This is a genomic window from Nocardia sp. CA-120079 (assembly GCF_050955745.1).
Taxonomy (GTDB): Bacteria; Actinomycetota; Actinomycetes; order Mycobacteriales; family Mycobacteriaceae; genus Nocardia.
On the sequence record NZ_CP192088.1, the window covers coordinates 8,640,038 to 8,697,708 of the forward strand.

At 66.7% G+C, this 57,671-nt stretch carries 34 protein-coding genes and 1 pseudogene (1 of these 35 cut by a window edge); 12 read left to right on the top strand and 23 right to left on the bottom strand.

The window, feature by feature from the left end; all coding sequences use genetic code 11:
- The first annotated feature begins 1,296 nt into the window (after positions 1 to 1,296).
- Positions 1,297 to 2,682, top strand: coding sequence for an AAA family ATPase (locus tag ACQPYR_RS39345; RefSeq protein WP_433635367.1), 1,386 nt, complete (start codon positions 1,297 to 1,299; stop codon positions 2,680 to 2,682).
- A gap of 92 nt (positions 2,683 to 2,774) precedes the next feature.
- Here the strand turns inward: ACQPYR_RS39345 and ACQPYR_RS39350 are convergent, their stop codons facing one another.
- On the bottom strand, positions 2,775 to 3,749 hold the full coding sequence (locus ACQPYR_RS39350) for a GlxA family transcriptional regulator (RefSeq protein ID WP_433624602.1): 975 nt from the start codon (positions 3,747 to 3,749) through the stop codon (positions 2,775 to 2,777).
- Between the two features lie 100 nt (positions 3,750 to 3,849).
- Here ACQPYR_RS39350 and ACQPYR_RS39355 point away from each other — a divergent pair, with 100 nt between their 5' ends.
- Together ACQPYR_RS39355 and ACQPYR_RS39360 are read left to right on the top strand one after the other, a co-directional pair.
- A complete protein-coding gene (locus ACQPYR_RS39355; protein WP_433624604.1) occupies positions 3,850 to 4,281 on the top strand; it encodes a VOC family protein in 432 nt (143 codons plus the stop codon).
- A gap of 218 nt (positions 4,282 to 4,499) precedes the next feature.
- A complete protein-coding gene (locus ACQPYR_RS39360; protein WP_433624606.1) occupies positions 4,500 to 4,772 on the top strand; it encodes a hypothetical protein in 273 nt (90 codons plus the stop codon).
- A 73-nt stretch (positions 4,773 to 4,845) separates the two neighbouring features.
- On the opposite strand, the gene ACQPYR_RS39365 is transcribed toward ACQPYR_RS39360, so the two are convergent.
- Complete coding sequence (locus ACQPYR_RS39365) at positions 4,846 to 5,307, bottom strand: DUF4254 domain-containing protein (protein WP_245721274.1); 462 nt, start codon at positions 5,305 to 5,307, stop codon at positions 4,846 to 4,848.
- A gap of 213 nt (positions 5,308 to 5,520) precedes the next feature.
- Between ACQPYR_RS39365 and ACQPYR_RS39370 the strand changes: the two genes are divergently transcribed.
- Together ACQPYR_RS39370 and ACQPYR_RS39375 are read left to right on the top strand one after the other, a co-directional pair.
- On the top strand, positions 5,521 to 6,330 hold the full coding sequence (locus tag ACQPYR_RS39370) for a GntR family transcriptional regulator (RefSeq protein WP_433624608.1): 810 nt from the start codon (positions 5,521 to 5,523) through the stop codon (positions 6,328 to 6,330).
- A 30-nt stretch (positions 6,331 to 6,360) separates the two neighbouring features.
- Positions 6,361 to 6,969 (top strand): GNAT family N-acetyltransferase, encoded by a 609-nt coding sequence (locus ACQPYR_RS39375; protein WP_433624610.1) that lies wholly within the window; start codon positions 6,361 to 6,363, stop codon positions 6,967 to 6,969.
- Here ACQPYR_RS39375 and eccCa read toward each other — a convergent pair.
- From eccCa to eccD, 3 genes are read right to left on the bottom strand one after another with little or no spacing between them, the layout of a single operon-like run.
- The gene (gene eccCa, locus ACQPYR_RS39380; RefSeq protein ID WP_433624612.1) at positions 6,951 to 11,003 is read right to left on the bottom strand and encodes a type VII secretion protein EccCa; all 4,053 of its coding nucleotides are present in this window, start codon (positions 11,001 to 11,003) and stop codon (positions 6,951 to 6,953) included. The genes ACQPYR_RS39375 and eccCa overlap by 19 nt on opposite strands.
- An 8-nt stretch (positions 11,004 to 11,011) precedes the next feature.
- The gene (gene mycP, locus ACQPYR_RS39385) at positions 11,012 to 12,445 is read right to left on the bottom strand and encodes a type VII secretion-associated serine protease mycosin (protein WP_433624614.1); all 1,434 of its coding nucleotides are present in this window, start codon (positions 12,443 to 12,445) and stop codon (positions 11,012 to 11,014) included.
- Positions 12,442 to 13,917, bottom strand: coding sequence for a type VII secretion integral membrane protein EccD (gene eccD, locus ACQPYR_RS39390; protein WP_433624616.1), 1,476 nt, complete (start codon positions 13,915 to 13,917; stop codon positions 12,442 to 12,444). Before eccD ends, mycP begins: the two co-directional genes overlap by 4 nt.
- 271 nt (positions 13,918 to 14,188) lie before the next feature.
- Here eccD and eccA point away from each other — a divergent pair, with 271 nt between their 5' ends.
- Entirely contained in the window at positions 14,189 to 16,009 is a 1,821-nt protein-coding gene (eccA, locus tag ACQPYR_RS39395; protein WP_433635368.1) for a type VII secretion AAA-ATPase EccA, read from the top strand.
- A 4-nt stretch (positions 16,010 to 16,013) separates the two neighbouring features.
- On the opposite strand, the gene eccB is transcribed toward eccA, so the two are convergent.
- Positions 16,014 to 17,519 carry a type VII secretion protein EccB gene (gene eccB, locus ACQPYR_RS39400; RefSeq protein WP_433624618.1) on the bottom strand — a complete coding sequence of 502 codons (1,506 nt, stop codon included), beginning with the start codon at positions 17,517 to 17,519 and terminating at the stop codon, positions 16,014 to 16,016.
- A gap of 258 nt (positions 17,520 to 17,777) precedes the next feature.
- Between eccB and eccE the strand changes: the two genes are divergently transcribed.
- Positions 17,778 to 19,508: a type VII secretion protein EccE gene (gene eccE / locus ACQPYR_RS39405; protein WP_433624620.1), complete on the top strand. Its 1,731-nt coding sequence runs from the start codon at positions 17,778 to 17,780 to the stop codon at positions 19,506 to 19,508.
- A 64-nt stretch (positions 19,509 to 19,572) separates the two neighbouring features.
- Here the strand turns inward: eccE and ACQPYR_RS39410 are convergent, their stop codons facing one another.
- From ACQPYR_RS39410 to ACQPYR_RS39470, 13 genes are all read right to left on the bottom strand, one after another.
- Complete coding sequence (locus ACQPYR_RS39410; RefSeq protein ID WP_433624622.1) at positions 19,573 to 19,863, bottom strand: hypothetical protein; 291 nt, start codon at positions 19,861 to 19,863, stop codon at positions 19,573 to 19,575.
- Positions 19,864 to 19,911: 48 nt separating this feature from the next.
- On the bottom strand, positions 19,912 to 20,214 hold the full coding sequence (locus tag ACQPYR_RS39415; RefSeq protein WP_387295221.1) for a WXG100 family type VII secretion target: 303 nt from the start codon (positions 20,212 to 20,214) through the stop codon (positions 19,912 to 19,914).
- Between the two features lie 98 nt (positions 20,215 to 20,312).
- Positions 20,313 to 21,155, bottom strand: a complete 843-nt coding sequence (locus ACQPYR_RS39420) for an ESX secretion-associated protein EspG (protein ID WP_433624624.1) — start codon at positions 21,153 to 21,155, stop codon at positions 20,313 to 20,315.
- Entirely contained in the window at positions 21,152 to 22,132 is a 981-nt protein-coding gene (locus ACQPYR_RS39425) for a PPE domain-containing protein (protein ID WP_433624626.1), read from the bottom strand. Before ACQPYR_RS39425 ends, ACQPYR_RS39420 begins: the two co-directional genes overlap by 4 nt.
- Before the next feature lie 29 nt (positions 22,133 to 22,161).
- Positions 22,162 to 22,494, bottom strand: coding sequence for a PE family protein (locus ACQPYR_RS39430; RefSeq protein ID WP_433624628.1), 333 nt, complete (start codon positions 22,492 to 22,494; stop codon positions 22,162 to 22,164).
- A 25-nt stretch (positions 22,495 to 22,519) separates the two neighbouring features.
- Positions 22,520 to 23,803 (bottom strand): hypothetical protein, encoded by a 1,284-nt coding sequence (locus ACQPYR_RS39435; protein WP_433624630.1) that lies wholly within the window; start codon positions 23,801 to 23,803, stop codon positions 22,520 to 22,522.
- A 2-nt stretch (positions 23,804 to 23,805) separates the two neighbouring features.
- A complete protein-coding gene (locus ACQPYR_RS39440) occupies positions 23,806 to 24,117 on the bottom strand; it encodes a type VII secretion target (RefSeq protein WP_387295211.1) in 312 nt (103 codons plus the stop codon).
- Positions 24,118 to 24,255: 138 nt separating this feature from the next.
- Positions 24,256 to 24,555 carry a YbaB/EbfC family nucleoid-associated protein gene (locus ACQPYR_RS39445; RefSeq protein WP_433624633.1) on the bottom strand — a complete coding sequence of 100 codons (300 nt, stop codon included), beginning with the start codon at positions 24,553 to 24,555 and terminating at the stop codon, positions 24,256 to 24,258.
- A gap of 27 nt (positions 24,556 to 24,582) precedes the next feature.
- Complete coding sequence (locus tag ACQPYR_RS39450) at positions 24,583 to 24,924, bottom strand: hypothetical protein (protein ID WP_433624635.1); 342 nt, start codon at positions 24,922 to 24,924, stop codon at positions 24,583 to 24,585.
- Between the two features lie 12 nt (positions 24,925 to 24,936).
- Positions 24,937 to 25,722, bottom strand: a complete 786-nt coding sequence (locus ACQPYR_RS39455; RefSeq protein WP_433624637.1) for an ESX secretion-associated protein EspG — start codon at positions 25,720 to 25,722, stop codon at positions 24,937 to 24,939.
- On the bottom strand, positions 25,719 to 27,530 hold the full coding sequence (locus ACQPYR_RS39460) for a hypothetical protein (protein WP_433624639.1): 1,812 nt from the start codon (positions 27,528 to 27,530) through the stop codon (positions 25,719 to 25,721). The genes ACQPYR_RS39455 and ACQPYR_RS39460 overlap by 4 nt, the downstream gene beginning before the upstream one ends.
- A gap of 203 nt (positions 27,531 to 27,733) precedes the next feature.
- Positions 27,734 to 27,898 (bottom strand): hypothetical protein, encoded by a 165-nt coding sequence (locus ACQPYR_RS39465; RefSeq protein ID WP_433624641.1) that lies wholly within the window; start codon positions 27,896 to 27,898, stop codon positions 27,734 to 27,736.
- Between the two features lie 28 nt (positions 27,899 to 27,926).
- The gene (locus ACQPYR_RS39470; RefSeq protein ID WP_433624642.1) at positions 27,927 to 29,141 is read right to left on the bottom strand and encodes a hypothetical protein; all 1,215 of its coding nucleotides are present in this window, start codon (positions 29,139 to 29,141) and stop codon (positions 27,927 to 27,929) included.
- Between the two features lie 235 nt (positions 29,142 to 29,376).
- Here ACQPYR_RS39470 and ACQPYR_RS39475 point away from each other — a divergent pair.
- Positions 29,377 to 29,589 (top strand): annotated as a pseudogene (locus ACQPYR_RS39475) (alpha-ketoglutarate transporter); the annotation flags it as partial.
- A gap of 119 nt (positions 29,590 to 29,708) precedes the next feature.
- On the top strand, positions 29,709 to 30,374 hold the full coding sequence (locus ACQPYR_RS39480) for a response regulator transcription factor (RefSeq protein ID WP_433624644.1): 666 nt from the start codon (positions 29,709 to 29,711) through the stop codon (positions 30,372 to 30,374).
- On the opposite strand, the gene ACQPYR_RS39485 is transcribed toward ACQPYR_RS39480, so the two are convergent.
- From ACQPYR_RS39485 to ACQPYR_RS39495, 3 genes are all read right to left on the bottom strand, one after another.
- Complete coding sequence (locus ACQPYR_RS39485; protein ID WP_433624646.1) at positions 30,371 to 31,972, bottom strand: hypothetical protein; 1,602 nt, start codon at positions 31,970 to 31,972, stop codon at positions 30,371 to 30,373. The genes ACQPYR_RS39480 and ACQPYR_RS39485 overlap by 4 nt on opposite strands.
- 347 nt (positions 31,973 to 32,319) lie before the next feature.
- A complete protein-coding gene (locus tag ACQPYR_RS39490) occupies positions 32,320 to 32,973 on the bottom strand; it encodes a hypothetical protein (protein ID WP_433624648.1) in 654 nt (217 codons plus the stop codon).
- Positions 32,974 to 33,293: 320 nt separating this feature from the next.
- A complete protein-coding gene (locus ACQPYR_RS39495; RefSeq protein WP_433624650.1) occupies positions 33,294 to 34,472 on the bottom strand; it encodes a helix-turn-helix domain-containing protein in 1,179 nt (392 codons plus the stop codon).
- Between the two features lie 398 nt (positions 34,473 to 34,870).
- Here ACQPYR_RS39495 and ACQPYR_RS39500 point away from each other — a divergent pair, with 398 nt between their 5' ends.
- The 3 genes from ACQPYR_RS39500 to ACQPYR_RS39510 all read left to right on the top strand — a co-directional run bounded on the left by ACQPYR_RS39500 (position 34,871) and on the right by ACQPYR_RS39510 (position 37,148).
- Entirely contained in the window at positions 34,871 to 35,194 is a 324-nt protein-coding gene (locus ACQPYR_RS39500; RefSeq protein WP_433624652.1) for a hypothetical protein, read from the top strand.
- A 363-nt stretch (positions 35,195 to 35,557) separates the two neighbouring features.
- Positions 35,558 to 36,034 (top strand): hypothetical protein, encoded by a 477-nt coding sequence (locus tag ACQPYR_RS39505; protein ID WP_433624654.1) that lies wholly within the window; start codon positions 35,558 to 35,560, stop codon positions 36,032 to 36,034.
- A gap of 31 nt (positions 36,035 to 36,065) precedes the next feature.
- Positions 36,066 to 37,148, top strand: coding sequence for a hypothetical protein (locus tag ACQPYR_RS39510; protein ID WP_433624656.1), 1,083 nt, complete (start codon positions 36,066 to 36,068; stop codon positions 37,146 to 37,148).
- Positions 37,149 to 37,197: 49 nt separating this feature from the next.
- Here the strand turns inward: ACQPYR_RS39510 and ACQPYR_RS39515 are convergent, their stop codons facing one another.
- Positions 37,198 to 57,671, bottom strand: the 3' portion of a protein-coding gene (locus ACQPYR_RS39515) for a hypothetical protein (RefSeq protein ID WP_433624658.1). It continues 6,256 nt past the right edge of the window; 20,474 of the gene's 26,730 nt are visible here — the last part of the coding sequence; its start codon lies off the right edge, out of view; it ends in the stop codon at positions 37,198 to 37,200.

A 57,671-nucleotide genomic window follows, 5' to 3' on the forward strand; every position in this document is an offset into this window, starting at 1 on the left:
ACCGGAGATTCGGAATCCGGTCGGCCGCAACGCGATAGCGGGTCGGCCGCGCCAGGATGGGCTACCGGCCCCGATCCGGCGGGTTCGGAGTTCGTGGAACCGGGGGCGGCACCGCAGGCACCGAGCGAGGAGCTCGGACGCCCGGGCTCGACACCGCAGGGAACCGCGGCCGAATCGCGGCGGCCGACCGCAGAACAGTCCGGATCCGGTGCGGCGCAACGAGGACGTGAGTTGGCCACGCCTGGTTGGGCCGCGCATCCCGTCCCCGGCACGACAGGCACGCCGACGCCCGTCGCTGGACGGCACCGGTTGCCATCGGAAATCGACGCGGCTGCCGAGTCGGACAATGAAGCCGCAGGGGCGACCGACACTACGGGCGATCAGCAGGTTCCGCCGAGCGAGCAGTCGGCACCGGATGGGCCGGGCGACCGAGGAAGTGTTGCCGTAGCGGAGCAATCCGCAGTAGCCGAAGGGCAGAGCGGCGACCGCAGTTCCCCCGGAGACGCACAGCCCGCGTCAGGACCAGCGCCGGGCACCGACCAGCCGAATAGTCAGTGGCACAACGGAACTGGGTACACCCAGCCGCCCACCGGGCAGTCATCTGTCGGCGATCAGGCCAGCCCACCATGGCAGAACGGACCTGGGCCCACAGGACAAGCACCCATCGGCGACCCGGCCGCGCCATGGCAGAACGGACCCGGGTACGCGAACCCATCCACCGGCCAAGCACCCGGCGGTGATCGCGCACCGTGGCAAGGTGGCCCGACTCCCACAGGGCAAGCACCTAGCGACCATGCGCCATCGCAAGCCGGACACACACCAGCAGGTCAAGGGTCTGGTCATCAGTGGCAGGGCGGCCCGGTACCCACAGGGCAGGTGCCCGGCAGCGACCAGGCACCCGCGCAGAGCGGACCCATCGGGCGCGCACCCGGCAGCGATCAAATTCCATGGCAGAGCGGATCTACGGGGCAAGGCCCCGGAGGCGAACACGCACCGTGGCAAGGCGGAGTCGCGCCCACAGGCCATGCACCTGGCAGCGACCAAGCACCACGGCCGAGCGGCCCAGGAGCTACGGGCCAAGCACCCGGTGGCGATCAGGCCGCACCGTGGCAGGGCGGAACCGGATACGCACAACCGCCCACCGGGCAGGCGCCGGTCGGCGATCACTGGCAGAGCGGACCGACGGGACAAGGCAATTCCGCGCCCATGGACCGAGCGTCCGGCGGCGACCGAGCACCATGGCAAGGCGGGCCCGCGTACACGGGGCAGGCACCCGGCAGCGACCAGGCATCGTCGCTGGGCGGCCCCGCCGTGCGAGCATCCGGCAGCGGCGACGCGCAATGGCAAGGCGGACCGGCACCCACGGGGCAGGCACCTGACAGCAACCAAGCACAGCAAAGCGAACTCGGACCGACAGGCGACCAGGCGCCGTGGCAAGGCACGCCCGGCCCCATGGGCCAAGCGCCCGGCGGCGATCGCGCACCATGGCAAGGTGCGTCCGGGTATGGGCAGCCGCCGATCGGGCGGGCACCCGAGGGTGAGCAGTGGCAGAATCCTGCGGCGCGGGGTTTCGGGCAGCAGTCGCCGGGTGAGCAGCCTGCTGACCAGTGGCAGCAGGGGCATGGGCCGATGGGACAGCAAGCGCCCGTTGGGGATCCGCAGGCCGGGTACGGCCGACCACCGGCCGGTCCGCAGGGGATGCCGCCCGGGTACCAGCAGGGTGGTCAGTATCAGCCGCAGCATCCGCATGGGCCGCAGCCTTCGCTCGATGACGTGCCGTTGCGGCGTGCGAAGAAGTCGCCGAGTGGTGGGTGGCGCAAGGCCGTGCACCATGTTTCCGGCGGTGCGATCAATCCCGGCTTGTCCGCGGAGGAGTTGCGGCTGCAGGAGTTGGTGGCGCGGATCCGGCAGCCGGTGCGCGGTGACTATCGGATCGCGGTGCTGTCGCTCAAGGGTGGTGTCGGAAAGACCACCACGACAATGGGTCTCGGGTCGATCTTCGCCTCCATCCGTGGTGACCGGGTGATCGCGGTCGATGCCAATCCGGACTTCGGCACGCTGTCGCAGCGGGTGCCGCTGCAGACCCGTTCGACCGTGCGCGATCTCTTGCTGGATCCCGCGATCCAGCGCTATTCGGATGTGCGCAGGCATACCTCGCAGGGCACCAGCCGATTGGAAGTGCTTGCCAGCGAACGGGATCCGGCGGCCTCGGAGGCGTTCAACGACGAGGAGTACCGCGCGGTCGCGCGCATCCTGCAGCGGTTCTACAACATCATCCTGACCGACTGCGGTACCGGACTGATGCATTCGGCAATGGGCGGCGTGCTCGACCTCGCGCATTCGCTGGTGCTGATCTCCTCGGCCGCGATCGATGGCGCGCGCAGTGCGGCGGCGACGCTCGACTGGCTGTCCCTGCACGGCCACGATCATCTGGTCCGCAATGCGGTCGTGGTGATCAACCTGCCGCGTGAGGGTTCCCCCAATGTCGGCATCCAGCAGCTGCGCGAATACTTCCTGTCGCGCTGCCGCGCGGTGCACATCATCCCGTACGACTCGCACCTGTCCGAGGGCGCCGAGATCGATCTGCACCGCCTGCACAAGACCACCAAACGCGCCTACGTCGAACTCGCCGCTACCGTCGCAGACGAATTCGGCATCGATCACCGCCGCTACAGTGTTTGATTTGCAGCGCCTGCGGCGCGGCGTGCTCGCGGCCCCCTGGTGTGCGGTGGCCTCGCATTCGCTCGTGGTCACCTAGGCCGCAATCATGCGTCCTACCAGGACAACCTGGACGCACGTACCTCCGCGATCGACCGGCCGCGACGTCGGCGGAATAGTCCGCGCAGTGTGCCCGCGTTCAGATAGCCGACCTTGACCGCTATCGCGTCGATGGTCAGGGTCGTGGTGCGCAGCAGTTGGGTGGCGCGTTCCAACCGGACCTCGTGCACGAAATCCCGTGGCGACATTCCGATTTCGGCTTGGGTGGCGCGCTGTAGCGTGCGTTCGGTGACGCCGAGCAGATGCGCCGCGTCGGCGATGCGGAACTGGTCGGCGACGTGGTCGCGCACCCAACGCTCGAATGCGGCGACCAGGGAGTCGTTGCGGGCGATCACCTCGGGAATCGTGGAGTCGCTCTGCGTGCGGCGATCGCCGACCACCAGATATCGGGCGGTCAGCTCGGCCAGGGTCGGACTCTGCGCGGCGATCAGCGCCAGCGCGAGGTCGATATGCGATAGCGAGGCCGCCGCGGTGGTGAGCCGATCCGCCCGGCACAGGATTCGACTCTCGTCCAGGTCGATGCGCGGATATCGGCGCCGAAAGGCCGGGCCGAGCCACCAGCTCGTCGTCGCCACCACACCGTCCAGCACACCCGCCTCGGCCAGGTAGAAGGTGCCGGTACAGGCCGCGGCGAGGTGCGCGCCGGATTCGTAGGCCCGCGTCATCAGTTGCAGCACCGGCCGATTCGCGGGCGCGGAGACCACGCCGATCAGCCCATCCGCATCCAGGACGCGGGTTGCGGGGACGACGATCAGACCGACATCGTCGGGCAGTTCGGTTATCGGTGTCGTCTGCGCGCGGAACCCGTGTGCCGTAAGCACTTGTTCGCCATCGGCGACGATGTGCACCCGCCATGGATCGGGAGCCGTATCCAGTTCCTCGCGCAGTCCGTTTGCGGTCGCGAAGGTCTCCAGTACGGCGGTGAGTCCGAGATCGGCGACGCCGTCCTGCACGAAGACCGCAACTTCCATGTCGCAAACAGTACTGAATATGTCGTTTCCGACACTCGGAACTGCGGAATAAGCGGCCTACTGTTCGTACTACTTACCCGGCCTGCCCTGCGGAGTTCATATGACGATCGTCGACACCACCGGTATCCACCACATCCGCCTGACCGTGACCGATATCGACCGCTCCAAGGCGTTCTATCGCGACGTGCTCGGTTTCGAGATCGCGGTGGAGTCGCCTGGTCGGCCCGAAGATCCGCAGGTGCGCACCGATCCGGCTCAGTTCTACGGCGGCGTCGTATTCCAAACGAACGGAATGCTGTTCGGACTACGCCCGGTGGCCGAACCGAGCGACAAATTCGATTCCGAACGCGTCGGATTGGACCATCTCAGCTTCACCGTGCCCTCGGTCGACGATCTGACCCGCACCGCCGCCCGTTTGGCCGAGGCCGGAATCGAACACGGCGAGGTCACGCCGCTGGACGGGCTCGGCATCGCGATCCTGTCCTTCAGCGATCCCGACGGCATCCACCTCGAGCTCACCGCACCGCTGTGAACGCGCCGGCGCACTGTAGTAATCCGACATTCCGTCGGCCTCCGAAGCTGGTGCGCACGAATGTCGGCTCCGCATTGCCGAGCGCCAGCGAGCTACTGTGCGCGCTGAGCGGAAAACAGGTCCGCGGACATGTCTGCCGATGGTCGCGGGATCTGGTCCGGCTGCACCGCATGAGACGCGAGTATCCCCGATGTTCGGCCGTAATCGACTGTCTCCGAATGGAATTGGTTGCCAACATCAATACCTGGGCAACCGAGCACCTGACGCTACGCGCCGCCGACCGGCACGACGCCGAACTCGGCGACATCATCGATCGCATCGCGGCCACGGCCGACCGCGCCTTCCACCTGCTGATGACCGACGATCCGACCGGCGAACATATGCAGGTGGCATGGACGCGACTGGCCGAATTGTCGATCGCCTACGGCGATTTGGTTCGTGAGGCCGAGGACGGACGCTGGTGCCTGTCACCCAACACCAGACACCGGTGAGCTGACCACCGCGAATCGGCAAGGGGCCGTGGCTACCCGGCGGGAAGCCACGGCCCCTCGTCACCCCGGGTCGTCACCACTCCGGGAGTCGCCGCCGTCCCGCGAGTACATCGCGCACCAAATCGTCGTAGGCATCGGCCAATTCGGCCAGATGATGCCACGCGACGTGTAGCTGTTCGTCGTGCGCGTCCAGGGTCATCAACGCGTGGTGGGCGCGCACCGAGGACTCCGCGATCCGATCGATGACCGAGCCGACGGTTTCGGTGTGTAGCGTCGCACCGAGCCGGTGCTGCGGCACGCTGCGCGCCACCCAATCGTCGATCGCCATGACCAATTCGATTCTGCGACGCTCGATTTCGAGGATCGTCGCCGGATCGGTCGATACCGATCCGCCACGACCGACGAGCCGTTTCTCATGCAGAATCGCCAGGTCACGGGCGAACCAGAGCAGCGGACCACCGACAACTCGGTGACCGCGACACGCCCGAACAAGTAGATCCGACGTGGGAAGTAGTCCGGGAGTCAAGGACTGCACCGTCGAATCGACACACCTCGGTGTGCCTGGAAGAGCCATCACAACCGTTGATGAATCCGAACCTGCCACGTTGCCTCGCCGTCATCGCCGCACAACACCTGGATCAGGACGTTCATTACAATAAACCTCTGAAGGCACCTGTCAAGCGTTACCCGGCCGTAGGGTGTGACGAAGAGTACACTTCGTTACCTGCACGACTGACCGAGGAGCAAGATGGCGGACGGTCCGACGTATCTCCGGATCGCAGACCTCCTCCGTGAGGAGATCCGCGCAGGCAAGTGGAATCCGGGCGATCGGTTGCCCAGTCACACCGAGCTGGCCGATCACATGCAGGTTTCGATCACTACCGCGCGCAACGCTATTCAGGTGTTGGTCACCGAGAATTTGGTCTACACCGCTACTTCCCGTGGCACCATCGTCCGAAACCAAGAAGTCCTGGAATCGGTTGTCACCGACCATATTCGTCCGGATCGTCCGCAATCGGCCCACGATATCTTCGAAGAGATCGCGCGCGCCGCACATCGCGAACCGACCAAGGAGTTCAGCGCGAAGATGGAACCAGCCAATCCCGAGGTGGCGCACTGGCTGGGCGTGCCGGAGGATTCCTGGGTGCTGGCCAGGACCGTCGTCCAGTTCCTGGACAACGAGCCGTGGTCGTGGGAGGTCAGTTTCTATCCACGGGACTTGGCGGAGGCGACCGGTATCGATTCGCCGCACGATATTCCGGAGGGCACGACACGCCGACTGGCCGACCGCGGCCACGGCGAGACCGCGCACCGCGACACGCTCGCCGCCCGCCCGGCCAGTGCGGAAGAGGCGATCGTGCTCGGCGTGGCGACCGGCACCATTCTGCTGGACCACCTACGCATCGGCGCCAACCACGAGCGCATCACCAGAGCCACTCGGCATCGGTCGATCGCCACCCGCAACCGGCTGGCCTATGAACTCGGCGACGACCAGGGCAGCAACGTCATCCGACACACGCTCGGCATCTCCTACCGGCCGGGGATCGCGTTGCCATGAAAAACGTTCCGCCATGAATACGGTGCAGTCATGAAAATCATCCGCCGGGCGACTCTGAGTGATCTCGGCACCATCTGTCGACTTCGGATCCAGCGCACCGCGTGGCTCACCGCGCGCGGCTCCGATCAGTGGACCGTCACGGGCCGCGGCCTGCCCATCGAGATCTTCGCGCAGGCGGTCGGCGAAGCGCTGGACGCAGGCGAAACCTGGATTGCCGAGGTGACAGGGGAACCGGCCGGAACGATCACCGTCAACGACCGCTCGGATCCGGGGCTGTGGTCGCCATGGGAGCTGGCCGACGCGGTGATCGTCCATTACATGATCGTCGACGTCCGCTTCGCCGGCCAGCGCGTCGGACACCGGCTATTGGCCCACGCCGCATCGCTTGCGCGCCAACGGCAACGCCATTGGGTCCGACTGGACGCCTGGACCACCAATACCGATCTGCACGACTACTACCGCAGGGCAGGCTTCCACCTGGCCAGGATCGCGGGCCCGGCCGCCTCGGGACCGTCGCGCGCACTGTTCCAACGCCGCTCCGACAGCTGGGCCTTCGAGCCGATGACGCCGGTACTGACCCATGTGCCACTGCCCGCGGCGCCGCAGCCGGCGCCGGAGGCTCACAGCGGCGGCAGATAGGCGATCTGCACCATCTCCTGGCCGCGGTTGCGCGACACCAGGATGCCGCGCCCGGGCGGCAGCTTCATCGGACGGACATCACCGATCAGCTTGCCCTCGTCCTTGGGGCCGCTCATGATCAGCGCGTCCACGGAGAGGTTCTTCATACCGCCGAGCACGTTGTCGTAGAGCGCGCGCGAGACGCCGCCGGTGCGTCGGGTGACGACCACGTGCAGACCGATATCGCGGGCCTGCGGCAGGTACTCCAGCAGTGGCAGCAGTGGATTGATGCCCGCGGTGATCATGTCGTAATCGTCGATCAGCAGATAGATTTCGGGTCCGGTCCACCAGCTGCGCTCGCGCAGCTGCTGCGGGGTGATGTCGGACCCCGGAATGCGCTTGGACATGTAGCGGGCGAGTTCGTTGACCATTGGTCCGCAGGTCTGCGATGAGGTGGAGTAGCCACCGAGATGGGCCTCGTCGACGACGCCGAGCAGGCTGCGGCGGTAGTCGATCAGGATGATCTTGGCTTGTTCCGGTGTCGCGTTCTCGGTAATGCCCATGGCGATATTGCGCAGCAGCGTCGTCTTGCCGCATTCGACATCGGCGAAGGCCATGAAGTGCGGCTCCTGGCCGAAATCCAGAACGAGTGGGTCCAATTCGTTCTCACCGAGCCCGACCAGCACCTTGGTCGGGCCGAGTTCGACCTCGTGTTTGCGCGCGATCGCGACGACCTCGTCGCGACCGATCTGCAATGGCAGCATGCGCACCTCGGGGGCGCGTCGGCCCGGATAGAGCTGCTGCATCTGGTCTCTGGCTTGGGCGGCGCCTTCGGACAGGGTCTGCGGATCGGAATCGGAATCCAGCCGAGGCAACGCGATCAGCATATGCAGTTCATCGGGGGTGAGACCGCGACCGGGGCGACCGACCGGCACCAGAGCGGCGGTACGCCTACCCATTTCGGAGTCCGTCGGGTCGCCGAGCCGCAGCTCGATGCGGGTGCCGATCTGATCCTTCACATTGGGCCGGATCTCGCCCCAGCGCGCGGCGCCGATGATCAGGTGGATGCCGTACGAAAGCCCCTGTGCCGCAATGGCGGTGATCTGCGGTTCGACGGCGTCGAACTCCTCGCGCATGGCAGCCCAGCCGTCGACGACCAAGAAGACATCGCCGAATTGGTCGGCGGCGAGCGGATCGTTGGGATCGGCCTCGGTCCCGTTTATGAGCCGGGCCTCCATCTGGGAGTACTTGCGGCGCCGGAACTCCACCATGGATTCGATGCCGAGTTCGGCGAAGCGTTCCTCGCGCTGGCGCATCAGCGTGGTCAATTCGGCGACGGTGCGGCGTACCCGATCGCCGTCCAGGCGGCCCGCGACCGAACCGACATGCGGCAGTCCGGACAGACCGGCGAGGCTGCCGCCACCGAAATCGAGGCAGTAGAACTGGACCTGTTCGGGACTGTGCGTCGCCGCGGCGGCCATGACGATCGTGCGGATGGTGGTCGACTTACCCGACTGCGGACCACCGACGACCGCGACATTGCCTTGGGCGCCTGCCAACTGGATGGTCAGCACGTCACGGCGCTGTTCGTAGGGTTTGTCGATGATGCCGATCGGCATCCACAGCTGGCCGTGCCGGTTGACCGGGGAGCGCCAATCCGGGTCGGGCAGCAGCATGTCCACCGTCGGCGATTCGTCCAGCGGCGGCAACCACACCTCGTGCGCCGGACGGCCGTGTCCGGTAAGACGTTTCACGACGACCTCGAGCAGCGTCTCCGGAACGCCGCCACCCAGCGGCTCCTGTTCCGGCTCGGCACCCGGAGGCGGCGGCAGATCGGGCAGTTCCATCCGCACCGGTTCGGGCCGCTCCTCGGCCTCGACCGGACCGGCGGTGAACACCGTCAGCGACTGACCACCGACCACTCGGCCGTCCACCTGCCGGCTGCCGCCCGGTGACACGTACGGCCCGGACACATAGGTCGCGTTGAACCGCAACGGATCGTCGGCATCGCTCTTGAGATAGCCGGAGCCGGGAATACCGGGCAGGTGGTAGGCGTCGGTGATGCCGAGTACGGCGCGGGATTCGTTGGCGGAGAAGGTGCGCAGACCGATTCGGTAGGACAGGTGCGAATCAAGTCCGCGCAGCTTATTCTCCTCGAGTCGCTGCGAGGCCAGCAGCAGATGGACGTGCAGCGAGCGCCCGAGACGGCCGATCATCACGAACAGATCCGCGAAATCCGGCTTCTGCGAAAGCAATTCGGAGAATTCGTCGACGATGACGAACAGCGCGGGCAGCGGATCGAGCGCGACACCCGCCGCGCGCGCCTTCTCGTAGTCGGTGACGTTGGCGAAATTGCCTGCGGCGCGCAGCAATTCCTGGCGGCGGTTCATCTCACCCGCCAACGCGTCCTTCATGCGGTCCACCATCGAGAGTTCTTCCTCGAGGTTGGTGATGACCGCGGCGACGTGTGGCAGCGAGTCGAGGCCGAGGAAGGTCGCGCCACCCTTGAAGTCGACGAGCACCAGGTTCAGCGCATCCGGCGAGTGCGTGGTCACCATGGAAAGCACCAGCGTGCGCAGGAATTCGGATTTACCCGAACCCGTTGCGCCGATGCACAATCCGTGCGGACCCATACCGCTCTCGGCGGATTCCTTGATATCTATTTCGACCGGGGTGCCGTCCGGGGTGACGCCGATCGGTACCCGCAGCCGCTCGCGCGCGGTGCGCGGACGCCAAACCCGCGACGGTTCGATCTGCGCCGCGTCCGGAATCTTCAGCAACGCCATCAGTCCCGGGTCGGTCCTGGTGTCGTCGCCGAGGCTGACGATCTGTGCGGCAGTCGCGATACGGAACCGGGCCAGGCTGCGGGCGAAGGACGCGGATTCCGCCGCGCTCACCTCGTCGGCGGTGGCAAATTTCTCGATTCCCGCAGCACTTTTCGCGCTCACCGCACCATCGCCGACGACCAATTGCAGACCGCGCCGCGCGGCCAGGCCGTTCTCGGGTGCGGTCAGATCGAGCACGGTGACCGAATCCAGACCGGATTCGCTGATCAGGCGCTCGGTGCCGTTGACATAGCCGTCATCGATGATGACCACCAGATGCAAACGGCCCTGTGTCGGTTGCGGATTGCGCATGAATCGGCCGCGTTCGAGCAGTTCGGAGGCGAGGGCGGTTTCGAGTTCGGCCAGCGAGCCGTACATCATCCTGGCCGAGCCAATGCCGTCGCGGACGGTCGGATGTTGCAGGTGCGGCAGCCATTTCGCCCATTGCCAGGCCGGACCGTCCGGATCGGCGCAGACGATGGCGACCGCGACGTGGTCGGGACCGTGAAATGCGGTGAGCTCCATCAGCATCGCGCGCGCCAGCATCCTGGCTTCCTCGGCATTGCCACCGATATTGATTGCGGGGAAAGCGCGCAACGACACCGCGGTCGGCAGCTGGTGCACCACCGAATGAGTTCGTACGAAACGGCGTAACGCAACGGTGGAGACGGGCTCCAGATCTTCCAGCGGGCCGGTTTCCGGACGCGCCAACTTGGTCGCCAACCGGTGGCTGCCCACCCCGACCCGCACATGTCCGAAGTCCGGATCGTTCGGTCTGCGCTCCCACATCCGGCGGGTGCCGACCACAGACGGCAGATCGATCGGTTCCGGATGACTCCAGATCAGCGATTCCAGCTGCTTGTTGCCGGTGCGGCGGACGTCCTTGCGCATCTGGTCCAGATAGCGGAAGTAGTCCTTGCGCTCCTCGTTGAGTTCGCCCGCACCCTTGGGGCCGTTGCCCCGCATGCCGAGCATGATGCCGCCCATCGACATGAGCATCATCATCGGGAACATCATCATGAACGGGTTGGCGAGCAGGTTGCGACCCATCATCACCATCATCGCGATCATGCCGACGACGGCGACCACCATGATCACCGGCATCAACTTCATGATCAGTGGCCCCGGCAGGGCCCGCTGGATCTCCGGCGGTGAATTCAACGCCACCTCACCGCCCGGCGCGCGCGGCGGGGCGATGCGGGGGCGGCGCACGAAACCTTCGGTAGCCATGGGTCCCTCTACTGCTCTGTTACTTCGGACTCGAGATCGACGGAACCGCGAGCGCGCCGAAACGGAATCGACAGTGCCGCACCGAGTCCCAGTACGATCAGAGAGGCGATCGAGCCGATGATCGCGACCCGTCGCGGCAGCGGATCGGGTCCCGCGGGATGTACCGGCACCGCCATAACACGTGGGATATCGGAGCCGACGCTCACCGGTTTGTCCGGGAGTTGCGCGGTCAGCGCGGCCAGCGGATCGATCAGGCCGTGGCCGACCCGATCGTCGCGGCCCGGGCCGGGCGCTGGTGCGGTGCGGGTAATTCGATCGATGACCTGTCCGGCAGTGAGTTCCGGGAATCGGGACCGGACCAGTGCGGCCAGTCCGGCGACATAGGGTGCGGCGAAACTCGTGCCCTGGATGGTTCCGGTGCCCTCCTGGGTGACCGCACCGTTGACCAGTCCGGTGCCGCCCGGCTTATTGTCGAGCGAGACGATATTGCGCCCGATGGCGGCGGCGCCGACCCACGGCCCGTGCAACGACAGCGGCGATGGCGAGCCGTTCGGATCGATGGAAGCCACGGTCAGGACGTAGGGCTGGAACCACGCGGGACTCGCGATGGTCTGCACACTGTCCCAGCCGTCACCGTCGTTCTGCTTCTCGCAGGCCCCGCCGTTCTCCACATTGCCCGCTGCGGCGACTACCACGACGTTGTGGTCGTAGGCGTACTTCACCGCGGCACCGAGCGGGATGTCGGCGGTATCGGTTCCGGCTGCGCTGCAGGAGACTTCGGAAATATTGATAACGGTGGCACCCATGTCGACGGCGCGCACCACCGAGGCGGCCAGGGCGAGCACACTGCCGTAACCGGAGCGCACCATGGCATCCGGCGGCTGATCGCCGCCCGCGCGATCCTTGCGTTCATAGTGCGTGCTCAACTGGCGGATGGTGAGGATCTCGGCGTCGGGCGCGACACCGACGAAGGCATCGTCCGGGCTGGGGCGCGCGGCGATAATGCCCGCGACGAGGGTGCCGTGGCCATCGCAGTCGACGGTGCCGTCGGAGTCCGAGACATAGTCGCCGCCGGCTTGCAGAGCGGGCAATCGCGGATGCCGATTCACGCCGGTATCGATGACCGCAACCTTTTGTCCCGCACCGCGACTGAATTGCCAAGCCGCTGGCAGATCGAGCACACGCTGCGGCAGCGGCGGCTCCGCGGGCGGGCCACCGATGAGCGACAGTTCGGCGCAGACCACCTTCTGCTCGGTCGGCTCCAAGGGCGCGGGCCGACCGCTGAGCGCCTGCGCGGGTCCGAGCGCACCCGGGTCGATCCTCGGTGGTGGCACAGCACCGGTCGGAGCGGACCAACTGAGCACAAACGTTCCGAGAACCGCTGCGGCGCAGACGATTCCGGTTCCGCGCCGCCAGCCGGGCTTACTCGCCCGACCAGTCATATGTTCCTGGCCATCGAATACACTCCCATGATCCACAGCACCAGCGGGATCACCGCGACGATCAGCAGATATTCGGTGATCTCCATGGCTCGGCGGGTCACCGGAGTCACCTCGAGGTGCGGACCGATCACGCCGACCACCAGCACCCCCGCCGCGACGGCCAGCAGCAGCACACCCGCGAGCAGCAGCAGATCCGAATCGCCGAGGGCCAGTCCGGTGATCAGACCGATGACGATGACGCAGCCGCCCGCGATCAGCACACCGGCCTGCACCAGGTCGGCGAAGGAACGGCCGCGCAGACCGATGACCACCGCGGCGATGACGGCGAGCGTAATCCCTTGCCAGCGTGCGGATCCCAGCGGATCGGCGGCACCGAGCGCACCGACGACAGCGGCAATGGCGCAGGCGATGAGCATGCCGGTCTGGTACTGGTTGGCGGCCCTGGCCCGCTCACCGAGTCCGGCGGCCGAGGGCAATGCGGTCGCGCCGATCGCGCCGATACCCTCGATGGTTGGGCGCGGTTCGTGATCGGCCGGGTCGATCGCGCCACCCGCGGTCGGCACCGGCGGGATCGGCAGCCGGGCCAGCGCCGCCGCCAGCCGCGGCACCGCGGAGATCAGTGTGATGGCAACCACCAGGATGGCGGCGGAGATCTGGGGCAGGTCGAAATCCCAGATCATCCGTGCCAATGCGGCGATTCCGCCGAACAGTGCGACGGTCACCGCGGACGCGGCGAGCGCGGCACCGGTCGCGGTGGCGCGATAGATCACAGCCGCGGCCACCAGTGTGACCGAACAGCCGAGCAGCAGATGCGGACTGCCGAGATCGCCCGGCACGAATAGTGCTGCGCCGCCGAAGAACAACAGCAGCGCACACAGTGACAACCAGGTAGCCGTCAATTGATCCGCGTACTTGCGTGCCGCGATGCCCGCGGCGACGGCAGCGATGATGGCGACACCGGTCGCGAGGAACGGCGCGGCCGGACCACCGCCGTGCGCACGCCCAGCGGCGAGCAGCAGCAGCGCGAGCAGCACCGCCGACACCGCGGCGACCAGACCCGTCCAACGGGCCGCAGTGGGCGACCAGCCGCGGAAATCGACACTGGTGAGCCGGGATACCGCATCGATGACATCGTCGAAGAGCGCGGGCGACTCCTTCGCGGTGACCGAGCGCAGCACCAGCAGTTCGCCGTCGAGCACCTCGGCCTCGGTGAGGCTGCGGCTCGGCGCGATGGCGGCACGGCCCAGCCGGGCCAGGGTCCAGTGTTGGGTATGCAGTGGGGTGCCGCCGTCGTCGCTGTCCACCACATCGGGATTGCGCGATTCGATCAGGGCGACGAGATCACCGATAAAAGTGGCGATCGGCACGGTCACCGGAAGCCCGACATCGAGCTGGGTATTTCCACCGATGACGGAGACTCGGCACAGTTCGGGTTCGGCGGCGCGGGTGCCGCTGCTCAACGGTTCGGTCAATTGCGCACCGATCCCAGCTCTTTACGGAACGATCCAAACACTTGCGCCCGGTTTCCTACCTGTCGAACCAACTCTACGACTCGGATCCACTCTCGCACGAACGTTGCCCCCGTCGCATGTGGTCGTCGCACACTTTGCAACCCATCGGTAGCAAAACATAATGTATCGGACGAGCCGAGCCGACGCGATGGCTAAGCTGGTCGGTAGATGTACCCGGACAATCACGCAACAAAATAGATATCTCCAACCAACACTTCGGGGTTTGACAGCAATGACCGGCAACCGCCAAGCACAACGGGCCTTCGACGCCGGAATCCTGTCGCTGGGCCTGACCATCGATGGACAGGAATCGGCTCGTGATCTCGAGTACGCGAAACTTGCGTTTCAGCGTGCCACCGAGTGGGATCCGACGATGTGCGACGCCTGGCTGGGTCGGGCCGCGGCGGGTGAGGTCACCACCGAGGTGCTCTACAACCTGTACAAGAACAGTGGGACAACACTTTTCCGCGAGCAACGCCGGTTGGGGCTGACGCCGCGGGCATTGGCCGGACGCTTCCTGGCTGGGCTGTACATCGACTACCCGCTGGCCAGCTACACCGAAATCTGGCTGGCCCAAGCGGCGCAGTTGATTTCCGAGAAGGAGTACGACGAGGCCGAACGGGTGCTCGACGAACTCGCCACCCATCGCGCCTCGATGCTCTCGGATACCGATCGGGAGATCGACGACCGGATCTGCGCGTATATCCGTGGCGTACTGCACTTCAACACCCAACGCTGGCCCGATGTGATGGCCGTGCTCGCCGGATCCTCCGAATGGGACGACCCGTATCTGGCCGCGGGCGCACACGTGATGGTCGGCTCGGCATGCGCCCAGCTCGGCCTGTTCGGCGAGGCCATCCGGCGCATGGAACAGGCCGAGGCGGGCCCGATTCCGGCGGCCAGGACCACCGCCATGTTCTGCCGCGGCCTGTGCCTGCGCGAGGCCGGTAAAGAGACCGAGGCGCAGGCCCTTTTCGAGAAGGTGTATTCGCAGGCACCCGATTTCGCCGCCAACACCGCGGCCATGCGCGATCGCACCTACCGGCTCACGGTGACCACCAAGGAGTCGATCGACGCGCGCACCGACCGCTGGGATCCGGCCTCGGCACCGTCGGTGGAGGCGATGCAGACCGCCGACGCCGAGGACCGCGCCAAGAAGATCCTGGCCGACGCGCGCGCCGAACTGGATTCCCAGATCGGCCTCGCGTCGGTGAAAACGCAGGTCGCGAAGTTGCAGGCGACCGCGCAGCTGGCCAAGATCCGGGCCGAGAAGGGTATGGCCAGCATGGCCCGCGGCAACCACTTGGCCTTCACCGGTCCGCCTGGCACCGGCAAGACCACCATCGCCCGGGTGGTGGCCAAAATCTATTGCGGCGTTGGTCTTCTCAAGACCGATAAGGTCGTCGAGGCCAAGCGTGTGGACTTCGTCAGCCAGAATCTCGGCGGCACCGCGATCAAGACCGACAAGCTGATCGATACCGCGATGGACGGTGTGCTGTTCATCGACGAGGCATACACGCTGATCCAGACCGGTCTGCAGGGCGGTGACGCGTTCGGCCGCGAGGCGGTGGATACGCTGCTGGCCAGGATGGAAAACGACCGTGACCGGCTGGTGGTGATCATCGCGGGCTACGACGGCGAGATCGATCGGCTGCTCGCCGCGAACGACGGTCTGGCTTCACGTTTCGCCAAACGCTTGCAGTTCCCGTCGTACACTCCGACCGAACTCGGGCAGATCGGCAGCCTGATCGCTCGCTCGCGCGATTCCGAGTTGTCCGAGGAGGCAATGGAACTGCTGATCGAGGCGTGCGGGCGGCTGTACGAGACCGAGCGCGTCGACCAGAGCGGGCAGCCGCGTCGGGGCATCGATCTCGCGGGCAACGGTCGATTCGTGCGCAACATCATCGAATCCGCCGAGGAGGAACGCGAATTCCGCCTGGCCAATGACGAATCGCTGGATCTGAGCGCGGTAGACGAGACGGTGCTCATGCGCATCGAAGCGCCGGATATGCAGGCAGCGCTCACCGGTGTGCTGGCTTCCCTCGGCGTCTGAAAACTCAGTTTCCGACGGGCAAGATATCGTGCTCGACCAGCGCATCGTTCTTGGACAGCGTCGGTCCCGGCACCAGCTGACCGATGATCGACCAGGGGGCCAGGCGCGGTTCACTGCCGAGTCCGAGCACCTGGGCGGTGGCGATATCCGGGATGCCGTAGCGGATTCCGTTGTCCGCCACATAGAACAGGCCACCGCGCCGCAAACTGCCCGGCTCCGTTCCGGTTACCTGCACGAACTCCCCCGAAGCCGGTGGGATGTAGGCAGCATCGACCCGATCGCCGGCGCCGTCGGAGGTGGCCAAATTCACCGGTTCAGCCGAACTCGGCAGCGGTGGACGGTTGCCCGCGAGCAGGGTGATAGCGGCTCGGTCGGTGGGGCTTTCGGTCGCGTCGTTGGCGGGTACAGGGCCCTTTGCCCAGCTCAGGCAGGTGACCGGAGCGTCCTCGGCGGAGACGATCTTCGGGGTGGTCGCCGGGAAGTGGTCGAGGGAAAGCTGGTGTAGCACGGGCATATTGGTCAGCACGTCCGGTGGTTCGGCCTTGATCTCGCGCATGCCCTGGGAATTCGCGGTGCGGATGATCTGCGCGGCGAAATCGGTGACCGGCTGCACACCGTCGGCGAGCACCACATACAGCTGGGACTGATCGGTGCGACCGGTGCCGCCTACCGCGATGACCCCGCCGATCGGCACATCGGAAAGCTTTGCCGGACCGGGCTGTCCGGCCTTCGGAATATCCGGCACGGCCAGCGGCGAAACCGCGATGGCGGCATCCAGCAGGCCGGTGCCGACCGGCCGCGGCTTGTGCCCGGCCAGGTTCAGCGCCCGTGCCAGCACCGAGTTGCCGGGATCGACTTCGGCCCGCTTGCCGTCGTAGATCAGGTAGGTCTTATCGGCCCGCCGCACCAGCAGCGCATCCGACGGGCCGAGGGTTCGAATGCGTTCGTCCAGTTGGGGTTTGCCCGCGAAAACCGCGGTTTCCACACCGGTCGCCGCGGCCGCGCTGCCGGTGATCGAGAGTTGCACCGTTTCACACAGCGACCAGTCCGAGCGGCCGCCCTGCGTCGAACCGGGCAGTGCCGCGGGCGCACCGGGGATACCGAGCATCGGACCGCGCGGCATCGACGAAAGCTTAGAATCCTTCACCGATTTGGGCGATTCGTTGCTGCCGCTGATCAACCGGGCCGAGGCCAGGTTGAGCACCGGGTGCAGGCGTTTGTCGTCCTTCTTGTCCTCGGATTCGGCCACCACCACATACAGCGCGCCGCTGTCCTTGCCGATCACGATGTTCGCGTCGCCGATCGCGCCCTGCGGCCGCAGGAAGGCCAGGATGGCCGCGCCTGCCACCACGAGCAGGCCGAGGGTGGCGCCGACGAGCATCGAACGCAGCTGAGATCGCATGGGGTCGTGCAGCATCCGCACATCGCGTCGGACCAGTGCGTGATCGAGTCGGCGCAGCAGAAAACGGTAGCCGTTGACCTGAGCCTTGGTGGTCAGCTGAGCCGGCACATGGTCTCCATCGAACTACGGGAAGGACAGGATAATTACAGTATCGTTCGGTGCCGCGGTGTCAATCCAGCGACAATTGGGCAAACTATTTCGCCGTAGCGACTGCTTGCAGGTCGCTCGAAAAGGTCAGCCGCGCACACCGGTGTGGCGCGGTACTGTTATCGCAATACTGGTCTGATTATCGTGGACGGGGCTGTGAACAAACGCGATACCGACTCCGGAGCGAACGCGCGTGAATTAACCGGAAACGAAAACTCCGTGAACGCGACGCACACAACGTTACGTGATCCGGAATTCTGGCTGCTGCGTCAAATGCCTTTGCGACTCATGATTCCGCTCGCGCTGATTGCCGCGATCGCGGCCTGGATCGCAACGGCGCTGCATGCGCCGACGGTCGCCGTCATCGCGGTCGCCGCGGTCGTTCTCATTGCCGGCGCGGTACCGGTGCGTCGGCGCGAGCCACGCAATATCGTCGGCATGCTGGCGCGCACGATCGCCTTTCGCTGGCGGCGGACCCGGCCCGGTCCCGCCGATGCCGGCCAGGCCGCCTTCGATGTGCCGCTGCCCGAGGGCGGCAGTTACGGCGTGCGCTGGGACGGCAATCTGCTGCTCACCATGCTGCGCATCGATCCGCCGCCGGATGCGCTGACGCTGCTGCGGCGCGGTTCGCTGTCCACCGACCAGCTGCTTCCACTCACCGAAATCGGGCGCTGCCTCAGTCAATTCGATATCAACCTGGCCTCGATCGATGTGATCAGCACCGGTGCGCGCACCGCGGGCGACGGCCCGGTGGCCCAACTCTACGACCGCATCCTCGGACCGCTGCCCGCCATCGCGCATCGCACAGTCTGGCTGGTGTTGCGGCTGGATCCGCTCGCCAATGCCGAGGCCGTGGACAACCGCGGCGGAGGCGGCGCGGGTGCGCTGCGCACCGCGATCATCGCGACCCGCCGGGTGGCCAATCGACTCGCAGGCCGTGACATCTCGGTATCGGTGCTCACCGCGGGCGAGATGAACAGCGCGGTGCGCCAACTCACCCGTGGTATCGCACTGGACGGATTCGTCGAAACCCCGAAATCGCTGGTGTACCAGGGCCTGTACCTCACCAGCTATGAGATCGGCCCGGAGTTGATCGGGTCGCGCGGCTTCGCCGATATCTGGGCCACCCCGAGCCTGACCACGACGGTCACCGTGCGACTGCGCCCCGGTGCGCAGTGGCCCGGCGAAGGTCGCGAAACCGGTTCCCCGCCGATCAGGCTGGGCGCGCTGGTCCGCTTCGACACCGCGGCTGAACCGGTCGAGCCGCCCGTGCCCGGCCTGCGCACCCTGCCGGGTGAGCAATTCCGCGCGCTGCTGGATTGCCTGCCCGCCCGGACTGCTCGACGCGACGGTGACAGCGTGGGTGACTACTGCGGACCGCTCGCTGTGCTCGACGGCATCGTCGTGCCGACCGCCGGTTGCGGTCAGCTGATCGGCGCCGACAATGCCGGTCAGGGCATCGCGGTGCCGCTGATCGGTGACGGCACCAGACATCTCGAGGTGATCGGCCGATTGGATCTGGCCCAGCAGGTGATCCTGCGGGCCATCGCCCTCGGCGCGCACACCGTCGTGCATACCGACCGGCCCGAGGCCTGGCAGTCCATGGTCGCCAATGTCGCTGCGCCGCATTCGCTCTCGCTGGCACCGCGGTTCGCCGGCGCCGGGCATCACGTCGCCCCACCGCAGCCCCGCGGGCCCATACCCGCCGCGACCGTCGTGGTCTTCGACGGCATCGCCCCCACCGCGCCGACCGGTGGCGCGACCATCGTGCACGTTCGCGCGCCCGAACAGCCCGACGACCAGTTCGATGCCGATATCGTTCTGGTGCAGGACATTTCGGCTCCCAACCTGATCACGGTGCGCACCTCGACGGCCAGCGCGACGGTCAATATGGTCACCACTCCGGACGAGATGTGGTACATTGGCGAATCCCTCGCCGCGGCACGGTAATCGAACGAGTACGGCCGGTCCCGAAGGGTGACGCTCCGGACCGGCCGTGTAGTGCCCGGTGTTTTCAGGCCCCGAAGCCGTCACCGATCTTGCTGTCGGTGCCGAGCGCGCGGTGCAGCGAGTTCTCCACCGCCGCGGCCACATTGTCGAGCGAGGTGAGTGTGTCGCCGTACTGGGAGTGCCAGGCGTCGTAGACCCGCTTGAAGTCGGCGTGGGCCACGTTGCCCTCCCACGCCACCGCGAGCACGCCGCCCGCGTCCTCCATATCGCTGCCGTACTTGACCAGGTCGCCGTGCAGGGTGACCAGATCGTTGAACAGAGCCGTCATCGGGCCCTTGGCGTATGCCATAGTCATGGTGATTACCTCCGAATCGAAGACTGAATAGTGTGTCGGCCCAGGCGATTACAGGCTGATGTGCTCGAAACCTTCGCGGTTTTCCTGCTCCATCTGGATGTACTGCTGGGTACCGTGACCGACCTGCTCGGTAATGGCGTTGAGCTTCTTGTGCAGCTCCTGGGAGGCCTGGGCCCAGTTGGTCGAGGCCGCGACGAACGCCGCCTTCGCATCGCCTTCCCAGTGCGTCGCCGCGGCGACCTCGTCATCGATCTTCTTCAGCGTGCGCTGCATGTTGTCGACCGCGGCGGCCATGAACTCCTCGGCCTTCTTCGCGGTCGCCTCGTCTACGTGTACACCTTCACCACTCATCGTGGACACCCTCTCGTGTAGTGATTCCAATGCCCGGAAACGATGTCGGGTGACATCGCCGGAAGGTCGGCGGCTGACTTACTGCGCGCCCTCAGGGTCTACTGCGGAAGCCACCTTCCCCCGGGCAGTGATTCGATCAAGGCCGAAACCGCTTGCGCGATACGGTGATCGGTGCCCGGTGTCACCGTGGACCAGACCTGCTGATCCGCAGCAATCGCGGGCGCGGCCACAATGCGACCGCGTCCGGTGTCATAGACCGCGACCGCACCGGGCGGCCGGGTGGTCGTACCGTCGAGATGGGCGTAGGCCACGATCTCGGCGAAGGCATGGCAGGAGGCGAAGGCCAGCCCGTAGGCGGTGGCGTCACGATCGGCGACGCCCAATGCATAGACGGCGTCCGCGTAGTCTTCGGAGGTCTGTGCCGCGGTGTTGTTTCGAGCGACCTGCAAGCAGTCGCTAGCGGTGAGTCGCTCGCTCAATTCGCTCGACAGCGCGCTGAAATTGACCACCTCCGCCGGCGTTCCGGCTCCGAGCGCCTCGAGCAGCGGGCGCACCAGCGCCGCGCCCGATCCGTCCGCCCAGACTGTCCGCACGTCGAAGGTGTCGCCGGTGCGCACCGCGATGGCATGCTGTTCGCCGCGTCGGGCCAGGCAGATCCGGGTCACGGCCGGCGTTGCGTCGGGCCCGGTCGCATAGATGCGGGCGACCAGTTCGCGATCGGGTTGGGCCAGCGTGAACATGGCATCGGCCAGTTCGGAGTCGACATCGCCCTCGGCGTCGAGCACGCCCGCGTCGACCAGTTCGGTTACCGCGCGCCGCTGCGCCTCGGCCCACGCATCGAACGAATCCTGTTGCGGTCCAGCGGAAAGCACCAGCGGCAAGGTCTGGACACCGAGTCGCTCCGCCACCGCGAGCAGGCCGTCATTGGTCATGGTCGTCATTCGGCCCCTCCCGATGCCGTCCGACCGGTGGCCGCAGGTGCTTCCGGAGCGCCGAGTACCGCCGGGGCGGCGGCGATACCGAGATCGGCACCGATGGCGTCGCCGGTCACCGCGGCCGCGCCGGGGGCGTATTCCTCTTCCTCGGCTCCGCCGCCTGCCGTCATCGCGCCGGGAACCATCGGCAGCGCACCGGAGCTCGCCGTTGAGGTCGGAACCGTTTGTGGGGTAGTCACTTCCACCGGCGCAGGTGCTTCGGTGAAGACCGGTGCCCGATACGGCTGCAACTTCGTGAGCGTCGGGACCGCACCGATTCCGCCAGGCATGAACATCCCGGGTGTGATCGCGGGTAGCGCGGGCATTGCCGACGTCGCGGCCGACGCCGGCGGGCTCGCTTCCTCGGCCGCCAACGTGGTGGACGAGGTGATTACCGGCGGATCTTGCTGAATCCACGGTGTCGCAAGCGGTTCGGTCGCCGCCTCGTAGGTCTGCATCACCCGCGCGGCCGCCGCCTTCGCCATATCGGCGTCGGTGTCGGCCTGGGCGGCCACCGCTTTGATCGGTGCGCCGAGCGCGCCGCCGATCGATTCGAGCATCCGCTGCACCGCCTGGATGGCCTCGATCTCAGCGGTATGCGGCATGGTCAGCCGGGCCAGTTCATAAGCGGCGGCTTGGGTTTCGGCGCGCACCGCATTATTGCCCGCGGCCGTCGCGGCATCGGCGAGCCAATCGCGCAACCGCGAAATCCGGTCCAGCACCGGGCCGCTCGTGGTGGATTGCCACGCACCGCGCATCGACGCCACGATCAGTTCGTATTCGGCGACCGCCGTGCCGAATCCGGCGGCCAGCCGGGTCCACGCGGCACCGGCCTCGGCCATCGGTACCGCGCCGGGACCGGTGGACAGTTCACGCGCCAGCCGGTCCGGCTCGCGCGCGCCCCAGACCACACCGGTGAAACCAGGCTGCGGTGGTTCGATCATGGTGGCTCCGTGTCGTATTCGCTGTGGTATCAGGCCGCGCCGGGGACGCCGAAGTCGGCGACACTGTCGTTCTCGGCGCGACCGAACTGTGCGGCCTGCGCGCGCAGCGTCGCCGCCAGCTTGCGCAATTCCACGATTCCGGCGGTCGCGCTCTGGCCGTAGGAGGCCGCGACATCGTTCATCGTCTGCGCGGCGCGTCCCGAAACCTCGTCGACGCCGGCCGGCGGCACCGTCAACGCGGTCGAGCCCTCGCGCAGTTCCGCTTCCAGTCGGGCCGCGAGTCCGTCGAGCCGGGTGGCCGCGTCCCGGGCCGCTGCCGGATCGAAGATCACTCCATTGAAATCCGCACCGCCGCTTGCCATCGCAACCTCCTGAATCAACGACCACTTAGAGGGTGAGTTCCTTATCGGGTGGTGGCTCCGAGATCTGTTCGGTCGCGCCGACCACCGGCAGCGAGATCCCCTCGATCGGTCCGACGACCTCTTCGCCGTGTTCGGCATTGACCAGGAAACCGGGCATATCGCCGCCCGCATCCCCCGCCCCGCGCGCACCCGCCGCGCCCGCCGCGCCGTAGGGCATCATGCCCGGGCTGCCCGGCGCACCGGTTACGCCACGCGCCGCGGCAGCGGGTTCCACTGCCGCGGAACCGGTTCCGGTGGCATTGAAGCCGGGCATACCGCTGAGTCCGGCGGTGCGGGGTCCGCTCCACGGGCTCAGTGGTGTCGATATCGGGGCCGCGCCGATACCGCCCACACCACCGCCGCCTCCGCCTGCGCCACCGCCCGACGCGCCGTGCTCGGCTTCGTCCTTCTCCGTAGCTTCGCGCTGCTCCTTCGCGATGGCGTCGGCCTGCAGTTTCTGAGCCTGCGTCGCGTTCTGCGTCGCCACCTGGGTGAGCGTCTGAGCGCCGGTCTGCGCCATGGTCATCAGCGGGGTGAGCAGCTGCATCACCTGCTGCATCGAGTCGACGCCCTTGGGGGCATCGGTGACCTTGACCTTCTTTCCCACGGCGGTCATATGCGCCGAATGCGCGGTCATTTCGACCCGGGTTTTGGTCACCACCGCGATGCCCTCGGTGACCGCCTCCACGGTCGCCGCCGCGATAAACGCCTGTCCGCCACCGGTTGCCAGCCACGGCGTCGCCGCGGCCACGGTGGCCATGTACTTGGCGATGACCGACGCCATCAGCGCACCACCGGTCGCCACCGAGGTGGCGCCACCGGCAAGCGATGCCTTCTCCTGCGCGCTCTGCGTGGCGAGTTCCGCGCCGTTCTCGGCGGCCTGTCCGGACTTGTTCGCGGCCTGCATCGCGGCCAGGCCCTGCCACAGTGACATGACGGTCTGCAGCGCCTGGGTGCCCAGTTGGATCGCGGTCTGCGCGGCTTGCGCGGTGTCGGCGAGCACCTTGGTCGGGTCGGGTCCGCCGCCCGCGGGAGCGCCGAGATTTCCGGTGCCGAAACCGCTCGCCAGATCGGTGAGCGGCCTGGCCAGTGCGGCCAGATCGATGACCGGTAGCGGCGGCAATTCGGGCAGCGGTGGCAACCCGGAGATTTCCGGAAGCGGGCCCAGGCCCATATCCTTCAGGATGTCGTTGACCGGTCGATCGATCAGCGGCGCAAGGGCACTGCCGCGCAGCAGATCTACGATCGACGGGTCGAGCGGCGCAGTCATTGCTAGACGCCGGCAGCGCCGAATTCGGTGCCGGATGCCGCCTCGGCCGCCTCATAGGCAGCGGCGCCCTGATGCGCGGTCAGTGCGGTACCCGCGTGCACACCGGCCAATTCGAACATCGAACTCACGTGATTGGACTGCGCGTAGGCGAACGCCATCAGAAAGTCCTGGCCGATCAAGCCGAATACCGGCGCGGCCGCCGCAACGGTCGCCACCTGGTCGAACGCACCGGCCGTCGCGACACCGGTGGCCATGGCCACTGCCGAGTCCCCGTACGCGCGAATCGCATCAGGCGTAGCCACGAGTTCGCTCATCGTGATCCCCCATCCCGTAATGGAATTGACCAACTCTTCATAGAACCCATCAATCGAACTGCAATGCCCGAGAGCAAACTTGCACAAACTTAAGGTTCTTGACAAAAGTTCTACGGGGACAGCGTGAACGTCGGGTGTCTACTCGGCAACTTCCTCGTTGAAGGCAATGACCAATTCGCTACGTCGCTCGAATGCCTGCCGCACCGCGGCGGCCGCTGTCGCTACCAGCGTCGACTCGAATTCCGCCGGTGTCATCCGCGAAACAGCCTGGGAGAACCGCAGATCCAGCAACGTCGCGTTGCCATCGACCTCAACGGTGATCGAACCGTCTTGTGCGGTCTCCCGCCCGCGCACCCCGGCCAGATCGTCGGTCAGATCCCGGATCCGATACAGCCGCCGCTGCACCCCGGCCATCAGTTCGTCCATGGTCTCGTACACGATGAAACTCCTCTCGGACAACGGGAACTACACCTGACGCAACCAGCTGTCCGGCTCGGTCTCGTACTCCTGCTCTTCAGCTAATTCCTGGCGCGCAACATCTTCGGCGGTCGGCAACCCGCTCAGCGCCAACATCTGCGCGGGCACTCCCGCCGCCGCCAACTCCGCCCTACGCGCCATCCCGGCCCGATTGGCCGCCTGCCTGCACAGCCGCAGCACCTCAGCCGCCAATGCCTGCGGATCGCGCTTCAACTCGGTCGCTTCGACCGAAATACCCAGTGGCAGACCCTGTTCCGTGGTGCGCACCGAGATCGCGCCGCTGCGCGAGGTCGCGGTCCATTCGGGAAAACCCGGTTGTGTCTCGGCCATGGCGGCCACCTTTCAGACTCGCTCGTCCTTGATCGCATGGACCACCTCGGCGACGCGCGTATTGATCATCGCGGTGAGGTGTTTCGCATCGATGGCACGCGCCACCGGCGGATTCTGGTCGTCGATCGCATAGCGGCCGTCGTCGCGAATGTCGCGCCACTGCAGCCGATGTCGAGTGATGCCGCGCGGGCCGAAACGCGACCGACCCTGGATCACATCGATCGTCCCGGAACAGGAGGTCGGTAGTGCCAAGAATTCCGCGGAGCGATCGGCGATCGTATCGTCGAAGGAATCGTGCACCACCGATCGGCCGAGCGAGTAATCCAGGCCGCCGCCCTCGTCCTGGGTGGACAGCACCACGGTGGCCCGGCGTCCCGGCTCGACCTCCGGCAGCGCTCGCACGATCGCACCGGCGAGATCGACCGCATCGTATTCGATGATCGTGAAACCACCGGAATGCCAGTATGTTTCGCCGGACAGCTCGGAGAAGACATAGCCGCGGTCACCCCGGCGGACACCGTGCAGCCGAACCGGCACGTCCGGCTGCCACGGTTCGGCCGGGTCGTAGCCTTCCACGACGATGCGCAGATCCGGAAAGGCCAGCACGTCCAGCACTTCGTCGAACGACCGGTCTCCGGAGTGCCGCAGCCGCGCCAGCGCATCCTGTTGTTCCCGGACATAATCCTCGTTCACCCAGGTGCGACAGGTGTAGACGAATGGTTGCGGCAGGTAGTCCTGCTTCAACGCCTCCCACTGGACGATGAATTCCAGGTCGGTGAACTTCCAGGTGCGATTCATTGCTCGACAACGGGTTTGACGACGACCGGCGCGTCGCCGAGCGCCTCTTCGATGTGCTCGACCGAATCCAGATACGCGGCCCGCTTGTGTTCCTTGTTCTGCCCACCGGCACCGTGGCCCGCGGGTCCCATGCCACCGGGTGAACCCGGCTGGCCCGTGCTCGCGATGCCCGCGCGGCTCGTCGTCGCGGCCGCGGCCATCTCGGCAGCCGCCGCCCGCGGGAAAAGCTTCGAATTCTGCAGGCTATTGGGTGAAAGATTGGCTCCGGCACCGCTACCCGCACCGCCGCCTGCGCCACCGCCCTTGCCCGCGCCACTACCGCCGCCCGCTTTGAGGGCGTCCTTGCCCAACCCCGACAGCGCGGACGGCAGACCGGCGAGGCCTGCCGACTGCATATCCTTGGCCGCCGCGGCCTGCGCCTGCTGGGCCGCCGCCTGTGCGGCCTGGTCCATCGCCTGCTTCACGCCGTCCAGGCCCTGTTGCGCGGACTGACTGGCTTGCTGGGCCGCTTGCTGCGCGGCTTGTTGGGCCGCCTGCTGCTGCGCGGCCTGCTGCTGCGCGGCCTCGCGCTGCGCGGCTTCCCGCTCGGCCTGCTGACGCTGCTGTTCGGCCTGCTGGCGTTGCTCGGCCGCGGTCTTCTCGGCCTGCTGGGTCGCCCTGCGCTGCTCGGCGAGCGCCTGCTGAGCTGCCTGCGATTGGGCGGCCGAGGTCCCCCCTTTTCCGCTGCCGCTCCCGCCGGTGCCGCCACCGGTTCCGGTCTGCTGGGTCTGATTGGGCGACGGCGTCGGCGCGGTCGGCTGCACCACCGGACTCACCGGCTGAACCATCAGCGGAATCGCATTGCTCGATGCCGCGAGTCCGGGTACGTACCAGTCGTTGAAGATCCGCTTGGCCTTCTCGACTTCCTCACGCGCGTACTGGGTCCCGACCGTTTCCGGCGTGATATTGGGAGTATTCGCCTGCACCGCCCATAGCCAGCCCGAGGTGTTGAGCAGATTGCTGGCGACCAAGCGCATGCCGTCGACCATGTTCTGCACACCGGACACGTAGGCCTGAACCGCGCCGCCCGCCTTCACCGCGGCGTCGCTGTTCCAGTCATCCGAGGTCTGCATCGCGGTCATCTGGTTGCCCAGATTCGCGGCAGGCCCGGTCACGTGCTCGGCCATATCGCTCCAGATGCCGGAGGCGTCGGAGGTGTGCCCCATCCCGTTGATCAACGATTGGTGCCAGGAGTAGGCGGTCGGGTAATCCAGGACACTGGCCGGCTCCGGACGAACCGGTTCGGTATCGCGTCCGTCCTTCTCGTTGGCATATTGCTTCAGGTCGGCCGGTGGTCCGCCGTATTTATCGGTTCGGCCGGTCTTCCCGCCCCAATCCGGGATCTTGGTGGTGCCGTCGGCGGGCAGACTCCAACTGCCGTGGCGTTCGGCGGAGCGGGTGTTCCTGAGCCGATCGAATCCGGAGGTATTGGCCTCCTCGGCGGCGCTGTACAGCCTGCCCGCGGTAATGAACTGCTGTGCCAGATCCTGGAGAATGGCCTTGTGGCTCTTGGCCCGGTCGTTCAGATCGCGGCCCGCGCGCTGGAACTTTCCCTGCAGCGCGACGCCGGAGGGGAGATTGCCGAACCCATCGACCTTCTCGACGAAGTGTGTCCAACCCTCGATGGTGTCGAAGACGTCGTACAGGTCGATGGCGTACTTGGCGAGGGTTTGCAGACTCGTCTGCTTGACCGTCAGATGCTGTGAATCCTTGCCGATATCGTCCCCGGAGAGCTGCCACGGATTGGGCTTGTCATCTGTCGGCGCCACTGGTCAACTCCTGTCCCGCTCGGTGCTGCCTCGACGCGCGGTGTGCGCCCCCTCGCGTCGCCCCTCATCCGCGCACATATGACACCGATCATCCCATGAGCTGCGTGAACGGTCGGTGACCTCATCGTGAATCATGCTGGTGCTCATGATTGGTCACCAGTTCCGAGACCACGACCCGCACATCCTCGCGCAGACCCGCGAGCTCACCAGCCCGACTCGGATACACCCGACTGCCCACGCAGGGAGCGGGTGTGGTCCCACGGCGTGACATCGGTGAACACCATGGGCGGGTCCGCATCCTCGGGCACCGGGAGCGGTCGCGCGGACGGTGGTGCGGTCGATACTTCGGGCCGTTCGGAAGCCCTCACCAATCGCGAACTATCCTCCGACCTCGGGCTATAGCACAATTCGATCATCGCATGTACGTCTGCCGTCCAAAAGGTGAATTCCCACCGCATGAACTCGATTCGACCGCGGCGCAAGCAACTCGGCCGCCGACAGCTGACGCGTCGCGGCTTCGATGTCGCCGTCGCGACCGAAGATGTCCACCAACAGCTCTCGGGTGACCTCCCCGCACTCTGCGGCAGTCAGCAAGCGCGCCACCGCGGTTCGTGTTCGGGTGCCCGGATCCCCCGACAGTAACCGGGCCACCGTCTCGATCACGGTGTGCGACTGCCAGATTTCCGGCATCGCCGCACCGCACTGCTGCACCGAGGGCGATTCCCCGCAGTACCACCGCTGACCGTCCCACCAGAAGCAGAACGAGAGCAAGCCGACGGCCGCGCGCGGGCTCAGCACCGCATTGGTCACCCAATCCGGCGCTCCCGCATAGAGATTCGGCAGACCGACGCCGCCGTTATAGGCCGCGTTCAATGCCGGTGCGTCCCATACTCCGCCCGATAGCACGGCGCGGCCGCCCGGCACGGCGTACAGCGTGGAGCCGCTGCTGCCGTTCCCGCCGCTTTCGAACCAGCCGTTCGACGGCACGACCCGCGGTCCGCGATCGGACGAAACGGCAACGTGCGCGGCCGAAATCACCGCCCAGCGGGCCCACAACTGCGGAAACGACGGAAGTTCCGGATCCACCGGCCGCGCCGTCACCCCGTGCGCACGGTCGACGAGCGCGGCGGCCACGGCGCGGCGCGGGCGACGACACTGCCGGTCACGGTGACTCATGTAGGCCGCCAACCACACCGGCAGTCGCGGCCGCGGATACGCCGCCACATCGGCGCGATACGCCTCCGGACGGAAGAGCTGGTCCGCCGGGAACGGCTCGTCGCCGTAGTCGTAATCGACCTCGACATCACCATATGCGTTGGCCCGCAACAACAGTCGCCACCACGGCTCGGTACCGGACGCGGCGACCTCGGCACGGTACTGGCGGACCAGCGCGACTACCGACTCCGGCACTTCCAAGCGTAGCGGCCGATGCTCTCCGGTGAACTCGACGCGCGCCGACTCGACGGCCACGGTCAACGCGAATACCGCGTGCAGACGCTGCCAACCGCGTGGGCCGAGTTCCCTCAACTCGCTCGCGATGCGCGAAACCAACGTGTCGGTGTACCGGCCGTGGTCGGCGACGACGGAATCGCTACGCGATGCTCGAGTCATTGTTCTCGTTCCTGTTCCAACACAATCGATTCACCGATCGCGCGCTGTTGTTTCGAGTGCTGGGCACGTAGTCGCCATCGATGTCTTTTCGATAGTGGCACGCGGATCGGCACCCGCATCGTGTTACCACTGGTGACTAGCTAAAGAGACTGTTAAGAATTCGTTCCGGCCTCCGACCAGGGCATCTGCTACTTCGACGGCCCAATTATCAAAAGTTGAATTAGGTCAGGACATTTTTCCTAAAGGCGATTCCACCGCACAGCAACTAAATTCGGCTGCCGTGTCCGCGGTCGGCTTCCTGATGCGCCCGATCGGCAACCGGATGCTCGGCCGCTACGCCGACCGCTTCGGACGCCGCGCCGCACTGAACCGCGCGGTGACCGTGATGGCCACGGGTTCGCTGCTGACTGCGGCCACGCCCGGATATCGGACGATCGGCCTCGCCGCACGGTGCTGCTGGTGCCGACACGGCAATGCACTTCAAGCCGAGGCCGAGGTCGCCGTGCGTCGACCATGGCTATCCGCAAACGGCTGCGCGTCGAACCTTCGCTTTGCAAGGATCGGCGCGTGCGGCTTGTGCTGGTGGAAGACGATGACGGAGTCGGGGAAGCGCTGCAGGCCGCGCTCACCGCTCGGGGCTACCTCATCGACCGCAAGCGGCGCGGCGCGGACCTACTACGCACCCACCGCGACTACGACGCGGTGATCCTCGATCTCGGACTTCCGGATATGGACGGGTTGGAGGTATTGCGGCGGCTGCGTGAAGTCAGCACGGTCCCCGTCCTGATTCTCACCGCCCGGGCCAGTGAGCGCACCGTGGTGCTCGCGCTGCGCTCCGGCGCGGACGACTATCTGGTGAAACCGCCGCGCATCGCGGAGCTGGTCGCGCGGCTGGAGACGGTCACCCGCCGCGTCGTTATCCACACCGCACCCGTGGAAACGGTTGTCTCCCAAGATGTTCGGGTGGATCTGATGGCTCGGCAGGTCGAGGTGGCCGGGGTGCCGATCATGCTGACTCACAAGGAGTTCCAGCTGGTTCGGATCCTCGCGGAACGACCCGATACCGCAGTCAGCAGGCAAGAGCTGATGGACCGCATCTGGGGCGACTCGTCGGCCTCGGTGTCGCGGGCACTGGATGTGCATATGGCGGGATTGCGCGCGAAACTCGACCGCCCCGGTTTGATCACCACCATCCGCGGCTTCGGCTACAGCTGGCGCACCGACGGATCCTAGGCCTGTACCGGACCGTGCCGCTGCTGGAAGCGCTGCTCGAACTCCGCTGCATAGACCGACGGCGCCACCGATGACGAAGATTGCTCCAGCACACCGTCATCGGCGACATAGAAGATCGCGCGCCCGATCGAGATCTCACCGGGTTCGGTCGGCACGTACACCATCCAGCCGACACTGATCCGGTCTGCACGCAGATCTTCCAGCGGATAACCGGTGGTGTCCATATTCTGATCCAGAATGAACTGGCGGACCTGGGCCATCGCGGCGTCCCGCGAGATCGGCTCCGGCAAGGTGATCGTCACACCGGCCAGCGTGAGCTGATAGAGGGCGCTGTCGATATCGAAGGTGCCGTCGTCGCCGAAGACCTCGACGAGCGTATCCCGAGTCACCACACCGATTTCCGCCGCCGACACCAGATTCGCCACCGCCGCCCGCTGCCCATCGCTCGGCTGCTCCGCGAGCAACCCCGCGACCACACCGGCCACCGTATCGGAGGTCCAGATGCCGGGCACCGCTTCGCTGAGCCGGTCCGCGGTCGGCGACTCGCCGCGATACCACCGACCGCCGTCCCACCAATAGCAGAACGACAACAGCCCGCTGGCCGCGCGCGGATTCAACACCGGATTGGCGACCCACTCCGGGGCGCCTGCATACAGTGCCGGCATCGGCGCCGAACCGTTGTAGACGGCATCGAGTTCGGGCGCATTCCATACGCCACCGGACAGCACCGCGCGACCACCCGGCAGGGCATACAGGGTCGACCCGCTGCGTTTCGAACCTTCGAACCAGCCGAGAGCGGGCAAAACCCTTGGCCCCCACTGTGATCCGGCGGCCACGAAAGCAGCCGCGATAACGGCCCAGCGGGCCGACAGCACCGGGAAGGCCGGAAAGTCCCGCTCGGACAGCACCGGGCGCACGCCGATCTCCCGGTCCGCCCTGGCCTGCGCGGCCGCCGCGGCCGCCGGGCGCGATTGCCGGTCACCGTGGCCGATATAGGCGGCGAGCCAAACCGGCAGCCGGTCGCGCGGATACGCCTGCAAATCCGCGAGATAGACCTCGGGAAGGAATAGGTGATCGTCCGGGAAGGGCTCGTCACCGTAGTCGTAATCGACCTCGATCTCGCCGGTGCTCGCCAACTCGATCAACAGCCGCCACCAGGGGCCATCGCTCAATTGAGCCGAGAGATGGCGCTGTTCGCGGACCAGTTCGACCACATCATCGCCAGGCTGGACCCGCGCCTCGCGCTGTTCGTCATCGGCGAAGGTCACCAACCCGAATTCGGTGCTCGTGGTCATCGCGAAGACGGCCGCCAGGCGCCGCCAGCCCGGTGGGCCACCGGCCGCGAGCGCGCGAGCGATCCGGTGCATGAGCTGTTTGGCGTGCTCGGCGACGTCTACTGGTTCGTCGAGGGTGAAGCCGATATCGGGGGCGTCCTCGTCTTCTTCCTCGGTTGGGTTGGCTTCGGCCGCATCGAAGGCCTTCATGAACTCGGCCATGAACTCCGCATCGCCATCCGGTACCGCGGCGCGCTGCTCGTGATTCGGGTGCGGCTCTTCATTCGACTTGTCGCCGGGTGCTTCGCCATCAGGTGTGGTCACGTCGCCGCAATCTCCCTCATCTGCGCACCGCGCATGGGAACGCACGCACAATGCCCGAGCTTATTACCGTTCCTATCCTGGCACAGCGCCGAGTTACGCGATTCACGAAAGCTCGGGGCTCAACCGTCGCTGAAGGAAGAGCTCTGGACCCGACTCACGGTGTCAGGCCGCCCCGCTCCTTCTCCATCTCGAACTCCCGTTGACGCATCCGCGGCTGCCGCTCAACGCGGTCAGCAGCCTCCGCTGCGAGTATGAAGTGCATCGGCGAATCCGGCCGAGCAGCAGGAACTCGCGGCGTGCTGGGCCATTCGCCACCGTCGAACCGAACCGAAAATGGCAGCGCGCCATTACTTTCCGTCGGGATGGCCGACAGTGGCGAGGGCGGTGGTCCAGTCGGCGACGATGGCGTCCTGGGCGTCGGTCAGGGCCACCTTGCCCGAGCACACCAGCGAATGCAGCTGGTTCTCGACGGTGTCCTTCGGATTGTTGGGTCCGGCTCCGGGCTTGTGGTCGGGGGAAGGTGGCTCCACCCACAGGTTGCGTGGGTCGTTGGGGTCGCCGCCGAGTTCCAGCGAGACCAGGTGGTCGTATTCGGCGTCGTGCAGCGGGCCGGTGTACCCGTAGGACTTGGCGTTGGCGTCTCTTTCCCGGTTGGTGATGTTGGCCGGCGGGCGGATCGAGGACGTGTAGCCGCTGGCGCAAATGGTGCTGCCCAAGGTGTCGGCGGTGACCTTGGGGTTGGTCGCGCCCGGGGTGCACGCCGGATCCGGTAGCGGCTGACCGCTGGCGGACTTGCCGAAATGGCAGCTGCCCTCGGCCGGTTGCGGCTGAACCGTATAGGTCCCCGACGGGCCCGGACCGACCGGCACCCGTGCGGCCTCGTGCGCGGCAGGCGGATGCGGCACGGCCTGGGAGATCGGTTTCGAATTCTGATGTGCGCAACCGCCTGTCAACAGCGGCACGGACAGCAATGACACCAGCAGGAGCTTGCGTGTATTCATGACTTCCTTCGGCAGACCTTCATCTGTACCCAATTGTCTGGTACGGCAGGCGATATGGCAGCGCGATGCGAAATGCATTCGAATGCGTAGCGGGCGGTTCCGGCTTTTGCGGTGGCGACAGAATTCGCGGTCCGGCAGGACAATGGTTGGAGGCGTGATTGTCGGCGCTGCATGGGCCGAAGAGCGGTACGGGAACTAGGCATGCACTGGGCGCGGTCGTCGTCGATGTCGGCCTGCTCGAGTGCCTGGTCAAGGTCGACGGCGGCCATGTGCAGCGGGTCGGTCGACCGGGCTGGTTTGGCGGACCGCCGACAAGAACGTCAGAGCGCGACACCAACCCAGCCAGCGAAACTTGACAGGCTATCGGTACGCCGTCGTTCAGCCGCCGCGATCCCGTGCAGCGTCTCGCGTACCGATGGGTGCAAGCGGGTTTGCTGCGGTGCAACCCGCCGCGCGAGGTTCAACGATTTCAGCGCTTTGTCCGGCTGCCCGGACATCAACCACGCCCGTGCTACGTCCTGCCAGTGATGACCGGCACGCGGTAGCGCGATACCCGCTGGAAGCACGAGCGCCGTTCCTTCGCGGGCCGCTCTATCGGGGTCGCCTGCTTCGAGTTCCACTGCACACGAATGGATCTCGACGTTCGCGGGACCGAACATTGTGCCGTACATGTCGGATTCTCCGTCGACGTGTAGCGCGAACTTTCGAGCCTCCGTGATGTGGTTTCGAGCAACGTCGGGACGGAACCCACGAGCGGCAATGATCGACCCGCACAGGTGCCCGAACCCGCGTACCTCAGTAGCAGCGGCATCGTCACCAGTGATCGTGTCGACCGCCTTTTCGATTAACGTCAGCGCGACATCATTTGCATTGTGGTACATCAGGATTCGAGCGCGCTTGATCCTTCCGAGCGCCGCGTACAGCGGGTCATCCGCTTGTGCGGCGAACCCCTCGAGGCGATCCAGCGCGGAAACGGCCAAGCCCATGTACCCAAACCTGCGGCACAGCCGTTCGGCTGCCGCGTGTGCCGCACACAACAAGTTGTAGATCTCCCCGCGCTCGGCGGCGGAACTGGCCGCGTGAAGCGCACCGTACAACTGGCGCATGTGCACAGGGAGCCGGGCCAGCGCCATCCGACTCTTGTCGTCGCGGCAGTCCCGATCAATGGCGGCCATCTCCGCGGCCAGTTCCGCAAGAGTCGGCGGTTCCACACCTTGGGCGTACGAACCTTCCGCGATCAGCGCGCGCAGTTCGGTCAGACCTTCGAGTGGCCCACCGTCCGCCTCGATTTCGGCGTAGTACGGCACTCCGGTCAGTCGCTCGGGCTCGACACTCAACGACCGCGCAATCGCAGCGATGAACGCCGGGGATGCCGGTTCGCGCCCTTGCTCGACAGCCCGCAGCAAAGACACGCTGTAATTGGCTTTCTGCGCCAACTGGATTTGTTTCAGTCCGGCGAGCTTGCGTTCAACCGCGATGCGGTGGCCTACGTGGGTCACGGCGGACTCCCTAGCAGTTGGGCAGGGTTTGGCATCTACAGCCGAGACTACCGGCCGCGACCAGGGCGTTGCGAGTTGTCACCAGGTTGTCACTCGCCGCTCTTATATGCCCATAACGTCGGATTGAGCACCTCCCCAGCTGGACGCGCCCCAGAGCGCACCGCGAGCTACGAGCCGCCCAACAGTGCGGTTGGTCCCCCCGCTGGGGGTGTGCAGCCAATGACAAGGGGAGCAGACCGTGACTGTGAGCGACCTTCCGCAACGAGTTCCGTTCATCGGCCCACCACGGCCCGAGTTCCACGCGTGGTGGCAACCGCCGACCGCCGAAGTGATTGAGCTGTTCGTGATTGCGGGCAATCGGTGGATCGGTGAGCATGAACAACCCGAGGGGGTGCCGAATGGCGCTCAGTGAGCCGAAAGCGAAGCTCTGCCCCCGCTGCACCTATGAGGATGCCGAGCCGAGCACCGGCACTTGCCGCTACTGCAAGGCCGCTATCGAGCGCGCAAGCCGCGCAATCGTTCTCGCGCTGCGCGACACCAACACCAAAACCGACCGCCCGGCGGGGTGGTTGCAGCGCGACGACGGAACCTGGGAACCTGTTGACGATCACGGGTTTATCGGCCAGACATTCACATTCGCATTGGATGACTTTCACGAGTTAGACGAGCATGCCGTGATCACCGTCGAACCGATCTCGATCAACGACACGGAGGCGGACTAGGTGTCTACTTCTGGACTCGTATGCGCAACCGTCGCAGGGGTTGTGACGTTGGGCGTCGTGGTCTTCTACGTACTGCCGTACCTTGTCGATCGCCCGGTGCACGTCGACGGTGAACGCCCGAGCACGGAAATACTCGCTCGCATCGCTCGCGACCAGTGCCACCGTGCACCGGACAATCCGTACAGCGTCGATGAAGCGCGCCGCGTATTCCGTCAGCGCATCAACTGCGACGCCGACTCATGCGGCGCAAAGCACGAGGCCGTCTGGACTTTGATCGACGCGGGAGTGCTCCGACCAAGCACACGTGTCGAACGGTGATGAGACACTGACACAACGGCAATGACGATCATACGGAGGCATGGCGTGGGGAATGACGAACAGATCGGTTTCGATATCGAGTTCGATGACAAGACCCAAGCATTTTTGGATTGGGTTGCGCCCGAACGCATGGAATCAGAGATACGAGCTTTCCTCTCGACGGCGGTTCCAAATCTGGGCAACGATGCGGAGTGGTGGAAGCCGCCTGTGTCAACCCGCGTACTCGAGGCTGCGGTTCAACTATTCGGTGACTGGGCAGGTTTCACCGCGCCCGAGAACTGGTCGCTCGCTGATGGTCTCGTTCGGTTCCTGGGCGAGTGTCATATACGGCGACATCCGGACAGCGCCTGGACGAATCGCCCACAGTGGGGCGCTCCCCTCTATACCGACATCGGCCCTGCGGTATGTGTACGTGGCGATTCGGTGCAAAGTGTGGTGTCTAAGGCGGAAACCCTGTTCAGGCGGAATTACGGCCCCGACATGGTCGAGTACAACATCGACAGGGCTCACTTGCCTGCGTAGCAAATGAATTCGTAAACGGGGGGCGGGTGCCGTGTCCGACGAATACGACAGATTCCGGCGAGATCTCAGCAACTATGAAAAGGAATTCTATTTCGAACTCGGGAGGGCGCACGAGCGGGGAGAAACGGCGGAGCGAGGCTGGATCCGACAGTTCGAAATAGAGAATCGCGAAGGTAAGCGCAGGCTTGATTCAGCGCGTACTGATGGTCGCGGCACACGTGGTGTGGAACGTAAGTCAGGGCGCGTTAATGAGCGGGAAGCACTGCGGCAGTTAGGTGTTGAACGCCATGCACTCGACTCCGGGCAGATGACGCACAGTGCGTGGGAAACGGTCGAAGGTGAGACGCTCCCCGATAAAGTACGCGAGGAAATGCAGGAATTGGCTCGCGATTTTCCCGGCCGGTTTCAGCACGAGATCGTTTCCCGCGCCGATGCATTACGCGCGATGCGCCTAGGTCAATCTCTGATGTCCCAGCAACTCGAACTGGTCCGCGTGTCAGAGCTAGTCCGCGCTGACCGTGCTCGTAAACGTCTGGAGAAGATCCGGGAAATCGTGCGGGCGCGGGAGCCGAAAGAGCGTGAGGAGCCGACTCGGGAGAAGGACGGACAGCAGCGAGGGATAACGAAAGATCGGGATGAGCGGGCACGGGAGAACAAGGCGCGAGATGAACGCGCCCGGGTCGAACGTGAAGCTACCGCACGGGTAGTACGGGAATTTCCGACCTGGGAGCAGATACTCAAAGCTCAACCACCCGCCCGCACCGACCGCGAGGCACATGCGCGAGAGGTGCCCGGTCTCGAGATCAAACCGGGACGCGCCCAAGAACCCCCGGCACCGCCACCCGCACCGCAGCGAACCCCGGAGCAGGAACGCGAGGATGCCCGAGTACGAGCTACACGCGAACGCGACAACGCGCGAGCATTAGCCAGAGAGAACGGGCTATCGCCGCAGATGATGGGCATTCTCGGACTAAACAGCAACGAACCCCCAAAGTTGCTCGAATCCGACCCTTCCCGAACACGAGCCGATATGGAACGGGACCGGTCGATACACCAGCAGCGCGAGCGTGAACGCACCGAACGCGAACGTGAGGGCCGGTCTCGTAGCGAGTAGTTCAGTTAGTACTGGTCGAGCACCCCGTGCTCGACCCGGTGCGTGTGGATCAGCGGGTGAAGATTTGGGTGCGGCGGGTGGGGGTGGCGCAGACGTCGTGGATCAGGCGGCCCAGGTCGAGTTCGGGTGGAAGCGAGCGGTACAGGAGTTGGCAGACCACGGTGCCGGAGGCGGTTACAGCGAAGCGGGTTTGGCGGTTCTCGACGGGTTCCCATTCGATTGCGACGAGGGGGGTGTCGAGGTTGATGGTGTTGTCGCCGATGCGTAGGGCGAGGCCGGAAGGGGCACGGTAGAAGACGACCGGGGTGTCACCGAGATCACCGTATACGCCGAGTTGCGGGCCGATTCCGCCGCCGACGGCTTGGAGTGCGCCGGTTTCCGGGTCGAAGTGTGCGGGCACGCCGAAGCCGGAGAAGGGTTGGACGAAAAGGGTTCCGCTGTTGCCGTTCTGGGATGGGCGGTTTCGGTGGCCGTTGGAACCTTGGCGGTTTCGGGTCGGTGGTGGTGCGCCGATGGGCGGGGGTGTTATCGGCGGTGGAGTTGATTGAGTTGTCGAGTCTTGTTGCGGTGCAACGGGATTGATCGGCTCGTGGGATGCGTCGAGCCAGTCGGGAGATTGTGGGGCAACGGAGTGGTGCTGGCCGGGTGGCTCCGAAGGCACGGGTGCATCCGGGCCGTACGGGGGTTCCGACGGGCGGCCTGATGAGGGGGGGTGTAACCGGTCGTGCGGGGGCGTCGTCGGGTCGTGGGATGGGAACGGTAGGGGTTGCGGGGGGTCGGGCGTCGTCGGTGGCACCGGAGGCGCCGGCGTGGTCGGTAGGAAAGGCGGCACCGGCGTCGTCGGTGGGACCGGAGGCCCCGGCGTCGGCGGCAGGACAGGCGGCACCGGCGTCGTCGGTGGGACCGGGGGCTCCGGCGTCGGCGGCAGGACAGGCGGCACCGGCGTCGTCGGTGGCGCCGGAGGCTCCGCTGGCGGCGGGAAAGGCGGAACCGGCGTCGTTGGTGGCACCGGGGGCTCCGGCGTGGTCGGCGGAACCGGCGGTTCCGGCATCGTCGGAGGGAAAGGCGGCACCGGAGGGGTAGGGGGCGTCGGTGGGAAAGGCGGAACCGGAGGCACTGGAGGGGTAGGTGGAACCGGTGGTGTAGGTGGAATCGGGGGCTTCGGGGGGACCGGAGGCTCCGGCTGATGCGGCGGCACAGGCGGCTGCGGTAGCACCGGAGGCTCCGGCTCATGCGGCGGCACAGGCGGCTGTGACGGCACCAGAGGCTCCGGCTCATGCGGCGGCACAGGCGGTTTCGGTGGCACCGGAGGCTTCGGTGGGTGCGGCGGCTTCGGGGGTTCCGGCGGGTGCTTCGGCAGCGGCCACGTCGGATCGAACGGTGCCCTGCTGGGCGTGTCGGGCATCTCGTACTCGTGGTTCAGCCTCGGCGGATGCGGGATATGGGAACGCAGCACCGAGCCGGGCAGCGGCGACGGCTCCGAATCAGCGGAATCCGACCGCCCCTCCGGCGGCTCCTGCCCGCCACCCCGATTCGACCGAGCCCCACCGTCACCCGAACCCTCGTCCCGTCCACGACTCCCGCCCTCCCCGGCCGACTCCCCATCGCCCGCGCGACCACGCGAGGCACCGCCGGACGACTCGCCCTCACCAGCACGCCCGTGCCGCGCACGCTCATCAGAAGACTCGCCGCCACTTCCGTGCTCGGGACGCGTTGTCCCATCGGACGACTCATCATCCGCACGGCCACGCTCCCTGCCACTGTCAGACGACTCCCCATCGCCCGCACGCCCGTGCCGCGCCTGCCCCGCAGACAACTCCCCGTCACCTACCTGCTCGGAACGCGCTGCCCCGTCCGACGACTCATCATCCGCACGGCCAAGACCCACCGCACCGTCGTGCGACTCTTCCACGCCGGCTCGATCACCAAGCGTCACGCCGTGGTCCGATCCGCCCGCCGAACCGTCGGGAGACTCGTCACTCGCAGAATCACGACGACCCGCACCCTCAGACATATCCTGGCCATGCGTCTGCGCGCCCGGATCCGTGGCCGAGTGATCGTCTGTGCCCCGCAGCTCACCGGGTTCCGAACCTTCGCGGACCGGCGGCAGCTCGGGCGCGGACGATTCGCCATCGCGATCACCATGGGCCGTGGCTTCAGACGAGTCGGCGTGATCGCTGCTGCCTCCTGTGTCCGGCAGATCCTCACCGTGCTGCGGGCCCGAATCGGTGGCCGAGCTCGCGTCTGTGGTCAGCCGCTGTGTCGGCTCCGAAACCTCGTGAACCGCAGGCACTTCCGTGGTCGGCGCAGGCACGGTGCCCTCGAAGAGCGTAGGTGGTGTTTCGGCCGGTGCTGGTTGTGGGAGTTCGTTGGTCGGGGCCGAGGGGAGGGCGTGGGGCGTGTCCGGGTTCGGGAGTGCGGGTGGGGGGAGTTGGGGTTGGTGGTCTACTCGGGGTGGGGCGTAGGGGATTTTGGTGCGCCAGTCGGTGCGGGGTGGGCGGTTGGCGTTCCAGTCGAAGCCGATGCGGATAGCGTGTTGGTTGGCGTCGTGCCAGGCGCCGATCGGGTTGTGCCGCAGGTAGTTCGATTCGGCGAGGGCGTCCTGCAGGAGCAGGATGTCTTGTGGCAGTGGGGTGCCCGCGATCAGGCGGTTCCAGGCCTCGGCGACATCGGCGACGGCGTCGAGTGGGCGACGACGGAGGATGCCGTCGTTCGGGTCGTGCACCAGATGCGGATCGCGCATGAGGTGGTTCTTGATCTGCTCGATCTCGGTGTGGGTGAAGGCGGGGGTCGAGTTGTCGAGTCGGTCGGCGACCAACCTGGTCAATTCGGCACGGTCGACACCCAGGTTGCCGAGCTGGTCGCAAACATTGTCGACCAATCGTCTTGCGTCACCGGACTGTTCGTCGCGCAGATGGCCGGTGAGCGCGTCGACGATCGAATCGAGGTCGCCGGAGCTGTCGAGTCTTCGGGCGATCTGATCGACGATCTCCGCGGCCCGCACGGCACGTGCCGCACCTTCCGCATCCGGATGCGCGGCGAGGTGATCGACAATGCTGTCGATATCGCTGTCGTCGGCGCGGAACCGCTGGTATTCGGTGTCGGCCCAGTCCTGCACGCGCGCCCACGCGGCGTCCTGATCACGTTGGCGCTGTTTGTATTCCTCCGACAACTCGCCGCGATCGGGCACCCGATCCTGTGGATCCCATTCACGCGCCATCGGCTGCACATCGGCCACGCGCGGACGGAAGTAGGGATGTCCTTTGAATCCCGGACTGATACGGCCCGGATGGTCCTTATCGCTGTACCAGGTGAATCCGGACAGCTTCGCCGATTCGAGGATGATGCGCATGGTGTTGTAGAACACGCCCGCCATCGGCGGCTCGAAGGTTGGCACACCCGGATCGAGTGGGTCCATCCCGGGGATCCGCGGCAGCAATTCCTCATCGATCGCACCGGGTGGCGGATCCAGGAACGGGTCGACAATGGACGACTGGAACGGATCGACCGCCCAACCGCTGACGCCTTCCGGAAGTACACGCGGCTCGAATGCTTTCGGCACCCTGGGACCTTGACGGTTCGTCGTCCAGTCCGGGCGGGTCGGATTGACCGGATGCCAGTCACCATTGGCGTCCTGCCACCGCGTGAGATGGATTCCGGGCGAGCCTTCGCGCCAGCCCGCGGTGAGATAGTCGCGAAGCGGTGGTGCGAGTTCCTCTATGCGCACCGGCATCTCGCGCTCGGCGACGATCACGCGATATTCGATTCGCGTCTCAGGTCTTGTCATCGCCTGTGCCACCGCGGAATTGCGTCGGATCGCATCGGTGAGCGCCGCATCGTGGTCGGCGCGCGGATGCTCCAATGTGCCGCGTGGGGCCACCACGATGATCCGCGGATGTTCGCCCTCGACGAGGCCGACGCGATCCGTGATCGGCCTGGCACCCTCGGCGGCGAAGACGTCGCGGCACGCTCCGGCCAGTTCGGCCATCTGATCCTGGATGCGGCCGATCCTGTTGTCCGCCTGGTTGACTCGGCCGGCGGCCGCACGCAGCAGTTGCAGTTGCCTGGCGTTCTCCTCGGTCGGCGCGAGACGGTTCGCCGCATCGCGCAGGGTCTGGTCGATCTCCGCGGGGCCCAATGCGTCTCGGTTGACGCCGAGACGGTCTGCCAGGTCGTCGCACATCCCGCGCCATGGCTTACTGGCGAGCACTTCGGTGGCGCGTTCGGCACCGAGCCGGTCGAGCTCGGCGCGTGTCTCTGCCGACAGCGGCTGGTGTGCAATGACATCCGCGCCCTCGAGAGCGGCAATACGCCGATCCAGTTCGGCGAGGGCGGAATCGGCTTCGTTGAAGCGCTCCGCCGCGTCTTGCAGCTTGAAGATGTTGTTCTCGCGCTGGGTGCGTTCGGCCGAGCCCACCAATTCCGGTTCCGGCCTCGATGTTTCGTCGCCGGTGCCCGCAATGTCCCTGGTGCCGACGATATCGCCGCTGAGCTGCCGCAGGGTCGGCTCCAGATTGTCCTGGTTCAGGGCGTGATCGGGATCGCGAATATCGAAGCGTTCGGCGCGGTCATTGCGCTTGGCCCGCCAGAACTCGCATTCGGCCGCCATTGCGGCACGTTCCCGCACCAATGCGGCGTGCACGGCCTCCGGTGTTCCGGACAGTTCGAACGTCGCGATCGCCTCGTCGAGCCGCGCCACTTCGGCATCGGCACGGTTGAATTCGTCGGCTGCGCGCTCGAGTGCGTCGATCCGCGCATGTCGCTCGGCCTGCTCATGAACCAGCATGGTCTGGTTGCGCAGCTCTTCGAGAGTCGTCTCCAGCGGCAGGCCTGGCCGCAGCCCCTGCTCGACATCGACCGGTAGTCCTTCGGCGCGAAGTCGGCGAAGATCGCGCAATTCCTCGCGATCGGCGACGGCCACGGCACGCTCCGCACGCAGCCGCTCGAGTTCGGCTCGGACCTCGGGGGTCAGAGCGTCCGCATGGGGCGCAGTGCCGAGCGCGGTTTCAGGATCCGGCTCCGAGCCGTCAGCGTCTCCTGGTTCGAGCGTGGAGCGCGTGGGATCCGAATCGTCCGCGGCGGTGTTCCGTGTTTCCTGCGAAGGTCGCGTCGGATCCGAGGTGTCCGCAGCGGGACCCTGCGGCCTGGATCGCGTCGGATCCGAACCACCCGGATCGGTGCCCCGTGTTTCGAGCGCGGATCGCCTTGGATCTGAACCGTCCGTAGCGGAACCCTGTGCCCTGGATCGCGTCGGATCGGAACCATGCGTATCGGGGCGTGGTGTCTCGGGCGATGCCCGCGTCGAATCCGACTGTGCCGCAGTGTGTTCCGGTGGCGCTGCGGACCCCGAACCCGGTGTCTCCGGCGGACCTGTCGGGCGGGCCGGTACCGCTCCTTCGTCGGGCGGGCGGATCGGGGTGACGGTGACGACTCCGGATTCGTCGACCACGACGTGCAGATAGTCGACCTGGACGCCCTGATCGGCCAGCTGTCGGCGGAGCTCGGCGGGCATGACCTGCTCGGGTGCCGACGACGGCGATGCGACAACCACGCGCTGCCCATCAGGTGCGATTCCGACGCCCTCGGCGACCATATGCGCCTGTTCCCCGGCCAGCACGTCGCGAGACGCGAGCACGGCGGCGCGCTGCCGGGCCACGTTCTCCTCGCCCATCGCATGGATGTAGCGGCGCAGCTCGGCCTGATATGCACTGGCCGCATCCCTGACCTGGGCGGCATGTTGCTCGGCGGCCCGGAGATCCGCGAAATGCTGCACCATCTCATGGCTCGGGACGTGTTCACGATCCCGTATAGCGGCAGCCTGGTCCTCTGCCGCGCCCACCAAATCGTTGACGACGCTCTGTATTTCGTGCGGACTCAAACCGTCAGGGTTGACTCCGAGCCGCCTCGCACCTTCGGCAATGCCGGGTTCAATGGCCTGGCGGGCAGCCACAGTCTCCGCAATCCGCGCGGCCAAACCAGGCAGCGCATCGCGCAATTCCGGTGTGACAGGCTCGTGCACCCGCGAGGGCCCATCCTGCGGCCAACCGCCCGAACCCGATTCCGGTTGCCCCGGACTGGGCGGCTCCTGCGGCGGATGCTGCGATCCCCCATCACCATCAGCCTTCGTCGCACCCGCTCCCTCCTGCCCACCGAGCGGCCGAACCCGCACGTCCCCGGGCTCACCACCGTGCCGCCCGGTCGCCTCCTCCTGCACCTCCGACGCCGAATCCCGCCGTGCGGCCGACGACTTCTCGCCGACACCCAAGGCCGAATCGCCTTGCCGCCCACTAGACGACTCGCCCTCGACCGCCGATGAACCCTGCCGCCCCGCCGACGTCTCCCCACCCATGTCCGAGGTCGAGCGGCCTTGCCGCCCTGTCCGCGACTCTTCATCCGCCGTCGAGGCCGAACTCCGCCGCCCCGCTCCCGACTCCCCGTCCGAGGCCTGGCCCGGCCGCCCTGTCAGCTCCTCCCCGCCTACCGACGCCGAGTCGTCTTGCCGCCCGGCAGCCGACTCCTCGCCGACTCGCGAGGTCGAATCACCCAGTCCCGGGACCGATTCATCCCGCTGCCCGATCGGCGACTCCGCACGCACCGCGGGGCCCGAACCTTGCCGCCCGACCGACGAGTCCTCGCCTATCCCGGAGGCCGAATCACCTTGCCGCCCTGTCGACGACTTCTCATCCACCTCCGATGCGGAATCCTGCCTGCCCGCCGACGGCGCACCGTCCACCGGCAAGGGCACCGGGTCGGTCGATGTCGGTGGACGTCGTGAGCCATCGGTCGCTTCGGGCGAGGTATCAGTACCCGAATCATCCTGCCGTACGCGCCCATCCGCCGAATCATGCTGAGTCGCTTCAGTTTCCGCTGCGTCGTTGGCGACCGCACGGCTCAGTTCCTCGTTCAGCCGCGTCAGTTCTGCGTCGGCCTCGTCCAATCGGCGTGCGGCGGCCTGTTGTTCGTCCGCGTGTTCCGGGCTCGGGTCGGCCATAGCCTCGTCGAGGGCGGTGCGCGCGTCTTCGCGGGCGACGAAAGCAGCCTCCCGTTCGTTCGCGATGCGCGCGATTTCCGCCTGTCGATCGGCCGCGTCGGGATCACGCCCCGGCGCAGTGCCTTCCGGTTGAACCTCCGGCACGGATTCCGGTTCCATACCGGGTCGCGCGCTTCCACCGGCGCTCGGCGTATCCGGCGGGGTGGCACCCAACTGCGGCGGTAGCTCGGGGCCGGAGTGCTCGGGCGGCGACCAGGACGGATCGGGCGCGACGATGTCGACGGCGTAGGGAATGCCCACACGCCAGTCGGTGAGCGGCGGGCGGTCCGCGTCCCAGTGGAAGCCGAGGCCGATGGCGTGGGTGTTGGCGGCGCGCCAGGTGGCACCGGGATTGGCGCGCAGGAAGTCGGATTCGGCGCGCGCATCCTGCAGCAGGACGCGGTCTTGGGGCAGCGGTTCGCCAGCCATCAACCGGTTCCATGCCTCGGCGACATCGGCGAGGCGGTCCATCGGGCGACGGACATACGCGCCATTGGGATCGCTGTAGTCGCGCACCAGATGCTCATCGACCATCAGGTGGTTCTTGATCTGCGCTATTTCGGCGCGCGTGAAATCCGGTACGTCGTGGCGCATGTGCTGGGCCAGGATCTGGGCAATGGCGTCCGGATCCGCGCCCGCGCGCAAGAGCCCGCGAATATCGGCGATGGTGTCGCGCACCGCGTCCGGATCATCGACCGCGAATCGATTCACCAAATCATCTGCTACACGGTCGTTTTCGTCCTGCAGCCGCAGCAACTGCGCATCGACATCGCGGGTCGGATCGATACCGCGATCGGCGGTAACCAGCCTGTCCTGCACGGTCTCGACCACATCCCGTGCCGCGGCCACCTGCTGGGCACGGCGGTGGGCGTCGAGCCCGTCCATGATCCGATCGACATCACTGTCATCGGCGAGGAACCGCTCGTACTCGGCATCGGCCCAGTCCTGCACGCGACGCCAGTTCGCGACATCGCGATCCCATTCCCGTTGCAGCCCTTCGGAAATATCCACCCGATCCGCGGGATTGCCGTGTTCGGCCGGATCCCACGGCCGATGCATGGGCTGAATATTGCGCTCCGGTCCCGCGAACCACTCATAGTTGCGGAAGACGGTGCCGAACGGCGGAATCTTCTGCAGCCACGGCCGGGCCTGCACCCACTCACCGATCTCCGGATGCGCCTGGATCCAAGCCTTCACCGCCGGATGCTTCGGCGTCTGCGCCGCCATCAGAATCAGCCGGGTGATGTTGTAAGCGTCACCGCCCCAATGCTGTTCGAAGATCGGGGTGCCCGGCGGCACGGACGAGGTGTCGTAGCGGGACGGCGCCTGCGGCATGTTGACCGGTAGCGTGCTCTCCGCGATCTCGCCCGCCGGCACGTGATCGGTCGGCAGGGTGATGTCGTTGACGACATCCTCCATGGCCCAGCCGCTGACACCGTCCGGTGGATCCTTGGGCGTGAACTTCTTCGGCACGGTCCCGGCATCGCGATTGCCGACCCAATCCGGGCGGGTCGGATCGACATGGTGCACAGTGCCTTCGGCGTCGACCCACGACGTCATATCCATCCGTCTGCCGTTGTGCCAGCCGGTGCTCAGTCGTCGGATCTCAGGTGGCGGCATTCGCAGCGTCCGGGTATTGCCCTCGCGATCCGCGAGCACCCGGCGGTATTCCACGCGAGTTTCCGGACGCACCATCGCCTGGGCGACCGCGGGATCGCGGCGCAGCGCACCGGCGAGGGTCCGATCGTGATCCGCGCGCGGTGCCGTCGGATCGGGACGCGGACCATACACGATGATGTGGGGGCGCTCGCCCTCCACGATGCCGACCCGGTCGGTGACCATCCGGCCGCCCTCGGCTTCGACCTGCTGCCGCCATACGCCTGCGGCTCCGGCCATCTCGTCCTGTAGTCGGCCGATCCGATTATGCGCCTGGTTGACATCGTCGGCGGCCTGGACGAGTCCGTCGATCTCACGATGGCGCGCCGCTGCCTCATCCGGAGGCATCGGGCCATCGAGCACCTCCTCTTCCACATCGAATCGCAGGTTGTCGATCGTTCTGCGCAGCCGATCCGGTTGCAGCGCAGCCTCATCCGGATTGCCCGACTCATCGACGACACCGAGCCGGACGGCCAGATCGTCGCGCATGGCCCGCCGGGGCTTGATCTGCCGGAGCTCGTCCGCCCGCTCCCGTGCCATCCGATCGATCTCGGCAGCACCCTCCGCCGACGGCGGGCGGTGCCGTGCGACGCCCTGGTCCTCCAGCTCGGACAGCCGCTGATCCACGCGGCGGACCTGATCGTCGAGGGATTCGAAGTCCTCGGTCGCCGCAATGAGTTTGCGCAGCGCCTCTTCGCGCCGTCCCCGCTCGCCGGGCTCGACCGGGCTGCGCACCTGCCGGTTCGCCTCCTCGAGACCACCGAGGACGTCGACGACATCGGTCCGTGCGTGGGCATGCAGTGCTTGAATCGCCTCGTCGCGCGCATCCGGGTCCCGGCGCACCCATTCGGTCGAATCGTCCAGACTCAAATTGGCGGCGCGCTCATTGGCCTTGGCGCGGACGAACTCGCGCTCGCGCACCAGATCTCGTCGCTGCTGCAGCAGCCGGTCGTACTCGTCGACCAGTCCGATGCGTGCCGCGAGCTCGCCGACCTCGCCATCCGCCCGTGCGAATTCCGGTGCGAGCCGCTCTAATTCGGCGACAACTGCACGATCCGCGTCCGAAAGCAGTCGTCGCCCCGCGAATTCGGCAACCGTCGCCCGAATTCGGCGCGGCGTCCACGCATCCGCATCCTCCTGTGCCGAAAGTCGATCGGCCAGCTCAGCGATCCGGGCCGCCAGCGCATCCCGCCACGCGACCGCATCCGCATGCGCCCGCACCGCCTCCTCATGCTGCGATCCGGTCCGGGCTTCGTCTCCTGGCTCCGAGCTCCCGACTGCTTCCGTGTCATCCCGCCGGTTATCCGCGCTGCTCTGTTCACCATCCTGGTTCCGACCCGATGGTTCCTCCGGCTCGGACATCGGCGCGGCAGACGGGTCAGCGCGCCAGTTATCCGCGCCGCGCTCACCCTGGTTCCGACCCGACGCTTCCACCGGCTCGGACACCGGCGCGGCAGACGGGTCAGCGCGCCAGTTATCCGCGCTGCGCTCTTCATCACCCTGGTTCCCGCCCGATGGTTCCTCCGGCTCGGACGTCGGCGGGGCAGCCGGGTCACCGGGCGGCTTCTTCGACCCGCCACCAGCTTCGGCGACCGGTTCAGTGCCCTCATCCGGACCCGCCTCTTCCGGACGAACCGGCTCCACACCATCCGAATCGTCGTCGAAACGAACCAGCACAGGCGCCTCGGCGCGCGACAGCTCGGACGACTCCGGGATCGGTTTCGCCTCGGAAGCCGGACTGTCCGACGGATCGTGCGGCGGTTCGGACGGCAACGCCGTCGGCTCAGGCCCATCCTCATCCGACCGCGGCGGTTCCTCGGAAACCGACTCCTCGCCATCCGAATCACGGGTCGACGCCTCATCGACGGCTGGCTCGGAATCAGCCGAATCCGGTTCCTGGCGCACAGGCTCCAGACCGTTCGAAGCCTCGTCGGCGCCAGCCGGATCAGGCTGCTTCCCCGCCTCGGCGCGGGACGGCTCGGACGGTGACTCCGAAATATGGTGCGAGACATCGCCGGATCGGCCGGGCCACAGTTCGACCGGCACGGACGGCGCTCGGTTGACGTACTCGACGGAGCTGGACTCGCCCGCTCGCGCCTCGTCGACCAACAGGCGATACAGGACCTGCGCGGGTTCGGAGGCGTCGTCGCCGTAACGCTCCACTTCACGGAACGCGTCGGAGAGTGCCTCACCGGGGTCCACGTTGTCGCCGTCGAAGCTGTAGCGGGTGAGCTGGTCGACCCAGGCGCGGAAGTCCGTCTCGCCGGGGTGTTCGCGGGTGGCGAGGTAGTGCTCCCGCAGCGCATCCATCACACGCCGCTGTGCGCGGCCTTGTCCGGCGTAGTCGAGCACGTGGCCGAGTTCGTGCACCATCACGCCGTACACCGGGCGGTCGGCACCGATGACCCGGCTTCCATCGCGACTCGTCTTCGAGGCGAGCGTGTCCTCGTCGGATCCCCATGACTGTCCGCGCGCGGATTCCTCGAGGACGACGATCGACGGGGTCACCTGCCGAAGCCGTTCGGCCAGTGGCGCATCCGCGCCGACGCGAGGACTGGTGCTCGTGTACGCGACTCCGCCCTGGGGATGGCGCGGGTCGCCGGGCTCGATGCGGACGCCGGCGAGCTTCATCTCCGGATGCTTGGTCAGCATTTCGTCCACCGCTCGCGCGATTTCGCGAACCACCTCCGGATCGATGCCCTTGCGCCGGAAACCTTCCACCTCGATCGAATGCCGCCGTGCCAGCACCTTCGCGACCTGCCGCGGATTGCGCCTCGACCATTCGTCGTCGATCGGTCGCGACTCCGTCTGCACCGGTGGATGTTCTGTCGGGTCGGCCGACGACTTCGACTCTCCCCCATCGGCATTCGTATCACGAGCGCCGTCCGCCTCATCCGGGACGGGGATCGGCTTCGCGCCGGAGGCGGGGCTGTCCGGTGGATTGTGCGGCGGGGCGGGCGGTGTGGCGGTGGGATCGGGTCCGTCCTCATTCGGCCCCTCATCCGATTGTCGGAATTCGTCGGCCGCCTGGTCGAGTCGACGCGCCACCTCATCGAGACGATCCATCAACTCCTGATGCTCGGACTCGGCTTCCTCATCGCGACGCCGGAATTCCTCCTCGGCAGCAGCCTGCTCACGCGCCGATGCTGCTTCGATCCGCGACGGCGGATCAGTTTCTGGCACAGCGGTTTGCGGGTCATCGAGATCTCCGAACCGCTCCTCGAGACGACGGGACAGCTCGTCCAGATGATCCATCAACTCCTGATGCTCGGCCTCAGCCTCCTCATCACGACGCCTGAACTCCGCTTCCGCGGCGGCCGACTCACGCGCCAACACATCATCGATCCGCGACCGTGGATCCGCCGAATCCCGCTCCGCTGCGGCGCCTTCCGGCTCGTCGGCAATTTCCTCCAGCCGACGCGCCACCTCATCGAGACGATCCATCAACTCCTGATGCTCGGCCTCAGCCTCCTCATCACGACGCCTGAACTCCGCTTCCGCGGCGACCGACTCACGCGCCAACGCATCATCGATCCGCGACCGTGGATCCGCCGAATCCTCGCCCCCGCCCATCTTGGCGACCCACTCATCGAGTTCCGAAAGCGTGCGCGCGTTCCATTCGGCCTGTTCGGCATCCATCTGCCGCTTCCAGTCCGATCGAGAATCCGGCTCGGACGCCGCGCCCGACTCGTCGCCCCCTGACCTGACTGGCGGATCGGCCACACCACCCGATCCCGACTCCCGCCAAGCACCAGGCTCAGACGCATCGCCCCCAGACCGGACAGACGAATCGCCCACACCACCCGATCCCGACTCCCGCCAAGCACCAGGCTCAGACGCATCGCCCCCAGACCGGACAGACGAATCGCCCACACCACCCGATCCCGACTCCCGCCGGACACCAGGCTCAGACGCATCGCCCCCAGACCGGACTGCGGGATCGACCGCACCGCTCGACCCCGGGTCCTGCGGGCCGACGGGCTTGGGCCCGGGTCCGCCCTCGTCCGGCCCACCCAACCCGCGGGGCGCACCAGCCAACTCACTCGGAGCGTCGTAGAACTCGTCGAGCAGCGCCGCGAGATTTCTGATCTGTTCGGCGCGAGTCTGGATCTCCGCGCGTATGCGGCCGAGTTCCGCGGTCAGTTCGCTCGGACTGAGCCCCTCGTGCTTCTCGATCTTTCCATCGCGATAGGCCTCGTACACCTTGCGGAAGGTCGCATCGTCGGCACCCGCGATATCGACGCCGACGAGCCGTGCCCAGTCGCGATTCGGCTCGGGCCGCCCTCGCCCCTCGCCGGATGCGCCGTCGGTGCGGCCAGGATGGTCCGCGAGCACACTTCCGAAATCGAGCGGATCACCGGATCGCATTGCCTCAGTGAGGAGTTCACGCAACGCCTGCACGCATGCCAGTTCATGGACAGGCGGTTCGCCTGCGGCCCGCGGATCGGCGGACAGGTCGCCCCGCGACACATCGGAGTACGGATCGATATCGATCAGCGCACGCATGTATTCGGTGAGCGCGTCCACCACCTGATCGTGCTTACCGTCACCTTCGAGGCCCGCGATCACCTTGCGCAGCTTCGCCGGATCAAGTCCGTTCGCATCCAGTCCGCGCAGGATCTCACCGTCATCGGCGATCCGAATCTTGGTCGGCTGCAACGATTCCGGGTCGGCCCGACCGAGCTGTGCGGCCAAACGATCGCGTGCGGCATTGACCGCGCCCAGATCAATATCGCGCAGTTGCTTGGCGTAGTCGGCCAGATCCTTGAACTGCTGTTCGCGCCGCGCACTGCGCCATTCCGGATCGGCCAGCGCCTCGGCGACCCGCCGAGGCGTGAGCTCCGACTCCGAAATATCGAGCCGGTGCGCGAGTTGACCACGCGCATCGCCGATATCGTTGAAGTTCTCGATCTCGTTCATCGTGCGCGCGAAGTCCGCCAGCGCCTCGACCTGACCGGCGCGCAGAGCATTGGCCAGCTTCAGTTCCGCAATGGTCTGTGCCAGCCGATCCGGGTGCAGTGCCTCCGGTCCGAGGCCGAGTTCGTTTGCCAGATCCACGATTTCGGCGACCATCTCGGCCCGAGTGCGCGGCGGCGCATCGCTGTCGTGGCCGGGCGAATGGGTCGTCGGCTCCTCGACGGGTGCCTGCACGGCGCGCCACTGACCGTCGTTGTCGCGCACCATCGTGACCACCAGCTCGCGGCCATCGATGGCCTCCCGATGGTGGTACACCTCGGGTGTTTCGACCGGATCCAGGTGGATCTGGCCCACGCGATCCGTGCGGGCGTTCCGGTAATCGAGTTCGACCTCACCACGATGGAGCGCATCGGCCAAGGCAGGATCATCGGCGAGTGCCCTGGCCAGCGCATCCGCCCGGTCCAGCGGCCCGTTGATCACTACCAGCCGGTCCGGCGCGCCCGCCCCGACGGGCACCCGCGCGACCTGATCGCCGTGGATCTCCCCGACCGGCTCCTGCTCTCCGGCACGCAGATGCGGTTCGGCGGCCTCGGCGAATTCGGCGACCCTGGCAGCGCGCGCATCGTGCTCGGCCCACAACCTGCGCAGCGTGGCATCGAGATTGCGCGGGTTCACATCGTTGAGGTCCAGGCCGAACATCTGCGCCCACGTGGAAGCCTCGTCGCGAAGCTGGTCGCGGCGCAGGGCATGCTCGAAATACACCCTGGGCCCTTGGTCGCGGCCCAGTTCCTGGCCGTCCCCGATATCGCCCCATTCGCGCAGCGGGTCGGCGCCATTGCCGACTGGCCAGAAGTTCTGCAGACCGGGATCGCCGCCGAAGGCGCTGATCAGCTCCTTGAGGAAGCGGCCCATCGGATTGTCGTCGAAGATGCTGACCTGATCGGCCAGCGGCACCGGACGGCCCGTCGCATCGGGCGCACCCAATTCGGGGCCGGACTCACTGGTCTGCTCGTTCTCGTCGTCGTAGTCCTCATCCGCATCGACCCGCCGCGCATCGGGGTCCTCGATCTCCCCCGCCACCGGCTGTCGACCGTGCAGTTCGGGAGCCGAGTCGCCCAGCAGGTCGGCATCTATGTACGGCCGCGTGACCTCCTCGTTGAAGCGATCGGCCGCCTCGGCGAGGCCCGCGATCGCGGCCGCCTCACGCATCGTCCGGTATTCCTGTTCGTCGAGCACCCGGCGAATGGTCTCCGGACTTTCGTCGGGCAGGTCGAAACCGAGCCGGTGTGCCTTATCGGTGAGCGATTCGTCTTCCGGTGGCGGACCGTCGAGTTCGGTGGTCGGCTCCGGATGCGTCGGCTCGTGCTCGAGTGCCCTGGCCTCCTCGTCGGAGATCAGATCGAAGTTCTCCAGGTCATCGATGATCCGCTGTCGCTGTTCCGGATCGGCGACGGCCAGTGCCTCTTCCAGCACCGCCCGCGCCTCTTCCGGCGCGATGGCCTCGACCTCGAGCAGTTCGGTGACGGTTTGGCGCACCAGATCCGGATCGGCGTCGCTGACCCAGAACCGGTATTCCTCGCCATTAGGTGTGCGTGGCACGACGAAATCGCCTGCCACATCCCGAATTCGGCTAGAGAGCCTGTTCAGGATCGGCAGATGCTCCCGGTTACGCCAAGCGGTCCAGCCCTCCTTGGCGATTCGGGCCATATTGAGGCCCCCGCCTTCACTCTCCGGTGCCGGTCGAGCGACGGTTTCGTGCCCGGGTGTCGCCTGCGGCGGATGTGGCGTATTCGGATGCGATTCGAACAGGTCCGGCGCATGCTCGACGCCGTCCTTCAGCGCGTTCTGGCCACGGCGGTCCTCACCAGAACCCGACGGGTACTTCGGGTAGTCGCCCACGTAACCGCGCACGCGCATCCTCGCCCGAACCCGCTCCCAGGCTCGGCGCAGCGGCGACTTCTTTTCGGGGGGCTCGGAATCGGCTGGGCGAGCCGGTGTTCCGGATTCTTCGGGAGTCTCGACCCGCCAGCGACCCTCGCCGTCGGGCCGCACCTGTAGCGGCACCTCTTCGCCGTTCGCATCGATGACGACGCGGCGCGGCTCGTCCGGATTCGCCGGAGCGAACAGCCGCCCCGCCGCCTCCTCGGATCCGTTGCCGGAGTTCTCATTTCGTGAGTGCCCCGGATCGTCGGGCATTCCGGCGGGGACGGGAGGCTCCGACGGCGGCTTCTTACCGCCGCCACCGGCCTCGGCGGGCCGCTCGACTTCTGGCCGCGCCGCCGGATCATCGACGCGCAGCACTCGTGTCTCGCCTTGCGCACCGATCCGCAACTCGCGCACGACCGTGCCGGGTTCGGCGCGCAACTCCGCGAGCTGCGGATGTCGATCGGCCGCGGCGTCCAGCACGCGAACCGGATCACGGTCGCCCCAGCCGACCACGAACACGCGCGCCGGCTCACCCGGCACCACACCGACCCGATCGGTGACCGGAATCGCGCCCGCCCGCAACAGCGCGTCGCGCTGCAGTGCGATCGCCATCGCCTCGTCGAGCCGTGCGACCCGCTCCTGCGCCTGCGCGATGCGCTCCGGATCGCCTGCGGCCCTTGCCTCGTCGCGCTCGCGCACCGCCGCCGCATTCTCGGCCGCCAACCGATCCAGCACGTCTTGTCGCTGCTGCTGGGCTTGTCGCTGCTCTGCGCCATCGTCCGGATGCGCTGGTGGAAACTCCGGTGCGTCGAACGAATCGTCATCGGGCCGTGGGCGATCGATCGGCCGCGGCGCGGAGTCGCCCTGGTCCGAGCGGTTTCCGAACGACAGTCGGTCGGTGATCCTGCGCAGCAGGCCCTTCGGCGCACTGTGATCGTCGAGATCGGCCGAACCATCGAGCAGGATACGGCTGATGCGTTCCCCGAGCCGCCCCGAGTCGGTATCGGACATACCCTGGAACAGCCTGGCCACCACATCGCTCGCACTGCCGTCTCCGATGGGCGGCGCCACCCGCCACCCGCCGTTGCCATCGGACCGCAGCATGACCCCGAAGTCCCACGCCCGCGTCTTCACCTCGGTTCGGAGGAACTGCGGCCAGCTGCGTTCTCGTGCGGAATTGGCTGCGGCATCGTTGTATTCCGGCATGGCCACCTGCCGTGTCCGCAGTCGGCGTGCCACCTCAGCCGGGTGCGGCTCGCCGATCGACGGATCCGCCTCGGTGAGTTCGTAACCGCGTGACATGAAGCCCGCACGAAGTTTGCCCTTGCGGCTCGAGGCAGCGCTATCGCCGGTTTCGAAGGCATCCGGGCCGAGCTGGCGCATCCAGGCATCGAAGCCGAGAGCCGTCTGTCCGGCGGCACGGTAGCGCAGGTAATGCGCAAGCATTTCGGTGGCCTGCTCGTCTGCGCCCGGGAGACGGTAGGGCCCCTCGGCGATACCGGCATAGATCCAATCGGCCGACAGCGAGCCGTCGGGACGCTGTCCCACTTCCAGGTATTCGATTCGGTGCGTGTCGTCCCACAGCACATTGGTGTATTCCGGACGCGTCGCGGCCAGTTCGCGCAGCGCGTCCATGTGCTCGCCCGCAGGCGCCGCCACCACCAGACGTCCGCGTCCCACCGGCTGGTGACCAGGAAACTGGGCGACCCGGTCGGTGAGCCGAGTCCCACCCGGATCCCGTGCCAGTTCATCGTCGAAGAAGCGATTGATGCGGTCCGCGGCGTCTTGCGCGCTTATCCGGCGCGGCGACGCGTCCTGATCGGCCGGATGCCCGGTTTCGGGCTCGGTCGTATCGGACCACGGGTGATAGTCGTCGACGTTGTCGCCCGCATGCCGTGCGACATCGAAGGCGACCTCGGCTCGTTCCGGACCGACCTTATCGATGTATTTGCGCAGTGCTTCACGCCCGGCTTCGTATCCGGCCCGCTCCGGCCGGATCGCCGGATCATTCGAGCGAGCCGCAGCGCGCTCCGCACGCTGATAGGCGCGATCGTATGCGTCGGCGTAGGCACGTTCGGCCGGACCGACCGGCACGAAACGGCCCGAATCACGCAGCAGCCGAAGGGATTCGATTTCCACCGCGTACTGACGGCTGCGCTGTTCCCGGATCGCCGGTGTGTCGGTGTGGTGCGTGGGCGGCCCCTCGCCGGGCGCACGGGTGATGCCGTGCGCGCTGTCCCACTGTGCGCGATAGAAGGCTGCGAGGTCACCGCCGTCGACGCGCGGACCAAGCTCCACCAACCGGTTTCGCACTTCACGGGCGGCGCCATGATGTGCGGCCGCATCGACCATGCTGTCCGTTATCCCTCGGTTGGCGCGGTAGGCCCGCTCGGCTTGCTGCTGTGCTTGTTCGAAGGCGTCCTCATATGCCTTGGACAGCAACGTTTCCGGAGCCGGTGACGCTTCGGTCCCGAACTGCCGCCACCGATCGAATTCGAACGCTCTGGCCTGCGCGACGGCCTCCCGATCCAGCATCAGATCGACGTATTCGTCACGTCCGAGCGTGAATCGCTCGAGCGGACCGTCGCCGAGCTGTTCGGCCAGATATGCCGCCCGAATCGCCTCCGCCGCATGCTGGGACGGTGCATCGGTCAGGCCGAGCAGCACGGTATTCGAGGCCGGGTCGTATCCGGCATCGACGCCGCGCTGCTGTCTGCCGTCGTAGCGGCTGGAATCCACGTCGAGGCCGAAGCGGATCTCGACCCCGTGCCTGGCCAGTACTTCGGCCGCCCACCGTCCGAGTTCGTTACCCCTGAGGATGCGCTGCAGCCGGTCCGACGCCACCTGCGCGGTGTCGACTATCGACTGTTCCGGCAATGCCGCGGCCGGTTCGTCCGGCGTTCGCGGTGCCACCAGGTGGTCTACCTCCGCACGCACATCCGCCGCCGCAGCGTCGACCCAGGCGGCACGCAAATCCACCGGCTCCCGGCGCACCTGGACGGCACCGGAATCGTCGACGCTGACCCGGACCCGTTCCACGAGCGCATCGCCGTAGCGGATGGCGCGATGCAGATCGGTGCCTCGATCCGCCGCCGCGCGCGATATCGCGGCATGATCACCGCGAGCATCGACCACGATCACGCGCGGTGGTTCACCTGGCAGCACCGCGACGCGGTCGTTGACCCAATACTGCTCGGAGACTTCCGGACCGAGCGCGTCCTGACCGACTCGCGCCGCGATCTCATCGAGCAGACGGTTACGCCGCGCCTCCACCTCGGCATGTCGACGGGTCGCCTCGACCAGCGCTCGCACCTGCGCGGGGCGCTCGGAATTCCGTGCGCCCACTGGCCGGATTCTGTCGTCCGCCACCGCCTGTCGGCCACGCTCGAAAAGCTCCCGGTCGCCGCGGTGGGTTTCGGGGTCGAAGGCGCCGAACCGTCGGACCGCACGATCCCAATCGCCCTCGACCGCACGCAGTTCCCGGGTGAGCGCCGCATGTTCGCGGACCAGACGCTGCAGTTCCCGCGCCGATTCCGGGGAGGACGGCTCGTGCATTCCATCCGGATCCTGATGGGCATCCCAGGTACCGCCGTGGATATCCCGCAGACTCGCGCCCTCGCTCGGATACAACGGCGAGTCGAACATATCGCCGGACAGCAGCGCCTCGATGCCCGCCTCGCGGCCGATTCGGCGCAGTTCGTGCTCGCCCAAGCCCGGATCCGCGGCGGCCACGGCCGCGTCGCGGGCAGTCAGATACTGCTCATGCAACGCGCGGGTGTAGGCCGAATCCGCAACATCGTGTGTGGTCGGGGCCGGTTCCGGATATCCGGCCGCGCCCAGCTCACGGCGCAACTCGGCCTGCCTGCCGAGCACCTCTGCTTCCGTGCGCAGCTGTGCGTCGACATAATCCGCGCGATCGGTGGCGCGGATACGGGACGGATCCACCTCGACCCGACCGGACAGCACGGCATCCGCGAGTACCGCCGCACGTACCAGCGCCTCCGCCTGGGCGGGCTGGCCGCGGTCATGGGTGTCGACGGACACGTCCATGGTCCGGCCGTTGAACGAATCCGGCCGGCCACCTTCGAAGCGCACCGCGGCACCAGCGGCCCGCAGCGCATCGGCCGCTTCGCGGCCGGTTTCGCTGCGCCCCAGCAGTTCCCACACCGGAGCACCGGCCATATCCCGCGGCCGGACCTGCCAGGCCCCGGCGTCCGGCTCGGGACCGTCGCCGGTCGGCCAGAACTCGGGCGAATCCGCCCCGTCGCCCGGCGCTTCGGGTCGGACCGAGGTCTCCGGCCTGTTGAAATGCGCGACGACCTTCTCGTATTCGCCCGGCCGACCGCGCATCGCATCGTGGTCGAAGCTCACCTCGGTGAAGCCGAGCTCGACGGCCAGTTTGCCGGTGAAGGTGTTGCGCGCCGACTCTTCCGGAGTCAGGTACAGCTCCTGCACACCGGCATTGAAGGTGTCGAGGTTGTCTCGGACCCGGTCGTCGGCATTCCACTCGGCACGGATCTCGGTCACCTGATGTCCGAGCTCACGCATCATGTCCCGGAACATTTCGCGCCCGGTCGGCGTGCCGTCACCCACACGCACCGTCGCGCGCAGTACGCCGTCCGCGTCGATCCGACCGTGGATGCCGTGCTGGTTGTCCCCGCCGTACCTGTTGGTGTAGGCGTTCGGGCGGTCGTCGAAATCGTCGTCGTGCCTGCTCGAATCCTCCGGTCGCACTGCGATATCGCCGTGTTCGGACGGCAGATCGGCGGCGTGCGCACGGATTTCGGCCAGACGTGCCATCACCGTGTCGTGCCACTGGCCGCGACCGTGCTTGTCGAACTCCGGGCGCAACGCGGCGACACGTTCGGTGATCGCGTCGACCACCGCGCGGGGCAGATGGTGGTCGATGACCTCGATGCTGTCACCGTTGCGACGCAGGAAGTGTTCGGCGAACGGGCTCAACGCATTTCGCGCGGCTTCGCTTTCCTCGAAAC

Excerpts from the sequence above, each read along its gene's own strand:
- ACQPYR_RS39450 (WP_433624635.1), bottom strand. The coding sequence starts at position 24,924 with ATGGCCGAGACACAACCGGGTTTTCCCGAATGGACCGCGACCTCGCGC.
- ACQPYR_RS39375 (WP_433624610.1), top strand. The coding sequence starts at position 6,361 with ATGAAAATCATCCGCCGGGCGACTCTGAGTGATCTCGGCACCATCTGT.
- ACQPYR_RS39490 (WP_433624648.1), bottom strand. The coding sequence starts at position 32,973 with ATGAATACACGCAAGCTCCTGCTGGTGTCATTGCTGTCCGTGCCGCTG.
- mycP (WP_433624614.1), bottom strand. The coding sequence starts at position 12,445 with ATGACTGGTCGGGCGAGTAAGCCCGGCTGGCGGCGCGGAACCGGAATC.
- ACQPYR_RS39410 (WP_433624622.1), bottom strand. The coding sequence starts at position 19,863 with ATGACTATGGCATACGCCAAGGGCCCGATGACGGCTCTGTTCAACGAT.
- ACQPYR_RS39425 (WP_433624626.1), bottom strand. The coding sequence starts at position 22,132 with ATGATCGAACCACCGCAGCCTGGTTTCACCGGTGTGGTCTGGGGCGCG.
- ACQPYR_RS39415 (WP_387295221.1), bottom strand. The coding sequence starts at position 20,214 with ATGAGTGGTGAAGGTGTACACGTAGACGAGGCGACCGCGAAGAAGGCC.
- ACQPYR_RS39440 (WP_387295211.1), bottom strand. The coding sequence starts at position 24,117 with ATGAGCGAACTCGTGGCTACGCCTGATGCGATTCGCGCGTACGGGGAC.
- ACQPYR_RS39420 (WP_433624624.1), bottom strand. The coding sequence starts at position 21,155 with ATGACGACCATGACCAATGACGGCCTGCTCGCGGTGGCGGAGCGACTC.
- eccCa (WP_433624612.1), bottom strand. The coding sequence starts at position 11,003 with ATGGCTACCGAAGGTTTCGTGCGCCGCCCCCGCATCGCCCCGCCGCGC.
- ACQPYR_RS39470 (WP_433624642.1), bottom strand. The coding sequence starts at position 29,141 with ATGACTCGAGCATCGCGTAGCGATTCCGTCGTCGCCGACCACGGCCGG.
- ACQPYR_RS39370 (WP_433624608.1), top strand. The coding sequence starts at position 5,521 with ATGGCGGACGGTCCGACGTATCTCCGGATCGCAGACCTCCTCCGTGAG.
- ACQPYR_RS39435 (WP_433624630.1), bottom strand. The coding sequence starts at position 23,803 with ATGACTGCGCCGCTCGACCCGTCGATCGTAGATCTGCTGCGCGGCAGT.
- ACQPYR_RS39430 (WP_433624628.1), bottom strand. The coding sequence starts at position 22,494 with ATGGCAAGCGGCGGTGCGGATTTCAATGGAGTGATCTTCGATCCGGCA.
- ACQPYR_RS39360 (WP_433624606.1), top strand. The coding sequence starts at position 4,500 with ATGGAATTGGTTGCCAACATCAATACCTGGGCAACCGAGCACCTGACG.
- ACQPYR_RS39355 (WP_433624604.1), top strand. The coding sequence starts at position 3,850 with ATGACGATCGTCGACACCACCGGTATCCACCACATCCGCCTGACCGTG.
- eccA (WP_433635368.1), top strand. The coding sequence starts at position 14,189 with ATGACCGGCAACCGCCAAGCACAACGGGCCTTCGACGCCGGAATCCTG.
- ACQPYR_RS39500 (WP_433624652.1), top strand. The coding sequence starts at position 34,871 with ATGGCGCTCAGTGAGCCGAAAGCGAAGCTCTGCCCCCGCTGCACCTAT.
- ACQPYR_RS39455 (WP_433624637.1), bottom strand. The coding sequence starts at position 25,722 with ATGAATCGCACCTGGAAGTTCACCGACCTGGAATTCATCGTCCAGTGG.
- ACQPYR_RS39350 (WP_433624602.1), bottom strand. The coding sequence starts at position 3,749 with ATGGAAGTTGCGGTCTTCGTGCAGGACGGCGTCGCCGATCTCGGACTC.